A 57,671-nucleotide genomic window follows, 5' to 3' on the forward strand; every position below is an offset into this window, starting at 1 on the left:
CGTCAATGCCGGCGCCAGGCCGCTGGCGAGCACGTTGCCGCCCTCGGTCAGGGCCCGGATCCGGCCCAGGCGATGGGTGCCGTAGAGCTCGGCCCAGAGCGCGGTGCCCAGCACGCCGGAGGCCGCGGCGCCGAGGCCGAACAGCAGCATGTAGAGCGGCACCGCGACATCCGACCCCACCAGCGCGATCACGCCCATGGCCAGGCCCAGCGGCATCGCCAGCCAGGGCAGCAGGCCGGCGGCGGAGCGCCGGTCGAGCAGCGGGCCGACCAGCACGAGCGAGCCGGCGCGTGCCACCGCGTAGGCCACGAACCAGCTGGCGATCCAGCCCAGCGCCCAGCCCTTCTCCTGCGCCAGACGGGTCTGGTGGAAGAACATCGCCGTGGTGATGAAGGGCGAGCACAGCAGGATCGGCAGGCGGCGCAGGAAGGCGGGATCGCGCCACAGGGCGCTCTCGGCCGGGCCCGACGGTGGCTGGCCGGCGGCCATCGCGCGGGCCGGCCCGAAGCCCGGGCGCGCCAGCGTCAGCGCCAGGGCCAGGCCCAGCAGCACGGCGCCGGCGCACAGCAGCCAGACCGGTCGCCAGTCCAGCGCGCCGATGCCCCGGACCGCTGCGATCGGGAACAACGCCTCGCCCAGGGCCAGACCCAGCGCCGCCAGGCCGATGGCCTTGCCGCGATCGGCCGGCAGGGCGCGCGCGATGGTGGTCATGGCGGTGTGCGCCATCAGGCCCTGGCCGGCCAGGCGCAGCAGATACAGGCTGAGCACCAGCACCGGCAGGTTGGGACTCCACGCCAGCAGCAGGCAGGCGCCCGCCAGCACCAGCCCGACCGCCATCGTGAAGCGCCGCACGCTCACCGTGTCGACCAGCCGGCCGACCCAGGCCATGGTGGCGGCGCTGGCGATCGTCGCGGCGGCATAGGCGGTGCCGAAGTCGCCATCGGAGAGCTGGAAGTCCTGCCGGATGCGGGCGCCGGACAGGGCGATGAAGAAGGTCTGCCCGGCGCTCGACAGCGCCATCAGCACACCGCCGAAGCACAGGATGCGCCAGTGCCGGGCGACCAGGCTGCGGTAGCCGGTGGGGAGCGGCGCCGTCATCGCAGGATCAGCACCGGCGCCGGACTGGTGCGCAGCAGCGTGGTGGTGACGCTGCCCAGGATCAATTCGCGGATGCGCGAGTGCCCATAGGCGCCCATCACCAGCAGGTCGATCGCATGCGCCTCGACCTGCGCGCGCAGCACCTCCTCGGGCGCGCCGTCGACCATGGCGAGCGTGCACGCGAAGCCGGCGTCCTCCAGCATCCGGTGGGCCCAGTCGGCCTGCTCGAGGCTCGCCGCCGTGCGCGGGCCGACCACGGCGAGGCGGGCATCGAGGCCGCGCAGCAGCGGGCTGGCCGCCACCGCCCGCACCATGCGCCGGCCGGTGTCGCTGCCGTCGAACGCCACCAGGAAATTCCGGGGCGGCGCGAACGGCCGGCTCGCCGCCAGCACCGGCGCGCGCAATGCCCGCACCACGCTCTCGACCTCGTGGTCGAGGTGGATGCGTGGCAGCGCGCGTTCGCGCCGGTGCGGGCCCAGGACCGCCAGGCGGGTGACGGGTTCGAGCTCCTGCAGGGCCTCGACCAGCGGGCCGTGGCGCTGCCGCGTCCCGGCCCCGTCGATGCCAGCGGCGGCGGCGCGCGCGCGGGCCTGCCCCAGCAGCCGGCGGCCGAGCTCCAGTGCGACGCGGCTGCGCTGCTCGTCGAGCGAGGCGAGCTCATGCATCAAGGCCGGCTGGGCCTCCAGGCCCAGGGAGCCGCTGAGGTCGTCCGAGCGGGCGCGTTCCGGGTGGTGATCCACCACGTGCAGGAATTCGAGCGGCGCGCCCAGGCGGCCGGCCGCCCAGACGGCCCAGTCGCAGACGGCGGCGGTGGCGCTGGAGCCATCGACGCAGGCGAGGACGTGGCGCATGTCGGGTTCGTCCATGTCAGTGGCCTCCGATCACGTGTTCGTCGGCGCCGGGCTTGTCGTGCCGGCCGAAGCGGTCGACCAGCGTGGTGCTGGCCTCGTTGAGGCCGATCACCTCCACCGCCACGCCCTCGCGCCGGAACTTCAGCACCACGGCATCGAGCGCGCCGACGGCGGTGATGTCCCAGAAGTGCGCCCGGCTCACATCGATGCGCACGCGCTCGACCGCCTCCTTGAAGTCGAATGCCATCGTGAAGGACTGCGACGAGGCGAAGAAGACCTGGCCGGTGACGTCGTAGCAGCGCGTGCGGCCGTCGTCCTGCGTCGTCGAGCGCACGGCCATGAAGCGGCCGACCTTGTGGGCGAAGAAGATGCCGCTGAGCAGCACGCCGACGAACACGCCCTTGGCCAGGTCGTGCGTGGAGACCACCACCGCCACCGTCGCCAGCATCACCAGGCTGGAGCTCGGCGGATGTCGCGTCAGGTTGCGCAGCGAACCCCAGCTGAAGGTGCCGATCGACACCATGATCATCACCGCCACCAGCGCCGCCATGGGGATCTGCTTCACCCAGGGACCGAGCACCAGCACCATGAACAGCAGGAAGACGCCAGCGGCCAGGCACGACAGGCGACCGCGCCCGCCGGACTTCACGTTGATGACCGACTGGCCGATCATGGCGCAGCCGGCCATGCCGCCGATCAGCCCGGCGGCGATGTTGGCCACGCCCTGGCCGGCGCACTCGCGGCTCTTGTCGCTGGCGGTGTCGGTCAGCTCGTCGACGATCGAGGCGGTCATCATCGACTCCAGCAGGCCGACGACGGCCAGCGTGGCGGCATACGGGAAGATGATGCGCAGGGTCTCCCATGTCAGCGGCACGTCCGGCAGCATGAACACCGGCAGGCTGTCGGGCAGGCGGCCCATGTCGCCGACGGTGCGGATGTCGAGCCCGAGCGCCATGCTCAGCGCCGTCAGCACCACGATGCACACCAGCGGCGAGGGCACGGCGCGGGTCAGGTAGGGGAAGAGATAGATGATGGCCAGGCCGGCCGCCACCATCGCGTAGACGGTCCAGCCGACATCGGTGAGCTCCGGCAGTTGCGCCAGGAAGATCAGGATCGCCAGCGCGTTGACGAAGCCGGTGACCACCGAGCGCGAGACGAAGCGCATCAGCTCGCCCAGGCGCAACGCGCCGGCGACGATCTGCAGCACGCCGGTCAGCAGGGTGGCGGCCAGCAGGTACTGCAGGCCGTGGTCCTTCACCAGCGTGACCATGACCAGGGCCATGGCGCCGGTGGCGGCGGAGATCATGCCGGGCCGCCCGCCGGTGAAGGCGATGACGACGGCGATGCAGAAGGAGGCATAGAGGCCGACCTGGGGGTCGAGGCCCGCGATGATGGAGAAGGCGATGGCCTCGGGGATCAGGGCCAGGGCGACCACGATGCCGGCGAGCAGGTCGCCGCGCACGTTGGACAGCCACTCGCGGCGGAAGGAGGAAATGGACATGGAAGGAATCAAGGGAAATCGATGAATGCGGGCAGCGCCACGGCCGGGCCGCGACGATGCCGATGGCGCGCGCCGACCACGGCCGTGGGCCGCGCCGGACGCGCGTGTCCCCGGGGCCGATGGAACGGCGGCGGGCGGCGCAGGAGATGGAGCCCCGGACGCGGGGCGGCGGCACGGGCGCTACGGCGGCGCCACGGCGCGGAAGTGGCCGCGCGGCAGCTCGCGCACCCGGAAATCGACCGGGTGCGCGCGCGACAGGCGGGGGCAGTGGCGCATGGTGGCGGGCCTAGTGCGAACGCGCGTCGGCGGCGCCGGCGCTCGGTGCGTGGGAGGGGCGCGATGTCACCGGCACGCGCGCATCGGCGGCGGCGGTGTCGAGCGCGGTGCCGGCGGTGGTGGTCTTGACCCCGGCGGCCGGCGCGGGCGGCTGCGCTTCCAGGGCGCGCGCGACCATGTGCTCGGCCAGCGTCTCGTAGAGCGGCCGGCTGATCATGCGCGAGACCAGGCTGGCGAGCATGGCGCTGGCCATCAGGCTGAGCACCATCGAGTGGCCGTCGACCATCTCCATCACGATGATGAAGGCCGTCAATGGCGCCTGCGTCACCGCCGCCAGGAAGCCGGCCATGCCCATGGCGATCAGCGCCGGGCCGAGCGTGGGATTGGCCAGCTGCGCGATGCCGTCGCCGATGCCCGCGCCGATCGACAGCGAGGGCGCGAAGATGCCGCCCGGCACGCCGCACCAGGCAGTCAGCCAGGTGGCGATGAACTTCAGCAGCGTGTAGAGCGGCGTGAGTTCGTCGTGGCCGGCGAGCATCTGCTTGACCGACTCGGAACCGGCGCCGAAGGTGATGCCGCCGGTGACCACGCCGATCAGCGCCACCACCAGCCCGCCGACCGCCGCGAAGCGCACCGGCCAGCGCGCGCGCCAGTGATTGAGCCGCTGCGGCGAGCCGGTCAGCGAGGCGATCATCAGCCGCGCGAACAGGCCGCCGGCGATGCCGCTGGCCAGCGCCACGCCCAGGCCCGGGCCCAGCAGGGCCCAGCCGAGTGGCGGCACCCTGATGATGCCGAAGTAGCTCAGGTTGCCGAACACCGAGACCGCGACCAGGCCGGCCAGCACGATGGCGGTGATGATGACGCCGCTGGCGCGCGCCTCCAGCCGGCCCGAGAGTTCCTCGATGGCGAAGACGACGCCGGCCAGCGGGGCGTTGAAGGCGGCCGCGATGCCGGCGGCGCCGCCGGCGATCAGCAGCGCGCGGGCATCGATGGTGCTGCGCGGCGACAGCCAGCGCCGCGCGTGCTGCATGACGCCGGCGGCCACCTGCACCGACGGGCCCTCGCGACCGATCGACAGGCCGGCGGCGAAGCCCGCCACGCCCAGCGCGATCTTCGCCACGGTCAGCCGCAGCGATGCGAACAGGCCGCGCTGGCCGGCGCCCAGCGTCGGATCGAGCGCGGCCTTGACCTGCGGGATGCCCGAGCCGGCAGCGCCCGGGAACCAGCGGCGCGTGACCCAGACGATGGCCGCCGTGACGGCGGGGGTCCACAGCAGCGGCGCCCAGGGCGCGGCGTGGTGCAGCCGCTCGAACAGGCCGAAGGCCCACTCGGCCGCGATCGTGAAGCCGACCACGAACAGCCCGGCGGCCACCGCGTAGCCCAGCACGATCGCCCGGTCCAGCCAGCGGCGCCAGCCCGACAGTTCGGCGCGCAGGTTCTCGAGGAAATCGGGTTCGTGGTTCATGAACGATTCATTGTGGCAGTTGGCGCGGTCGCCCCGCGCGCGCCACTGCGGCACCCGCCACGCCGACACCCCGGCGGCCCCTGCGATCAGCCGATCTTGAACGTGAACTCCCGTCGGCCGTCCGCGCTGCGCAGCTTGGCCGTCGCCGGATCGAGGACCAGCGGTTCGAGCGACTCCTCCAGGAAGAAGCGGTCGCCGCCGGTCTGGACGATGGCGCCACGCGCCGTGCGCGTCACCTGGCGCTCGCTCACGACCCGCACGGCATGCAGCCGGCCCTCGGAATCGGTGACGTGGAGATGGTTGTGGGTCGGATGCTGCATCGCTGGGACTGGCTGCTGACGGACGACGGACGCCGTCCGCCCGGGGCGGGAGAGGGATCGGAGGAAGGAAGGCGGCATGGCGTTCACGGGCCGCCACCGAGCGCGTGGGCGAAGGCGGCGGGCGCCGCATTCGCCGCCGGCGCGCGCGCACCGATGAAGCGGCGCTCGACCTGGTCGTACGACAGCGCGGCCAGCAGCACCGACAGCGCGACGCCGACGCCGCCGAGCAGCGCGAAGGCCGGGACCGGCAGCGTCGTGACGTCGAACAGGAAGTGGTGGCACAGCCCGAAGAGCACGAACAGCACCGTCATGTGCAGCAGGTAGAGGCTGTAGCTCACCGTGCCCAGGGCGCTGATGGCGCGGCCGGTCAGCAGGCGGGGGCGCAGCAGGCACAGCGCGAGGAACAGCAGCGCGACGTGCAGTCCCTGCATCTCCTTGAGGCCGGCGAGCGCATCCCAGTTCAGCGCCATCGACAGGGCGACGGTGACGGCCAGCACCGCCAGTGGCGCGCGCAGCACGCGCGCCGTGGCGATGGCGGGCAGCAAGGTGGCCGCCGCGCCGACGATGAAGTAGAGCCAGATGCCCGCGCCCAGCATCGGCACCAGCAGCAGGGTGAAGACCCCGAGCGACACCGGCGCGTTCATGTGGCCGAAGCGCCGCAGCGCGAACAGCAGCGGCAGCACGGCGTAGAAGCGCCATTCGATCGCCAGGGTCCAGTTCACGCCCAGCAGGCGGCCGAGATCGAAGCCGTCCACGCTCGGCAGCACGAAGATGCCGAAGGACATCAGGTGCGGCAGGGCATGGAACATCGCGCCGAGGTCGGCGAAGTCGGCATCGATCACCACGGCCGCCACCGCCAGCGTCGCCAGCGCCGCCACGGCATAGGCCGGCACCAGCCGCCGGATGCGGCGGACGAAGAACTCGGTCCAGTCGACATTGCGCGAACCCAGGATCTTGCCGGCGAACAGATAGCCGGTGATGCAGAAGAACAGTTGCACGCCGACGACGCCCAGGTAGTTGGCCAGGCGCACGGCCTCGGGATCGACCGTGGTTCCCAGCTGGAGGTGGTTGGCGATCACCAGCGGCACGTGGTTCATGAGCACCAGCGTGGCGGCGAAGCCGCGCAGGCCGTCGATCCAGGCGGTCTGCGGCGGACTGGCGCCGGCCAGCGCGGGCTTCCAGCGCGCGACGGCGCCCGCGCTGGCCAGCGCGACGAGCAGGAAGCAGAGGGCCAGCAGGGCCACGGCGACCGGCGGGAAGAGGGCAGAAGTCATGGTCGCTCCACATGAACGGGACCAGAAAGGTGGAGCGGACTCGTCGCCAGGGTCGGATCACGGCGGGCGCGGGGCCCGCGTTCGGCGACCGGGGGGAAGTCCGGCTCGGAAGTGAGGGCCGCAGCGCACGCGGAGGTGGCTGATGGCCGGGCCACGCCGGCGGCTCGACGGCCGGTCGGACATGGCGGTGCGCGATCGACGACCGAGGGTCGACGATCCCGCTGGCGCAGGCGTGTCAAGGGAAGGCGCCGGACGAAGGCCGACGCATGCCACACGCGAGGGTCCAGCGCGGATCGGAGGATCCGGCGGACCACGGTGCGGTCTTATGGAGGTGTGACGGAGTGGAAGTAGCCGCGCGGCAGGTTCTTGCCACGGCGCGATGCCGGTGCAGAACGGAGGGTGACGCCACGCGATGCCATGACGCTATGTTACTTCCTTAACACCTTAGTAGACAACCGCTTTCAGGGCGCGATCCGCGCGCCAGAGATCGGAAATGCCTGAAATGCACGCTTGCGCCCTGTCATCCGGCACCGCGCCGCGCCAGCACCTCGTCGCGCGGTCCGGCATCGACCACGCGTCCGGCCTCCACCACCACCACCGTGTCGAAGCGCGCCAGCAGGCTCGGCCGATGCACCGAGGCGACGATGCAGGTCGAGGGAAAGGCGGCCGCCATGCGCTCGAAGACGCGGCCCTCGGCCAGTGGATCGAGCGCGCTGGTCGGCTCGTCGAGCAGCAGCAGCGAACTGCCCTGCGCGGCCAGGGCGCCGCGCGCCAGTGCCAGGCGCTGCCGCTGGCCACCGGAGAGATTGGCGCCGCGCTCGTTGAGCGGGCTGGCCAGGCCGGCGGGCAGGCGCTGCAGCACCTCGTCGAACACGCCCGCGTGCACCGCCGCGTCCAGGCGCTGCGCATCGGCCGGCACGCCGAAGGTGAGGTTCTCCTCGACGCTGGCCTCGAACACCTCGGCCTCCTGCGGGATCAGCGTGGCCAAGGTGCGCAGTTCGGCCCAGTCGACCGCCACGCCATCGCGCCACAGCGCGCCCTGCTGCGGACGGTAGAGGCCGGCCAGCGTGCGCAGCAGGGTGCTCTTGCCGCCGCCGCTCGGGCCGATCAGCGCCACGCGCGCGCCGCGTCGCAGGGTCAGGTCGACGCCCTGCAGGCCGCCGCGCGCATCGTCGGCATGGCGCCAGGAGGCCGCGCGCAGTTCCAGCGTCGTCCAGGGCGCGTCGGGCACCACGGCGGGCACCGTCGCCTCGGGGTCGCCCGGCGCGGCCCAGATCGGTTCGGCGCTGCCGTAGTCGGTGTGCATGCGCGCGAAGCTCTGGAAGTTGGAGGCCATCGCGCCGACCACCGAGGCCGCCTGCTGCGCATATTGATAGATCATGAAGACCGTGCCCAGCAGCACCGTCTGGCCCGGCTGCCGGGTCTGCAGCACATAGACCACCACCAGGATCCAGGTCAGTCCCATGCCCAGCAGGTCGACGGCGAACCACTTGCCCTCGCCGACCATCACGGCCCGGCGCAATGGCGCGATGACGGCATCCATGCGCCGGCCCAGCAGCCGGCGCGAGGCCGCCTGCAGGCGCAGCCCGATCACCGTGCCGGCATTGCCGACGAAGTCGAGCAGGGCGGCGGCATAGCGCCGCTCGGCATCGTTCTCGGCCCGGGCGAGCTGCATCAGGATGCGGTCGAAGCGCAGGATGATGAGCGCGATGATCACGTAGCCCGTCACGGCGATGGCGCCGCTGGTGCGCGAGAGCAGCGCCAGCGCGACGATCGGGCCGACGAAGTTGAAGGCGCTCTGCAGGTAGCCGAACTGGTTCTGGGCGAAGTCCGACAGCGCCCGGCTGGCCTGCGTCACCCGGTGCTGCAGCTCACCCGAGTGGCGGCCGTCGCGCCACGCCAGCGGCGCCGCCGTGATGCGCGCATAGAGCAGGTCGGCCAGCCGCTCACGCACCCGCACGCCGACATTGCGCTCCAGCACCCGACCCGGGCCGTGCAGCAGCCACGACGCCAGGTAGATGCCGATCAAGGCGCCGATCCAGCGGCCCGCCGCGGCCAGGTCGCCGCGCTGCAGCGCGTTGATGGCCTGCGCGGCCAGCCAGGGCATGAACAGGCGCATCAGCTGGGCCGCCGACAGCAGCGCGGCGGCGCCCAGCAGCTGGGCGCGCACGCCCTCGGCATGGCGCCACAGCGCGCGATAGAGCTCGCGCGCCGCGCTGCCCAGGCCGATGGCGGGGGTCTTGGAGGGAGTGTCCGGCACCGTCATTCGGTCGTCGCTTGGAGCAAATCGCCATTGTGCCCAGGCGGGCATCGGTTCCGCCGCTGCCGGACGCCGCATGCGAGTCGGCCCTCAAGACGGCAGCGCGACTGCCGAAATCAGGGCGGGGGCCGGCGGGCGCGCCTCCGGCGGCGTGGTCCGCCCCGCCCGCCGGCCTTCTCGCATCGCATCGAGAACGCCATGACACCCACCATCGAGACCGAAGCGGCCCTGAGCGTGTTGCTCGGCCGGCAGCCGATCCTGGACCGCGCCGGCGCGCTGGTCGCCTACGAACTGCTGTTCAGGGGCGGCGCCGCCGACACGGCCTGCGTCATCGACGACCACGCCGCCACCGAGCAGGTGATCCTGAATGCGATCGCGCAGTTCGGCGTCGCCGGCGCGCTGGGGCCGCATCGGGGCTTCGTCAACATCGGCCGGGCCTCGCTCGACGCCGATGTCCTGCTGCTGCTGGAGCCCGGGCGTTTCACGCTGGAATTGCTGGAGCACGTGGTGATCGATGCTGAGGTCGAGGCGGCGTTGTTCCGGATGCAGGCCGCCGGCTTCCAGATCGCGCTCGACGACGTCACCGCGCTCGATCGCATCCCGGCGCGGGTGCTGGCCCTGGTCGATGTCGTCAAGATCGACCTGCGCGAGACGCCCGCGGCCGACTGGGCCGGGCTGATCCACGCCATCCACGCCGCCGGCTGCCGGGTGCTGGCGGAGAAGGTCGAGACGCGCCGGGAATTCCGCCAGCTGCTCGACCTGGGCGCCGACCTGTTCCAGGGCTACTTCTTCGCCCGGCCCGAGATCCTGCGCCAGAGCCCGATCAGCGCCTCGCAGGCCGCGTTGTTGAAGTTCAGCCAGATGCTGGCGAGCGATCCGACCCTGGTCGACCTGCAGTCGGAGGTCAAGCGCAGTCCGGTGCTGCTGGCGCAGCTGATGAAGTTCGCCGGTTCGGCCTCGGCCGCCGGGCGGCAGGACCTGACGGTGGGCGAGGCCATCGCGCGCGTCGGCACCCGCCAGCTCAACCGGCTGGTGCAATTGCTGCTGTTCGCCAGCGAGGGGCGCGACGACCTGGCCGACGATCCCCTGCTGCAGCTGGTCCATGCGCGGGCCTGCTTCATGGAGTCGATGGCGCGCGAGCTCGCGGGCGACGACGACGATTTCGCCGACATGGCCTTCCAGACCGGCATCTTCTCGCTGATGCATGTCGTCACGCGCCAGACCCGCGCGCAGCTGCTGCAGCAGCTGGGCACCAGCCCGCGCATCGCGGCGGCCATCCTGCGCTCCGAAGGCCGGCTGGGCGACCTGCTGCTGATCGCCGAGCACATGGAGGGCTTCGAGGCCGCCAGCGCGGCACCGGCCCTGGCGCGCTGCCGCATCGACTTCGGCCGGCTCAGCGCGTTGTTCACCCGCGCGACGCAGGAGACGCTGTCGAGTCCGTGATTGCAAGGATTGAATCCCTGCAACCCAATTCATGAATCATCGAGGACGAGTCCGGCCACATCATCAGACTCGGGTATTGCATCGATATGCGAGTGCAATTGATGTCGATTTGCATCGAAGGGTCGATGGGGGCATCCGGGTCAGCCGCCATGCCACCCGGGATGTCGGAGAACTCCGCGAAAGCGATCTCCCGCCCGGGCCCAAAGACGATCGCCCCGAGATCGCCCTGCAGAATACCCGCCAGACCGCATGGATGGTGGGTCACGGCGAGTCATCGCATCCGCCCCCGCTTCAAACATCGACGCAATGAGCACCAATTGATTTCCGTCCAATACGATCACGGCATCGTCGCGATGTCCCTGCTGATCGCCACGTTCGCATCCTATGTGGCGCTGGATCTGGCGCAGCGGGTCCGGACCCGCGATGTCGCGCTCGCGCGGGCCTGGTGGGCCGGCGGCTCGGTGGCCATGGGAACCGGCATCTGGTCGATGCATTTCGTCGGCATGCAGGCGGCGGACTTCTCGTTCAGGGTCGTGTTCGACTATGCATTGACCTTCTGGTCCTGGGTCGCGGCGGTGGCCGCGTCCGGTGTCGCGCTCTACATCGCCAGCCGCTCGCGGCTCTCGATCCGGCGGCTGCTGAGCGGCGCGCTCGCCATGGGCGGCGGCATCTGCACGATGCACTACATGGGCATGGCGGCGATGCAGGTGGTGCCGGACATCGAGTGGTCGCCGGGCTGGGTGGTGGTCTCGGCGGGCGTCGCGATCGGTGCCTCCGCCATGGCGCTGATCGTGGTCTTCGGCCTGCGGCGGCTGACCGAGGGAACCGCGCGGGGCGCGCAGGCGATGGCGTCGCTGATGCTGGGTGCCGGCATCGGGGGCATGCACTACAGCGGCATGGCGGCGGCGAACTTCCCGCTGGGTTCGACCTGCTTCGATCCCGCCGGTGGCCTGCAGGGCGACCAGATGGGCGTGATCGTCGCGGTGGCGACGATCGGCCTGCTGGTGATCATCACCTTCACGTCGTCCATCGACGCCCGCATGCAGGCCAAGGCGGCGACATTGGCCTCCTCGCTGCAGCAGGCCAATGGCGAGCTGCAGCGGCTGGCCTTCAGCGACGGACTGACGGGGCTGCCCAACCGGCACGACTTCGAGACTCGCCTTTCGGCCACGGCCGAGCGTTGCGCGCGCGACCACGACACCTTCTTCGTGCTGCTGCTCGATCTCGACGAGTTCAAGCAGGTCAACGATGCCTTCGGCACCGGCTTCGGCGACGAGGTGCTGTGCCGGATCTCCGCGCGCATCAGCCGCGCGGTGCGTGCCGTGGACACCGTGGCGCGACTGGGCAGCGACGAGTTCGTCGTGCTGGTCGAGGGCCGCGCCGAGGCTGAACTGGCCGGGCGCGTCGCGCAGCGCATCGTCGACGCGGTCTCCGAGCGGATCGTGGGCGCGGATTTCGAGACCCGGGTGTCGTGCTCGATCGGCATCGCCCGGTTCCCCGCCGATGGCCCGGCCGACCGGCTCATGACCCATGCCGGCAGCGCGATGCGCGCGGCCAAGCAGGCCGGACGCGGCTGCCATGTGTTCTTCACGTCGCAACTCGACGACAGCGTGCGCGAGCAGACGGCCTTGCGCAACGACCTGCGCGAATCGATCGAGAAGCGCGAACTGGAGCTGCACTACCAGCCCAAGGTGCTGGCCGATGGCCGCACCGTGACCGGCGTCGAGGCGCTGGCGCGCTGGCGCCATGCGTCGCGCGGGATGGTGAGTCCGGCTGTCTTCATTCCCATGGCGGAGCGCTTCGGCCTCATCAGCGCCCTGGGCCACTGGGTCGTCGAGGAGGCCTGCCTGCAGATCGCCCGCTGGGAGGCCCAGGGACTGTCGATGCGCGTGGCGGTCAACGTGTCGCTGCACCAGCTCAAGCAGGAGGGCCTGGTCGAGCACATCGCGCTGATGCTCGAACGCCATGGCGTCGCGCCATCGCGCCTGATCCTGGAGATCACCGAATCGGCGGCGATGGAGGACGTGGAGCGCACGCAGCGGCTGTTCGAGCGTCTCGCCGCGCTCGGCGTCGGTTCGTCGATCGACGATTTCGGCACCGGCTATTCGAGCCTCTCGCACCTGCGCAAGCTGAGGGTGCGCCAGCTGAAGATCGACCGCTCCTTCGTCTGCGACCTGGAGGGCAGCATGGATGCCCGCGTGATCGTCAAGGCCGTCATCGACCTGGCGCACGCGCTGCATGTCGATGTCGTCGCCGAGGGCGTGGAGACGGCGGCCCAGTGCGACGTGCTGACCGCCATGGAATGCGACGAGCTGCAGGGCTATTTCTATTCGCGGCCACTGGCGGCCGACGCGGTGCGCGCGTGGATGCTCGAGTTCACGCAGTCCGGCGGGACGTCGGCCAGGGACCGGGCGCCCACGGGCATGTCCTCGCTGCCGGTTTGAGGAGCCGGGGGACAATGCCACGCCGCCGCCCGCTCCGTTTCGAATGACATCCTCCACGTCTCCCGCTCCGACCTCCTTCCTGGCCCAGATCCGGCACATGCGCGATGCCCTGCCGCCGAGCGAGCAGCGGCTGGGCGACTTCATCCTGAACTTCCCCGGCGACCTCGCGAGCTACACCGCCTCCGAACTGGCGGCGCTGGTCGAAGTCTCCAACGCCACCGTGACGCGCTTCGTGCGGCGGCTCGGCTACGACGGCTACGAGGCGGCGCGCCGCCATGCGCGCGAGGAGCGCGCGGAAGGCTCGCCGCTGTTCCTGGAGCCGTTGCGCGAGGGCGCGCCGGAGGGCTCGATCGAGGCCCATGTCCAGCGCGCGCAGCAGAACATCGCGGCCACCTTCGGCGCGCTCGACGAGGCCATGGTCGACGCCATCGCGCAGGCGATCGTCCGGGCGCGCGGCGTCTGGTTCCTCGGCCATCGCAACAATCGCAACTTCGCCTCCTACCTGCGCTGGCAGCTGGCGCAACTGCTGCCGCGCACCCAGGTGATCCCCGGCGCGGGAGAGACGCTGGGCGAGTACGTCGCCGACCTCGATGCCGACGACGTGCTGGTGGTGTTCGCGCTGCGGCGCAGTCCGGGTCTGAGCGCGCGTTTCGCCGAGCAGGCCATCGCCGGCGGGACCCGCGTGCTCTATGTCACCGATCCGCTGTCGCGCGCGCCGGCTGGCGCGCGGTGGGTGGTCCGATGCCATTCGAGCGCCCCCGGTCCGCTGGACAACCATGTCGCGCTGATGCTGCTGTGCGACCTGCTGGCCACGCGCGTCATGGCACAGGCCGGCGCCGCCGGCCGGCAGCGGCTGTCGCGGGTCGAGGCGGCGCACGACGCCCTGGCCGAACTGCGCCCGGAACGCTGAGCCCGCGCGGCCGGGCGCATTCCCGGGCCTCGGTTGCATCGCCCATTCATGAAAAATGGTTTTCATGAATGGGATGGCATGCAAAATGCTTTTCTCGGACGGATGCCTCGCCGAGGCACCGGAACGGGGCGCGTCACGCGACCCGCCTTCCCCACCACGTTCGAGAAACCGAGGATCTGCCATGGCAGGAGAACCCATCGCGGCATCGTCCGCACCCCAGAGCGCCCAGATGCGCCAGCTCGAGGCCGCGCTGGACGGCATCGGCGTCACGCGCTCGCACAAGACCATCATCTTCCTGGTGGTCTGCGGCGTGCTGTTCGACGTCTTCGAGCAGAACGCGGTCGGCCTGGTCGGTCCGCTGCTGCGCGCGCAGTGGGGACTGAGCGCGACCGACATCGGTTTTCTCAACACCATCACGTTCATCGCCGCCGCCACCGGCCGCCTGGGCTCGGGCTATTTCGCCGACCGCAAGGGCCGCCGCTTCATGCTCAACGTCAACCTGGCGCTGTTCACCTTCGGCGCCATCCTCTGCGCGCTGGCGCCCAACTACACGGTGCTGTGCATCGGCCGCTTCATCGTCGGGCTGGGCCTGGGCGGCGAGATCACCACGGCGGTGACCATGCTGGCGGAGTTCTGCTCGGCACGCTTCCGCGGCACCGCCGTGGGCCTCATCAACGTCGGCGGCGGCGGGCTGGGCAACATGCTGGCGCCGGCCTTCGCGCTGGGCGTGTTCGCGATCTTCCCGGGGGCCGACGCCTGGCGCTGGCTGTTCGCCTGCCTGGTGCTGCCGGCGATCTTCATCGTCTTCTATCGCCGCTTCGTGCCGGAGACGCCGCGCTACCTGCTGTCGCAGGGGCGCGTGAGGGAAGCCAACGAGGTGCTGTCGATGCTGGCGTCGGGCCGGCTGGCCAATGGCACCTATCCGGTCCACGACTACATCACGGCGGCCGCCGAGGCCGAGGCACCGGCGCGGCGCCGGACCTCGCTCGGCGACATCTTCAGCGGCCCCTACGCGCGGCGCACCATCGCGGTGGGCATCGCCTCCTGGATGACCTTCGGTGCCCAGCTGTCGGTGCTGACGTTGATGCCGACCATCCTGGTGGCGCAGGGCTACTCGATCACCAGGAGCTTCGCCTTCACCATCGTGATGCAGAGCGGCAGCCTGCTGGGCGCGATCGCGGCCTCGGTCCTGGGCTACAACTTCCCGCGCAAGCGGGTGCTGACCTTCGGTGCGATCGCGGCCTGCCTGGCGGGCCTGGCGTTCGGCAACCTCACCAGCAGCGTCGCCATGATCCTGCTGTTCGGCGCGCTGTTCCAGTTCTGCGTGCTCACGCTCAACACCTCCATCTGGATCTACGCGCCGGAGCTCTATCCGACGCGCATGCGCGGCCTGGGCGTGTCGTTCCTGCTGGCGCTGGGCACCGTGGGCGGCGCGCTGTCGCAGCTGGCGGCTGGCCGGATGTTCGACCTCCATGGCGTCGCCGGCATGTTCGGGATGATCGCGGTGATGTACGCCATCTTCGCGGTGGCGGTGCAGTTCGCGCCGGAGACCTTCGGGCGGTCGATCGAGGGCGAGGCCGGCGAGGGCGCGCCGCCCGCGCCGCTGCCCACGGCACAGACCGTCCGCCCATGAAGCCCATCGTCCTGCTGATCAATCCCAACACCTCGAGCGAGACGACGGCCATGATGCACGGCATCGCGCGCGCCGCCCTGCCGCCCGAGTTCGCGCTGGAGAGCGAGACGGCCGCGCGCGGCGCCCGCATGATCACCAGCGCCGAGGCACTGGCGACGTCGGTCGACGAGGTGGTGGCGATCGGTCGACGGAACGCTTCGCGCGTGGCGGCGATCGTGATCAGCGCGTTCGGCGATCCCGGATTGGCGATCCTGCGCGAGCGGGTCGGCGCGCCGGTCGTGGGCATCGGCGAGGCGTCGCTGCGCGAGGCTGCCGAGGGCGGGCGGCGCTTCGGCGTCGCCACCACGACGCCGGAGCTGGAGGTGCCGATCGTCGCGGCCGTGGAACGGCTGGGGCTGTCGGGGCAGTTCACGGGTTGCCGCATCCCGCCGGGCGATCCGCTGGCGCTGGCGGCCAATCCTGGACTCCAGGACGAAGCACTGGCCGAGGCGGTGCAGGGGGCCATCGAGCAGGACGGGGCGCAGGCGGTGGTGATCGGCGGCGGTCCGCTGGCGCGCAGCGCCGAGCGCATCGCGGGGCGCTTCGCGGTGCCGGTGATCGAACCGGTGGCGGCGGCGATGCGGGCCGTCGCCGGGCGCCTTGCGAGTTTCCAGAGGGGTTGAAAACCACCCACGTTTTCGCCGCCGGATGAGTGACGGGCCCGATTGCCTCTGACATGACGGCGGGGTAGCCTCCAGGCTCCAAAAACAACCAGGAGCCTGCCGATGACCCGTCGATCCTTGCTTTCCGCTGGCGCCGCTGCCGCGACCGTTGCCCTGATCGTCGGCTGCACCGCCATGGGGCCGTCCAGCGGCAACCCCATGAGCTTCTTCGTCACCAGCGCCAATCCCGGCAAAGGCGGCGACCTCGGCGGCTTGGCCGGAGCCGATCGCTTCTGTCAGTCGCTGGCCACCAGCGCCGGGGCTGGCGACAGGACCTGGCGTGCGTACCTGAGCACCGAAGCGATGGACGGGCAGCCGGCGGTCAACGCCCGCGACCGGATCGGCGCCGGTCCCTGGACCAACGCCAAGGGCGTCGTCGTCGCCACCAGCGTGGCCGACCTGCACGGCGCCAACGCCAAGGTCGGCAAGGACACCTCGCTGACCGAGAAGGGCGACGTGGTCTCCGGCTTCGGCGACCCGGTCAACCGCCACGACATCCTCACCGGCTCGCGTCCCGACGGGACATTGGCCATGCCCGCACCCGGCAAGGACACCACGTGCGGCAACTGGACCCGGAGCGAGGGCGGTTCCGCCATGGTCGGTCACCACGACCACAAGGGCACCAACCCCGATCCGGTCGCCAATGCCTCGTGGAACTCCTCGCACGGCACGCGAGGCTGCAGCATCGATCAGCTCAAGGCCAGCGGCAGCGCGGGACTGATGTATTGCTTCGCGACCCGCTGAGTCGAATCGGTAATCGCCTCGGGTCCGGCGCTGCGGCCGAGCGCCCGGTCACCGTCGGGTCACGCCTTGACGCGCGTCGTTGCCAAGCGGCTCGAGCCTGTGACTTTTTTGGCGCTTGCTGTCCTTGACGCCAGCACCCCGAAGTTGTTGACACTTCTGTCGGTGATCGCGCACTGACAATCCCGGCCGCCGGCGAGGCGCCAGGGATTCACCTGCTGCCCGCACCGTGCGATGCGGCTCCAGGGAGGGGCGATTTCAATGTCTTCGAACCACAAAGAGGTCTCGTTCGCGGGCCTGCTCGTGCCATGGTCCTCGTCGGGAGGCGCCGGTGCGGTGTTCCTCGCGAGTTCCATGTCCCACCTGCTGCTGCTGATCCCGACGCTGGTCACACTGCAGATCTACGATCGCGTGCTCGGCAGCCGGCGCGCCGAGACCTTGCTGATGCTGCTGGCTGCCGCGGCACTCTCGCTGGCGGCGTGGTGGATGGTCGAGACGGCACGGGTCCGCTGGTACGCGGCGTGGGCCACCGAGCGTGAGCAGCAGGTCGGCCGTGAGCTCACACCGCTCGTGCTCGACCTGCCTGCGGCCACCGCAGCGACCCTGTCCCCACAGATCTGGCGCGACCTCGCCGTCTGGCGTGGCCACCTCGGCGGACCCACGTCCATCGCGATCACGGACCTGCCCTGGACCCCGGTCTACCTGCTGGTGATCACGGCCTTCCATCCCCTGCTCGGGTGCATCGCGCTGGCGGGCATCGTGGCTCTGGTCGCGCTGGCCTGGCTCACGGAATGGCGGCTGAGCGCGCCCAGCGCGGCGGCCGAGCAGGCCCAGGGCCGGGTTCAGCGCCAGGCGGGCGAGATCGCGGTGTTCCGGGACGTGCTGCACGCCCACGGCCAGCAGGCGCAGGTGGGCACCGCATTGGACGCGCTGATGACGCGCGCCGCCCACGCCCGGCTGGATACCGAACTGCCCGGCCACAGCCTCAGGACCTGGGGCAAGCTCGTACGTCAGGTGCTGCAGTTCGCCATGCTGGCCGCGGGCGCCTGGCTGGTGATCCAGGGCCAGGCGACGGGCGGGGTCATGATCGCGGGCAGCATGCTGCTGGGCAAGGCGTTGATGCCACTGGAGATCCTCATCGGCAGCTGGAAGCAGCTGCTGCAGGCGCGCCAGGCGGCGGCCCGGCTCTCGCGCATGCTCGCCGCCCGGCGCCATGGGGAGCGCTCGCGTCCGGAGACACGCCTGCCCGCCTGCCAGGGCCACATCCTGGTGACGAACCTCGGCGTGCGGCCTTCGCCCCACGAGGCCGCCCTGCTGCACGACCTGAGCTTCGATCTGCCGGCGGGCGCGATGCTCGCCGTGCTCGGTGAGAGTGGCAGCGGCAAGAGCACGCTCGCGCGCGTGCTCGCGGGCATCCAGGCGCCCACCCACGGCGAGGTCGCCCTCGACGGCGCGGCCCTGCAGCAGTACGGCGTCCAGGCACGGGGACGGGCCACGGGCTACCTGCCACAGGAGGTGCTGCTGCACGGCGGCAGCATCGCGCACAACATCGCACGCCTGTGGCAGGCGTCCGAGCCGTTGAGCGAGGCGCAGAGCCAGGCGGTGGTGCAGGCGGCACGCCGTGCTGGCGCCCACGAGCTGATCACCGCGCTGCCTCGGGGCTACGACACCCGCCTGGGCCAGGAGCCCGGTGCCGTGCCGCTGTCGGGCGGCCAGCGCCAACGCATCGCGCTGGCCCGTGCGCTCTACGCCACGCCGGGCGCCGACCAGGCCGTGCCGCGCCTGATCGTGCTGGACGAGCCCAGCAGCCAGCTCGACGCCGAGGGCGACGCGGCGCTGGAGCGCTGCCTGCACGGCCTACGGCGCCTGGGCTCGACGGTCGTCGCGGTGACGCATCGGCCGCATCTGATCGCGCTGGCCAGCCACGTGCTGCTGCTGCGCGGCGGCGCGGTGGAGCGCTTCGGGCCGCGCGACGAGGTCCGGCGCTGGCTCGCGCAGCGCCATCAGTCGGCGTGCAAGGCCCGGGGTGAATCGCCGCCTTCGCCTGGGCCCGTGCCCCGGCAGGAGGCACGGGCATGAGGGCGGATGTCATGCAGGTCGCGGACGTCGCGAGCCCGCCGCTGCCATCTCCATCCTCGGCGCCGTGGCGGCTGGAGCAGCGCCGCGCCCTGCGCCTGGGCATCGTCGGCGCGGTGATGGGCGCACTGACGTTGAGCGCCTGGGCCGCGCTCGCGCCGTTGGCCTCGGCGGTCGTGGCCGAGGGCACGGTGAAGTCCCTGGGTGAGCGCAAGAGCGTCGTGCACGCCGAGGGCGGCATCGTCGCGGCCATCCACGTCAAGGACGGCGACCGCGTGACGGTGGGCCAGACCCTGGTCACGTTGGCCGACGAACGCGTGGCCGCCAGCGCGCAGGCCTTGCGCGAGCAGGGCGCGGCCCAGGCGCTCAAGGCCCAGCGACTGCAGGCCGAGACCACCGGAGCGCCCTTCGTGCCCGATGTGCAGGCATTGCAGGGATTCGCGATGGACGGCGACACCGCCCACCTGCAGCGGCTGGCCGGACGCGAGAGGGAGCTCTTCACCGCGCGTGCTCGCCAGCAGGCCGAGCAGACCCATTGGCTGGCCGAACAGCTCGCACAGACCCGGCGCGAGATCGCCACCCAGCAGGAACTCATCGCGACGACCGATTCGGCCCTGAAGCTCGCCCAGCGCGACCTCGCGGCCAACGAGAAACTCCGCGCCGAAGGCTTCGTCAGCGACGCCCGGCTGAGCGAACTGCAGCGCGTGGTCGCGGACTATCGCGCCCGGGCGCAGGGCACCCAGACCCAGCTCGCGCAGGCGCGCCAGCGCGAGGCCGACATCCAGCTGAAGCTCTCGACCCAGAAGACCGAGTTCGCGCGCGCGGCGGCCGACGAGATGAAGGACGTGACGGCCCGCCTCGCGCAAACCACCCAGGAATTGCGCCCGGCGCGCGACGCCCAGACCCGCCAGCACATCGTGGCCCCCGTGGCCGGCGAGGTGGTGGACCTGAAGGTGCACACCGTGGGCGCGGCCATCGGCCCGCGCGAGCCGGTGCTGGAGATCGTTCCGGCCGATTCCGACTTGGTGATCGAGGCGCGCATCGCGCCCGGCGACATCCGCGATGCCCAGGAGGCCCGGGCCCGGGGCGCGCCGGCCCACGTGATGCTCACCGCCTACCGGGCACGCGCGACGCCGCAGGTGGAAGGAGTGCTGAGCTACGTGGGCGCGGACCGGCTGACCGATCCGCGGGGTCAGAACCCGGCCGCGCCCTATTACGTGGCGCGCATCACCGTGAGCCCACGCGCGCTCGAGGTGGCCGGTGAACTGGCTGGGCAGACCCTGACGCTCACGCCCGGCATGCAGGCCGAGGTGTTCATCACCACCGGCGAGCGCAGCGCCTGGCGCTATCTGTTCGATCCGCTGATCGATGGCATCCGGCGGAGTCTGAGAGAGCGGTGATGACGTCGGAATCATGGCGTCCGAGCCGATCTCGACGCCAGGAATTGCGGGCGCTTGTCTTATTGGATGCTGTATCGAATGGGAGGTGATGAAAAATACAACGTAGTTGGAAATCGGATCAAAAAAACAAAGGGAGAGTCATGAAATGAAAAGACGACTGAAATTAAAAATTGCGCTGCTGACAATGGCGGCCATCGCGGGGTGCGGTTCTCCGCCAAATGTGCAGGAAATGGCAACTGTTTCTCCCGAGGTGAATGCCTTGCCGAGCGCTGTTCCCCTGTCCTGCGTTGAACGAAGCGCTGCAACCCGACCTCCGAAGCATCCCATCGTCGAACTAGTCTGGTGCATTGCGGAAACCGATGAGCTGTATGACCCCGATCATTTGTTTCATGAGACCTTGGGTATTAAAAAGTACACAACATCCGAGGGCGTGCCTTGGGGTATAAAAACAGGCGCCGGTGCCAATGAAAATACTCAACTTCCAGCAGGCATTTTTAGCTTTATTTTTGAGCGAAAAACACCTAAAGGAATTGATGAGCTAGGCAGTCGATATCTTTCCATCAGTATGGGTTATCCAGGCGTCTGCGTGAAAACAGCAGATGTGGAAGCTACTTTCGGAAAAGATTCATGGTTGACTGCAGTTCCTATTGTAGTTCCAAGCTCTGCTTCCGCCGGAGTGTTGCCGCTTTCATCGAAAAGCAAAGTAAATCCCTATGGAATTTTTTTCAAATCTCCGCGCCTTTTTATGAGAGATGCAAGTGGGTCAGTCAGTTTCATTTTTAAAAACGAGGAATGTTTTTCGCATATAACCATGCAGCGCAATCTTGATCTTTTTACATATCGAAAAATGCAGGGAATTAAAAAATGAATTCAACTCCGCCCATTACCATCGAATGGCTAAACAATAGGGATAACAGATTTAGCGCATACAATATATCTGCAGACGCACTAGCTCTTATCAATAGATCAGAATCAATAAAATCTGACATGAGGGCCTATGCAATTAGCATTAATGTTGAAGAAGCGCAAATCAATTCCACATCAGGACTCGGTCAATATCGTGCGCCTATTGCAGGTGATGAATCGAATTCTGGAAAACGCGGCTATCTGGACATTGCAGCCGACCGCTTCAGCACCCCAGAAGGCACCGTCCAGATCCTCGCCCACGAACTCGGCCACTTCCGCGTCGAGGAGCCCGGCGCCGCCATCGCCAATGCGCGGGCCAATGCCTGGACCGCGCGAGACCAGAGCGCCTACGAAAGCGCCTGCAATCTCACCGAGGGCTATGCCCGCCTGAACGAAGTCCGCGTGGGCAACGAACTGGTCGCTGCCACGCGCGCGCAGGCCGCAGCGGAAGGCCGCGATCTGTCCGCTCACGAGCGGGTGTTCGTCGATCGTTGGTCGGGAAGCGGAGCCTTCGCGAATTCTCCGGAAGGCAGCGCGCACAACATCGTCCAGCGGATCGAGCAGGAAGCCGCGGCGGATGGCAAGTTCCATTCGCTGCAGGAGATCGCCAATGCGGCGGCCATCGCTTCGGACAACGACAACGGAGCAAAACAAAATGTGCATGAATTTCTTGAAAGAGCTTTTGTCAAGAAGTGAAAAGCTCTTTCGAGAAATTCCATGTAAATGTTGGTGAATTTTCGATTTATCAAAAATAGGGATTTGCTTAATGAGATTTTCCGGCAACTTGTTTTTTAATTCAATACCAAAGAAAGGCGATGTAAAAAGTATAAAACAATCAATGAATCAGATGAATCAGATGAATCAGATGAATCAGATGAATCAGATGAATCAGATGAATCAAAATCAAAGGGAGAATCATGAAATGATAAAAATACTGAAATTCAAAATTGCGCTGCTGACAATAGCGGCCATCGAGGGGTGCGGTTCTCCGCCAAGTCTGCAGCAAACGGAAACCGTTCCTTCGGACGCGACTGCAACGCCGGGCGCTGTCCCCCTGTCTTGCGTCGAACGAAGCGCTGCAACCCGACCACCGAAGCATCCTATCGTTGAATTGGCCTGGTGCATTGCGGAAACCGATGAGTTGTACGATCCAGATCATCTGTTTCACGAAAATCTAGGCATTGCAAAGTATGGAGTATCTGAGGGCGTTACATGGGGAATACAGGTAGGCGCAAATGCCAAAGAAAACAGCAGGCTTCCAGAAGGGATACGCGCATTCATTTTTATGCGAAAAAATCCCAAGGGAATTGATCAACCAGGCGATCGATATCTTTCATTTGAATTAAATCCGAAAGACTTCTGCGTCCGGATGACGGATGTCGAGGCGACTTTTGGTACAGATTCATGGCTATCAGCAGTCCCTCTCGCCATTCCTGCTCCCAAATCGGATAACATATCCCTAGCGCCTTTGAAAAATAAGAAAAATCCTTATGGTGTTTTTTACAAGTCACCACGTCTATTTATGAGGGATGTAAGCGGGCAGGTCAGTTTCTACTTTGCATATGAGGAATGCGTTAGAAACATTGCCATACAAAGTAGTCTCGATGCATTTTCTTATCGAAAACTACAAGAAGGTGGAAAATGAGTAAAACTCCGGCAATTACAATTGAATGGCTAAGAACTGAGGCCAATAGGTTTGGTGCATACAATATTTCGGCGGAGGCGTTGGCTCTTATCAATAGTTCTGAAATAATCAAAGCCGACATGAGGGCCTATGCGATTAGCGACTATGCTGGTCCTGGGCAGATAAGTGCCACGGCGGGTCTCGGTCAATATAATGCCTATGTTGCGGCTAGCGATTTGTCCGTCGTGAAACCCGGCTATCTGGACATCGCAGCCGACCGCTTCAGCACCCCAGAAGGCACCGTCCAGATCCTCGCCCACGAACTCGGCCATTTCCGCGTCGAGGAGCCCGGCGCCGCCATCGCCAATGCGCGGGCCAATGCCTGGACCGCGCGAGACCAGAGCGCCTACGAAAGCGCCTGCAATCTCACCGAGGGCTATGCCCGCTTGAACGAAGTCCGCGTGGGCAACGAACTGGTCGCTGCCACGCGCGCGCAGGCCGCAGCGGAAGGCCGCGATCTGTCCGCTCACGAGCGGGTGTTCGTCGATCGTTGGTCGGGAAGCGGAGCCTTCGCGAATTCTCCGGAAGGCAGCGCGCACAACATCGTCCAGCGGATCGAGCAGGAAGCCGCGGCGGATGGCAAGTTCCATTCGCTGCAGGAGATCGCCAATGCGGCGGCCATGGCGCTGGGCGACGACTACAAGGGATACCAGACGTCGTCGACGGGCGAGACGTATTTCGACTTTTGCCGAAGAGGTGCGCAAGCGGTGATCTCCGGCGGTGCCACGCCCGCGCCACCCTCGGCCTACGGTCAGGAACGGTTCGAGACGACCTACAACGCCGATGGCTCAGTCGCGAACAGTTCGGTCGCGGTGACGCTCGGCGATGGCGACGAGCACGTCACGGTGTTCGATGCTTCGGGTCGCACGCTCTGGACCACCGAGATCGACGGCGCTTTCGACGACGCCGACTACGCCTGGCGCACCACGGCCTACGACGCACAGGGCCGCGTCGACTTCACCCAGACCCATCGCGATGACGGCTCGCGCAACGACTGGGACAACGACCAGGACGGCACCCAGGGTTGGAAGAGCAGCGACGTGCACTTCGACGCCCAAGGCCGCAGGGACTGGCAGCGGGTGATCGAAGACGATGACAGCGTCGTCTGGATCGACGCCGACCAGGCCGACGAACGCGGCAACAGCGTGTGGTCGAGCCACACCGATGCCCAGGGTCGCCAGGACTGGCAGCGCGTGATCCAGGACGATGGCAGCGTCGACTGGATCGACTTCGATCAGGCCGACGAGCGCGGCAGCAGCATCTGGTCGAATCACACCGATGCCCAGGGTCGTCAGGACTGGCAGCGCGTGATCCAGGACGATGGCAGCGTCGACTGGATCGACTTCGATCAGGCCGACGAGCGAGGCAACAGCGTGTGGTCGAGCCACACCGATGCCCAGGGCCGTCAGGACTGGCAGCGCGTGATCCAGGACGATGGCAGCGTCGACTGGATCGACTTCGATCAGGCCGACGAGCGCGGCAACAGCGTGTGGTCGAGCCACACCGATGCCCAGGGCCGCGAGGACTGGCAGCGGGCGGTCAAGGACGATGGCAGCGTCGACTGGACGGACTTCGACCAGGCGGGCGAGTTCGACCATCGCGTCTGGTCCAACCACAGTGATACGCAGGGCCGAGAGGACTGGCGCGACGTCGTCCTGGACGACGGCGGCCGCGACTTCACCGATTTCGATCAGACGAACGTGCGCGGCGATCGAGTCGTCACGACGCGTTACGACATCAGGGGGCTCGAGGATTGGCGCGATGCGACACTGGACGACGGGAGTCGAGACTGGAGTGATTTCGATCAGACGAACGTCCGTGCCGACAGCGTGGTGGCGAGTCACTTCGACGCGCAAGGCCGGGAAGACTGGCGCAATGCCGTCATGGATGACGGCCGCCGCGACTGGACGGACTTCGACCAGGATGGCAGCCAAGGATGGAACCGGGCCGAGTCGCACTATGACGCTCAGGGCCGAGAAGACTACTCGGACTTCTTCATGGACGACGGCCGGCGCAATTCGTTCGACCACGACCAGGATGGCAGCCATGCATGGAGTCGTTTCGACGCAGGTTTCGATGCTTCGGGCCATCTGGACGCATCCACCCGGTACTTCGACGATGGTTCGCGCTTGTCCATCGATTACGACCATTTCGGAGCAGGTGTGAACGAGATGCTCGGCTACAACGCCCAGGGTCAGCTCAACCTGATTGCCCGGGAATACCATGGAATCGTGCTCACGAGCGGTGGCAGATGGAATCCTGCCTATGGCGACGGCCTGCACGTAGTCACCGTGATCAATGCCAATACCGGTGCCTTGTCGACGCCCATTCAGAGTCCCGCGCCCATATCAGTGCCGGACCCCGATCCGTGGCCCAACGCCCACGCCGAGGTCGGACCCATGACACCCGCCTGACGACGCGATGATCGTCTTCTCCTGGAAGGCTCCCACGGCCGCATCCTGACACGGCGGCAGGCACGGTCCGTTCCAGGTCAGGCTTGGGGCTGTGCCTCCAAATCGTGCACCGGGGCAATGGGCGCGTCTTCCCAACCTGTGTACAGGTTGGCACGCAACCTGCATACAGCTCCGGCATGAAGCCCAGCCCCGTGCCGAACATTCATGCCAATGCCGTCGCTCCGGCCAACGCCAGCGCCATCGAGCTCATCGCCCTCAGCAAGCGCTATGGCGATGGCGCGCCGGCCGTGGACGCCATCGACCTGCAGGTCGCGCCGGGCAGCTACTGCTGCCTGCTGGGCCCCTCGGGCTGTGGCAAGAGCACCACCTTGCGCATGATCGCCGGCCACGAGAGCGTGACCAGCGGCGACATCCTGCTGCACAACCGCAACATCACCGACCTGCCGGCCTCCGGGCGCGGCACGGCCATGATGTTCCAGAGCTTCGCGCTGTTCCCGCATCTCTCGGCGCTGGACAACGTCGCCTTCAGTCTGAAGATGAAGGGCGTCGCCAAGACCGAGCGCCACAGGCGTGCCGCCGACCTGCTCGAGCGCGTCTCGATGGGGCCCTTGGCGCAGCGCAAGCCGCACGAACTCTCCGGCGGGCAGCAGCAGCGCGTGGCGCTGGCGCGGGCGCTGATCACCGAGCCCAAGGTGCTGCTGCTCGACGAGCCGCTCTCGGCGCTCGACCCGTTCCTGCGCGTGCAGATGCGCGCCGAGCTGCGCCGCTGGCAGAAGGACCTGGGCCTGACCTTCATCCATGTCACCCACTCGCAGGAGGAGGCCATGGCGCTGGCCGACACCATGGTGGTGATGAACCGAGGCAGCATCGCGCAGGTCGGCTCGCCGCACCAGATCTACAACCGGCCGGCGAGCGAGTTCGTGGCGCGTTTCATGGGCGGCCACAACGTGCTGACGCTGCCCACGGGCAAGGCCGCCGTGCGCAGCGACCACATGCGCCTGGCACCGCAGACGACCGGCTCGGTCGGCCTGCCCGCGACCATCACCGATGTCGAGTACCAGGGCACCTACGTGCTGCTCACCCTGCAGGCGCTCGATGCCGCCGGGGCCACCGCGGTGTCGGTGATGGTGCCGGAGTCGGCCTTCGGCGCGCAGCCCTGCCGCGAGATCGGCGAGCGGGTCTCGCTGTCCTGGGATCCGGCCGACGTGCATCCGCTGGCCGTCTGAGGCCGCCATCCCCCCTCATCCCGCAACCCCCCGTTTCCCCATCCATCCATCGCGAGGTCCCGCCATGAACGACGAACAGAACTCCCCGAACGCCACGCTGCAGCGCCGCGCCCTGCTCAAGGGCACCGCCGGCCTGGCCGGCATCCTCGCCACCGGCATGGCGCCGGTCGTGCACGCGCAGGAAGCCATCGTGCTGCGCTATCTGGGCACGGCGGTCAACCAGGACAAGGCCATCGCCGACAAGTTCAAGGCCGACACCGGCATCACGGTGCAATACGTCGCCGTGCCGACCGACGACGTGATCAAGCGCGCCGTCACGGCGCCCAACAGCTTCGACCTGATCGATGCCGAGTTCTTCTCGCTCAAGAAGATCGTGCCGACCGGCAACCTCAAGGGCATCGACACCCAGCGCATCAAGAACGCCGACAAGATCACCACGCTGTTCACCAAGGGCACCGTCAATGGCAAGGCCGTCGGCGACCAGGGCACCGCGCCCAAGAAGGTGATCTACCTCGAGGGCGAGAAGAGCAAGGTCTTCGCCACGACGCCGACGCGCTTCATGTCGCTGATCCCGACGGTCTACAACGCCGACACGCTGGGCATCCGGCCCGACCTGATCAAGCGTCCGATCACCAGCTGGGCCGAACTGCTCAACCCCGAGTTCAAGGGCAAGACGGCGCTGCTGAACATCCCCTCCATCGGCATCATGGACGCGGCGATGGTGGTCGAGGCGCTGGGCAGGTACAAGTATCCCGACAAGGGCAACATGACCAAGGCCGAGATCGACCTGACGATCAAGACCCTGATCGAGGCGAAGAGGGCCGGCCAGTTCCGCGCCCTGTGGAAGGACTTCAACGAGTCGGTCAACCTGATGGCCTCGGGCGAGGTGGTGATCCAGTCGATGTGGAGCCCGGCCGTGACGGCGGTGCGCACCAAGGGCATCGACTGCGTGTTCCAGCCGCTCAAGGAGGGCTATCGCGCCTGGGCCGCCGGCTTCGGCCTGCCGGCCACGCTGTCCGGGCGCAAGCTCGACGGCGCCTACGAGTTCATCAACTGGTTCCTCGATGGCTGGGCCGGCGCCTACCTCAACCGCCAGGGCTACTACAGCGCCGTGCTCGACACCGCCAAGGCCAAGATGGAAGCCTACGAGTGGGCCTACTGGATGGAGGGCAAGCCCGCCACGCAGGACATCAAGAGCCCCAAGGGCGACCTGCTGGCCAAGGCCGGCTCGGTGCGCGACGGTGGCAGCTACGACCAGCGCATGGGCGCCATCGCCTGCTGGAACGCGCTGATGGACGAGAACACCTACATGGTGCAGAAGTGGAACGAGTTCGTGGCGGCCTGACGGCCTGAAGCGCCCGCCATGAAAAGTCCTCGCGCCGGAGCGCTTCCGGCGTGGCTGCAGGCCACGCCGATGGGATGGGTGTTCCTGGTCTTCTTCGTGTTGCCGGTGCTGCTGGTGGGCGTGGTCAGCGTCTGGCCGCAGAACGAGTACACGCTGCAGCCGGGCTTCACGCTGGAGAACTACGCGACGATCCTGCGCGGCTGCCCGTTCGACGCTGAGTCGGGCGACCTGTGCGTGACCTTCAAGACCTACCTGTCGACATTGAAGTTCGGCGTGCTGGTGTGGGCCATCACGCTGGTGCTGGGCTTCACGATCGCCTACTTCGTCGCCTTCCACGTGCCCGGCCTGGCGGCGCAGACGGTGATCTTCACGCTCATGACGATCCCGTTCTGGACCTCCAACGTGATCCGCATGATCTCCTGGATGCCCCTGCTCGGGCGCAACGGCTGGGTCAACGACACGCTGCAGTCGCTCGGCGTGACGCGGGCACCGCTCGACTGGCTGCTGTACTCCGACTTCTCCGTGGTGCTGGCCTTCGTGCACCTCAACACCACCTTCATGCTGGTGCCGATCTTCAACTCGATGATGAAGATCGACCGCTCGCTGATCGAGGCGGCCGACGACTGCGGGGCCTCGGCCTGGCAGACCGTGTGGCAGGTGATCGTGCCGCTGTGCCGCACCGGCATCCTGATCGGCTCGATCTTCGTCGTCACGCTGGTGATGGGCGATTTCGTGACGGTGGGCGTGATGGGTGGCCAGCAGATCGCCTCGGTCGGCAAGATCATCCAGGTCCAGACCTCCTACCTGCAGTTCCCCCTGGCCGCCGCCAACGCGGTGGTGCTGCTGGGCGTGGTGATGCTGTTCATCGTCGCGCTCAACCGCCTGGTCGACCTCAGAAAGGAGCTGTGAGATGGCGTCCTCCTCTCGCTCCTCCCGCTCCCGCACGCGTGGCTTCTGGCCGCTGGCGCTGGTCTGCGCGCTCTACCTGCTGTTCCTCTACGGGCCGGTACTGACCATCTTCGCGCTGAGCTTCCAGGGCCCCGAGGGCGGGCTGACCTTTCCGATGCGCGGCGTCTCGCTGCACTGGTATCGCGAGCTCTGGAACGGCCTGGGCACGGTCGACATCGGCGCGGCGGTGCGTCGCTCGCTGGGTCTGGGGGTGGTGGTGATGGTGCTGACGGTGCTGCTGTCGCTGCTCGCCGGCCTGGCCTTCCGCAAGGGCCTGCGGGGCGGCCAGGCGCTGTTCTACACCTCGGTGGCCAGCCTGATCATGCCGTCGATCGTCGTGTCGCTGGGCATCGCATTGCAGTTCCGGCTGCTCGACGGCGCGGTCGGCGCGGCGCTCGATGCCTTCGGCTGGACCGCGGCGCGCGAGTCCTTCACGACGCTCACCGGGCTCTACAGCTCGGCCCTGGGCGCGCACCTGAGCTGGACGCTGCCCTTCGGCATGCTGATCATGTTCGCCGTCTTCAACCGCTTCAATCCGGCCTACGAGGAAGCCGCCCGCGACCTCGGCGCCACGCCCTGGCAGACGCTGCGCCATGTGGTGCTGCCATTGATCGGACCGTCGCTGGTGGGCGTGGGCATGTTCGGCTTCACGCTCAGCTGGGACGAGATCGCGCGCACCTCGCAGGCCATCGGCGACGTCAACACGCTGCCGCTGGAACTGCAGGGCCTGACCTCGACCGTGACGACGCCGTCCATCTACGCGCTCGGCACGGTGACCACGCTGCTGTCGCTGTGCGCCATCGGCCTGGCGCTGGGCGCGGCCCTGGTGCTGCGCCGCCGCGCGCGGGCCGCCGCGATCTGAGGCGCGGCGCGCGCACCGATGATGGCGCCGCGGGGCCCCGCGTCCAGACCCGACGGCGCGGACCCGGCCGCGGTCGCCGGCCCGGTGCCGGGAGCGCCGTTCGCACCGGTGCCGCCGGGCGACGAGGCGATCTACGAACGCATCCTGTCGGCGGTGCTCGATCGGCGCCTGCCGCCGGGCACGCCGCTGGTCGAGGAGCAGCTCGCGGGCGCCTTCGGCGTCTCGCGCACGCGCATCCGCCCGGTGCTGGCGCGGCTGGCCGGCGAGCACCTGGTGACGCTGACCCCGCACCGGCGCGCGACCATCACGCGGCCGACCGCGCAGGAGGCGCGCGAGGTCTTCGAGGCGCGTCGCCTGATCGAGCCCACCCTGGCGGCCTTGTTCGTCGAGCGCGCCAGCGCCGCCGACCTGGACGAGCTGCGCCATGGCGTCGTGGCCGAGGAGCAGGCGCGCCGGCGGGGTGACGCGCGGCGCGCCATCCGGCTGGCCGGCGACTTCCACATCCGGCTGTCGCAGGGCGCGTGCCACCTGACGCTCGGTCGCATCCTGCGCCAGCTGGTCTCGCGCACGACCCTGGTGCTCATGACCTACGGGCCCGATCCGCTGGCCGGGCCCGATGCCGCCTCGGCCTGCGGCTGCCACGACCACCGCGCATTGATCGACGCCCTGCGACTGCGCGATGCCGCCGAGGCCGCGCGCCGCATGGACGAGCACCTGGCCCGGCTGGAATCGCAGCTGTGCTTCACATCCGCCACGGCGCCCGCGCCCGACCTGGGCCGGCTGTTCGGCGCCGGCTCCTGACATCGCCCCGTTCCACCCGCCCGCCATGCCCCGCCTGCTCGTCGTCAATCCCAACACTTCCGGCACCGTCAGTGCCCTGCTGGCGACCCATGTGCAGGCCGCCTGTGGCGCGCGCGCCCGCGTCGACGTGGTCACGGCCCGGCTGGGCGCGCCCTACATCGCCTGCGAGGCGAGCTATGCCGTCGCCGGCCATGGCGCGCTGGATGCCTGGGCCGCTGCCGTGCGGCCACCGGCCGAGCCGCCCGGGGCCGTGCTGCTGGGCTGCTTCGGCGACCCGGGCCTGCTGGCATTGCGCCAGTGCGCCACGGTGCCGGTGGTCGGGCTGGCCGAGGCGGCGTTCCTGGAGGCCGCGCGCCACGGCCGCTTCGCCATCGTCACCGGCGGCATCGCGTGGGACCCGATGCTGCGGCGGCTGGCCCATGCGCTGGGCCACGGCGACGCGCTGGCGGCGATCGAGATCGTGGCTCCGACCGGCGCCGAACTGGCGGCCGATCCGCCGATGGCCGAGCGCGTGCTGGCCCAGGCCTGCGCCCGCGCCGCGACCGTCGATGGGGTGCGCGCGGTCATCGTCGGCGGCGCCGGCCTGGCCGGCCTGGCGGCACGGCTGCAGGGCGGATCGGCCCTGCCATTGATCGACAGCGTCGCGGCGGGCGCGCGCCGGGCGCTGGCGCTGCTGGATCCGGCGCCGCCCCGCGCGGTGTCGCGCTGCGGCGTGGCCTGGGGCGGCGTCTCGCCCGAGTTGCGGCGGCTCGGCGACGCCTGAGCGCCGCTGGCCGGCCGGCGCTCAGTGCCGGCGTCGGCCACGCGGTCCGTGCTGGCACCAGACACCCGCGACTCCGGGACGCCCGTCGTGCGCTTTTGGCGTCCTGTATTCATTGGTATTCAAATTTCGTGGTGTGACGCACCGCCTAGAAATGGAATGCCAATGAATACGCTAGTTTGAACTCTGTGAATATAAAATTCCGATTTTGATAAAAAAGTATTCAATGATTTGTTTTGTCAAATTAATGTTTTAAAGGAGTTTTCATTTCTTCAAAGGCGAATTTTTCAATTAAAGTCTGATGCTCTAAATGATTTTGATTGAAATAATAAGTTGTCGATTCTAAATATCCGATCAACTCATAGCCCAGGGGAAATAGCAATGCAATATCAGCCGGTCATGAATGCCGTGCGCTGGATCTGGAGGCTTTCGGGAGCCAAGACCGTGTGGACCGCCCATCGGTTCGGAACGCTTCAACGCGAATGGCTCCGCGTGGCCGGTCGCTGCCGGCCGTTGTCGTCGCGGCTGACGCGGATGCGCGTGGTGCTGATTCCCTGCGATCCGTTGCTGCTGACGGCCTCGCGCGGCGACGAGGCGATGCTGACCACGCTGATCGCGGCCTGCCGCGACATGTTCATCGATCCGGAATTCGTCATCGTCACGGCCGGTGCCGGGGCCGACGCGCTGGCGCGCCGGCTCGGGGCGCAACCCTGCCGGGCGCTGGAGCAGGGCCTGTCGCTCGATCACGCGCTCAAGCGGATCCTGGCGCTCAAGATCACGCACTGCATCACGCTCGGCGCGGACGTGATCGACGGCAGCTACGACCCGGTGTTCTCGGCGCGGCTGCTGGCCCTGACGGATCTGCTGGCGCGCAGCGGCGTGCAGAGCCTGGTCAATGGCTTCAGCTGGAGCCAGCACCCCTCTGCGCTGCTGGCGGCGATGTTCCCGAAGATGAGTCCGAAATTGACCTTCAATTCGCGCGATCCCATTTCGCAGAACCGCTTCATCGATTTCACGGGCGTCCCGGCGGAATTGACGGCCGACATCGCATTCCTCCTCAAGCCCGAATCGCTGCTGCACGAGAAGGTGCGGCCGCTCGCGACCTGGATCGCCGCCCAGCGCAAGCACCGCCACCAGGTCATCGGATTCAACATCCATCCGATGCTGGTGGACCTGGAGCAACGGCAGGCGCGGCTGCCGGCACTGATCGCCGAATTCAGCGCCGCCGTGCAGGAGATCATCGAATCCGAGGGCGTCAGCGTGCTGCTGCTGGAACACGATTTCCGCGGTGTCTCGGCCGATTTCAATTGCCTCGACCGGATCGAGGCGCATCTGCGGGCGCGGGGCTGCGGCGCCTATGTCCATCGCGCGTCGGAGCCGATGAATGCGGCCGAACTCAAGGCGGTGGCCGGCTGCCTCGACGGCGTGGCGACGGGACGGATGCATCTGGCCATCGCCGCGCTCGGGATGGGGGTGCCGGTGCTGTTGTTCGGCTACAAGGGAAAGATGGAGGGGCTGCTGAAGCACTTCTCGCTGGACGACCGCCTGCTGCTCACGGGCGCCGACCTGCTCGACCGTGGCAGACTGATCGCGCAGATGCGCCTGTTAATCGGCGAGGTGGCCGGCATCGAGCGACAGATCGAGCGCCGCCTGCCCGTCATCACCGAACTGGCCAGGAAGAACCTGTCCTCGTTCGAGTACCAGCGCGAGGTGCCCAAGGCGACGCGCTCGCACCTCGCGAGCGTGCCGAGCCCGAGCCCGGGCCTGCGACGCCTGGTCCCGGGCCGCTCCTCGCTCGACCTCTCCTAGGGATGGCCCGGGGGCGTGGGCCCGCGCGGAGTATCGGCGCCCCGCGTTTCGGTATCGGCATCGGCGCCGGACTCCGCTATCTTGCGAGCCGGGAGCCGACCCGGCGTCGGGGGCTCCGCCGGGCGCGCGCGTCGCGCGCCCCCTCAGAGATGGAGACAGGAACACATGGCCCAGGAATTCAACGACAAGGTCGCCGTCGTCACCGGCGCGGCGTCGGGCATCGGACTGGCGAGCGCCGAGATGCTGCTGGCCGGCGGCGCCCGGGTGGTGCTGGTCGATCGCAACGAGGCCGCGCTGCAGGCCCTGCGCGAGCGCCTCGGCGCGGCCGCCATGCCGCTGGTGGTCGACCTGCTCGATCCGCGCGAGTGCGCGACGCTGGTGCCGCGCGTGCTGGCGCAGACCGGTCGCATCGACATCCTGCATGCCAACGCCGGCACCTACGTGGGTGGCGATCTGGTGGATGCCGACACGCACGAGATCGACCGGATGCTGAACCTCAATGTCAATGTCGTCATGAAGAACGTGCACGACGTGCTGCCGCACATGATCGAGCGCGGGAGCGGCGACGTGATCGTCACCAGCTCGCTGGCGGCGCACTACCCGACGCCGTGGGAGCCGGTCTATGCGTCGTCGAAGTGGGCGATCCACTGCTTCGTGCAGACCGTGCGGCGCCAGGTGTTCAAGCACGGCCTGCGCGTCGGCTCGATCTCGCCCGGCCCGGTGAGCAGCGCGCTGCTGGCCGACTGGCCGGCGGACAAGCTGGCCGAGGCCAAGGCGGCGGGCAGCCTGCTGGAACCCGCCGAGGTGGCCGAGGTGGTGCGCTTCATGCTGACCCGGCCGCGCGGCATGACGATCCGCGACGTCGTCATGATGCCGACGAACTTCGATCTCTGAGGGGCCACGGCCACAGCGACGGGCAGGGCGGGCTCGACGGCCTCGCTCACAGCCGGCTTCAGGATCGACTGACAGACATGCGGACGCGGCGGCGCGGAGAATGCTGCCTCCCGCGACCCGGCATCCCGCCGTCGCACAACCACCGCGAGCATCGATGAGCCCCGCCCCCTTCAAACCCTTCTCGCGCCTGATCGATGGCGTCGAGAATTTCCGCAGCAAGCAGTTCGAGGAGAACCGCGAGCTGTTCCAGCAGCTGGCCAACCAGCAGCAGCCCAAGACGCTCTTCATCTGCTGCGCCGACAGCCGCGTGGTGCCCGAGCTCATGACCCAGACCGATCCCGGCGAGCTGTTCCTGTGCCGCAACATCGGCAACGTGGTGCCGGCCTATGGCGAGATGATGGGGGGCGTCTCGGCGGTGGTCGAGTACGCGTGCACCGCCTTGGAGGTGACCGACGTCGTGGTCTGCGGCCATTCGGACTGCGGCGCCATGAAGGCCCTGCTCAACCCGAGCGATCCGGTGCTGCAGAAGATGCCGACCGTGAAGTCCTGGCTGCGCAACGCCGAGGCCGCGCGCAGCGTCGTCGAGGCGACCCTGCCCGACCTGCAGGGCCCGGACCGCCTGGCCGCGCTGGTGGTGCAGAACGTGCGCACCCAGCTGGGCCACCTGCGCACCCATCCGGCCGTGGCAGCGCGGCTGGCGACCCAGCAGCTGACCCTGCATGGCTGGGTCTACGACATCGAATCGGGCGACGTGCGCGCGGTCGACGAGGTGACCGGGCAGCTGCGGCCGCTGCGCGGCGACGAGGACGTGCCGGGCATCGACATCGAATGATCGTCCAGCGCAGCCTGAACCTGCGGCGCGTGCTGGCCGCCGTCGGCCCGCCCTTGTTCGTCCTGCTGATCTACGACATCGGCGTCACCTATCTCTACGCGGTCGAGGGCTGGACGCGGCTCGGCCTGGACAACCTGCCACTGCCGCTGGTGGGCACGGCCGTGGCGCTGGTCGTCACCCTGCGCAACAACGCGGCCTATGCGCGCTGGTGGGAGGGACGCATGCTGTGGGGCCAGATCGTCAACGATTCGCGCAGCTTCGTGCGGGGCCTGATCGCGATGACCGGCGACACCACGCTGCAGATCCACCTGACCAAGCACCAGGTCGCCTACACCCAGGCGCTGCGCCTGCACCTGCTGCGGGCCTCGCCGTGGGACGACCTGCGCCGCCTGCTGCCGCCCGAGACCATCGAGCGCGTGCGCGATGCCGCCAACGTGCCGCTGGCATTGCAGGCCGACATCGCCGACCGGCTGGGCCAGGCGCGCCGGGCCGGCCATGTCGACCCGATCAGCCTGGCGGCGCTGAATGCCAGCCTGTCGGCGCTGGCCAGCGCGCAGGGCGGACTCGAACGCATCAAGAACACGCCATTGGCGCGCCAGTACAGCCAGTTCCCGCGCATCTTCGTGCGGGTCTTCTGCCTGCTGCTGCCGTTGGGCATGGTGTACGACCTGGGCTGGTTCACGCCGCTCGGCTCGGCGCTGGTGGGCTTCATGTTCCTGGCGCTGGACCAGGTCGGCATCGACCTGGAGGATCCGTTCGAGGGCCGGCTGCACGACGTGCCGATGCAGGCCATCACGCGCGCCATCGAGGTCGACCTGCACCAGATGGTCGGCCACCTGGCCGATCCACCGGCGGTCGAGGTCAGGGGCGGCGTCTTGAACTGACAATCGCTCCACGATGTACATCCCGCCCCACTTCCTCGAGGAACGGCCCGAAGCGCTGCACCGCGTGATCCGCGAGCATCCGCTGGGCATGCTGGTCACGCAGGCGGGGGGGCTGGATGCCGACCACCTGCCGTTCGAGTTCGATCCCGATGCCGGCCCGCACGGCGTGCTGTGGGCCCACGTGGCGCGCGCCAATCCGCTCTGGCGACGCTGCCCGACGGGCACGCCGGTGCTGGTCGTGTTCCGGGGCGTGGAAGGCTACATCTCGCCCAACTGGTATCCGAGCAAGGCCGAGACGCACCGACAGGTGCCGACCTGGAACTACGAGGTGGTGCACGCGCACGGCGTGCTGACGGTGCGCGACGACGAGCGCTTCGTGCGCGGCGTGGTGGCCCGGCTGACGCGGCGCCACGAGGCGGGCGAACCGGTGCCCTGGAAGATGGGTGACTCGGCGCCCGAGTTCATCGACGACATGCTGCGCCACATCGTCGGCATCGAGGTCGCCGTCACCTCGCTGGTCGGCAAGGCCAAGCTGAGCCAGAACCGGGAGCCGCGCGACCGCGCCGGCGCGACCGAGGTCCTGCGCGCGCGTGGCCGGGACGACCTGGCGGCCTCGATGGCGCGGGACGACACCTGAGGACGGCCGCGCGTCGCGCCGCGCCCGGTCCTCGCCGGGCCGACAGGACACATCGGCGTGTCGACCGGGCCCGGACTGACGCAGTGGGTGCGGATGCCGCTGCCGATCGCCTCCAGCGCGGTGGTGAGCGGCAGGACCGCCACGGCCGCCCTCCAGGCCGCATGGGCGCCGGTGTCGGGACGGCTCAGGTGCAGGCCGGTGTTGGAGGCGATGTTGAAGATGGTGGCGACTCTGCCCTGGCGCTCCATGGCGCCGATCTCGTGCTCCAGGCACAGCCAGGTGCCCAGCGTGTGGACCTCCAGCATCTCCTTGAAGGTGTCGACGTCGAACTCGTAGAGGACGCCGGTGCGGATCACGCCGGAGCCCGGCGCGCGCCGTGGCGCCGCCAGCTTAGTCGGCTCGCGGGCGGAGCCAGGGCCCCCGGCCGGGCGGGAACAGCCAGCGGTCGATCACCAGCATCACCAGCAGCGAGACCCCCACCAGCGGAAAGACCAGCCCGCCCACGGCCAGCAGCGCCGTGACCACCCACAGGGTGCGCCGCTCCACCGGCGGCGGCGGCACGCCCAGGGCGCCGGTCGGGCGGCGCTTCCACCACATCACCGCGCCGCTCACGCACAGCAGCACCAGCCCCAGGCAGGCCGCCACCAGCACGATCTGGTTGGGCACGCCGAATTCCTGGCCCAGGTGCACGTTGATGCCCCATTCCAGCCAGCGTCCCAGCGGGCCGTAGTCGGCATGACGCATGTCGAGCAGCGGCCGGCCGCTGTACCGGTCGAGGTGGATCACGCGCTGACGCGCCAGGTCGTCCGGGTAGACCGAGGCGGTGTAGACCCCGGTCGGTCCCCGGGGTGGCGTCAGGGTGTAGCCCGCCGCGATGCCCAGGCGCTCGACGATGGCCATGGCGGTGGCCAGATCGATCGAGGCCACGGCGGGTGCCCCGGCGGCCTCGGTCATCGCGGGAAGTCCGGTGTGCCCGGCGTGCCCGGCATGCTCGTCATGGCCGGCGTGTTCGGCGGGTGGCGCCGAGCGCGGCACGCGTGCCTGCGCCAGCGACCAGGTGGTCGGCGCGTCGTCGGCCAGGCGCGCCGTCGACATCGGCAGCTCCACCCGCACGCCGGCGGGGTAGCCGAAGTTCGATCCGTTGGCCCAGCGATTGACCTGCGCGCCCCACAGCACCGACCACGGCAGGCCCGTGAGCGCCAGGAACACCAGCGCCGCGCCGACCAGCACCCCGGTGACGGCATGCAGATCGCGCCAGAACACGCGCTGGCGCGGCCGGCCCCGCACGCTCAGCACGCCGCCCCGACGCCCGCGCGGCCACCACAGGTAGACGCCGGTGGCCACCAGCAGCACCGCCCAGCCGGCGGCCAGCTCGATGAAGCCGCGCGCCACCGGACCGAGGATCTTCAGGCTGTGCAGCCGGCGGATCGTCCAGGCCACCGAACCCTGGTCCGAGAGGTGGCCCAGCACGCGGGCGTCGCGCGGATCGACATACACCGACAGCCGTTCGCCGGCCGCCGTGGCGACGCCGACCTCGACCGAGGCATCGGCCCGCGCCGCCGGCACGTACTTGAACCAGGTCCCCGGATGCGCGGCCAGCGCGGCGGCGACGATGGCATCCGGCGCCTGCCTGGCCGCCGAGGCCGCCGGTGTCGATGGCACGGTCAGCAGGTCGCGGTGGAAGTAGCCGTCGATCCGGGTCTTGAAGACGAACAGTCCGCCGGTCAGCGCCAGCCAGATCAGCAGCGGCAGCACCAGCAGGCCGGCGTAGAAATGCCAGCGCCACACCGCGCGGTGGAAGCGGTCGGCCGGACGTGCGAGCGGGGTCATCGGAATTTCCAGCCGATGCTGGCGTAGAGAGCGCGCCCGTCGCCGGGAGAGAAGCCCGAGGAGCCGCTGTCATACCACGCATAGACCGTCCTGCGGTTGGCGAGGTTCTTGAGCTGGACCTGCAGGTCGAGGGTCGGCGACCAGCGATAGGTGGCGCCGATGTTGAGCAGCGTGGCCTGGCCGAAGCGGCCGAGCGTGTTGGTGCGCTCGACGTAGTAGGCGCCTTGCCCGTTGGCCCAGGCGGAGAGCTTCCAGGTGTCGTCCGGCCGCCAGTCCACACCCGCCGACCACAGGTAGTGCGGCACGTTCTCGATCTCCTTGCCCAGGGTCGCGGGGGCGCCGGGATCCGGCGCGGTGATGCGGGCGACCTGATGCGAGTACGCGGCCCAGGCCGTCGTCCGCGCGCTGGCTCGGGCCTGCAATTGCAGGTCGTGGCCCTTGCGCAGGGTCCGTCCGACATTGCCCAGGCCGCCCGGATCGGGCAGGCCGTCGACGCCCAGCACGCGCGCGACCTCGCCCGAGGCGCGCTGCTCCCAGTACGCCACCCGGGCATCGAGCCAGGGCAGCGGCTGGAACTTCACGCCGGCCTCCCAGCCGTCGTTGATCGACGGTCCGAGGTCGCGTGCCTGCGTGCGATAGGCATCGATGCCGGTGCCGATCTGGAAGGTGCGGCCCCAGTTGCCGTAGATGCTCGCCTGTGGCGCCAGCGCATAGGCGATGCTGATCTTCGGCTGCCGGATCGTCCCGTAGTCGTTGACCGGCGACGCGGTCCTGGCGAGGCGATCGGTGAAGTCGCCGCCGATGCGGTCGACGCGCAGCGCCGGCACGATCCTCAGCGCCTCCACCGGCCGGATCACCGCCTGCAGGTAGGCGCCCCGGGTGTCGAGGTCGAAGTCCCAGTCGCGGATGGCCGTGCCGCGCACGCGCTCCACGGTCCGATAGCGCTGGGCGATGTTGTGCTGCCGCTGGATGTCGAGGCCGCCCTCGAGCGTGAACTCGTGCGCCCAGTCGACGCGCGGGCGCCAGGTCAGCGCCGTGATCGCGCCCTGCTGGCGCTCGTCGTTGAAGCGCTCCTGCTGCGATCCGGCGGCGGTGAAGCGCACGAAGCGCCGGTTCTCGTAGCGGTTGACATAGACCTTCGACGACCACGACAGCCCGGGCGCGAGTTCGCCGTCGAGGAAGGCGGCGACCTGGTTGGTCTCGCGCTCGCCCCGGTCGGCCGCCGCGTAGGCCGGCGAGCTGCGTGGCGCGGCGATCGCCTGGGCGTAGCCGAGGTAGCCCGACTCCAGCGCTTCGTTGCGATAGTGGCGCGCGCTCAGGCCGACGCGCCAGCGGCCGTCGCCGGTGGTGTAGGCCCACTTGCCCGACAGCGCGCGCTTGGTGGCATCGGCGTGGTCGCGCCAGCCATCGGAGTCGCGCCAGGCGAGCGCGTAGTTCTGGCTCCAATTGCCGCTCTCGAAGCCCTTGACGAGCTGCGCCTCCCGGGTGCCGAAGCTGCCCAGCGTCAGGCTGGCGCGGCCCTCGTTGCCGCCGCTGCGGGTGATGACGTTGGCATTGCCGGCGATGTTGTTCAGCCCGTACCGGGGGTCGTTGGTGCCCCGCACGATCTCGATCGACTCGATCTCCAATGGGAACACGGCATCCAGGAAGGGCATGCCGCCGGCGTTGTCGTTGCCGGGGATGCCGTCGATGAGCAGCTTGACGGCGTTCACGCGGCCTTCGCCGTTGAAGCCCCGGAACGAGAAGCGGCCGGCATCGGTGCCTTGCCCGAACTGCGTGACCTGCACGCCCGGCGCGCGCGACAGCAGCTGCCAGCTGTAGTCGACATGCTGGTCCTGCAGCACGGCGGCGCCCAGGATGTCGACCGAGCTGAAGACATTGCGCGCGGCGAGCGGTCCGGTCGCCGTGGCCTCGATGCTGACCGTGCCCAGTGTCATCGTGGGGTCCTGGGTCGGCGCGGTGGCGGGCGCCTGCGCCCAGGCGCCCGGCGCCAGGATCGTGGCGAGCGCGGCGCCCAGGGCGCGTGCGACGGACGCGCGTCCCGCATGGCTCGGATGCCGGGTCTCCATGGAGGTCGATGGCGCCGGGCGGCGGCGTCGTGGAAGTGGAACTGACCGTGTACGCATGATCGATGTCTCCCCTCAGAACCGGTAGGTCGCCGACAGCGCGACATTGCGCCCCTGGCCGGGCGTGATCCAGCGACTCACGTGCAGGTGGCTGGAGACGACGTAGTGGCGGTCGAACAGGTTGCGCAGCGCCAGCTGCACGTCCACCGACTGGCCGCCTTGCAGCGCCAGGCGCCAGCTCTGGACGATGTCGAAGCGCGCGTAGCCCGGCAGGACCGTGGTGTTGGCCTCGTCGGCGAAGCGCCGGCCCTGCACGTAGAGCCCGGCGCCGGTGCGCCAGCGCTCGTTCCAGGCGTACTGGCCCCACAGGGTCAGCATCCGGCGCGCGACGTTGGGCACGCGCCGCCCGCCATAGACCGGGTTGTCGAGGTAGCGGGCATCGGTGTAGGCATAGCTCAGCGCCACGTTCAGCCGCTCGGTGACGTCGCCGCGCAGCGAGGCCTCCAGGCCGTCGGAGCGGGCGCTGCCGCTGGTGGTGAAGTCGAAGTTGTTGAGTGGCGTGCTCAGGTCGGACGCGATCATGTTCTTCTGGTCGAGCCGGTAGAGCGCGACGTCGCTGACCAGCCGGCCCTCGCGCCAGAGCGACTTCCAGCCGAGCTCGGCCTGGGCCGCGCGGCGCGAGGGCAGCGACCGGTTGGTGGACGACGACACCTGGTTGGGCGAGAGCCCGGTCGAGACATTGGCATAGACGGTGTCGTTCTCGCCGAGGCGCCGCAGCACGGCGAGCTTGGGCGACCAGCGCGATTCCTCCACCGGCAGCGTGCCGGCCGCGCCATAGAGGAAGCGCTGCCGGGTGAAACGCAGGCCGCCCACCAGCGACCAGTCGCCGAGGTCCAGCCGGTCCTGCGCCGAGGCGGCCGTGCTCTGCAGGTCCTGCGTCGTCAGCGACACCGGCAGCGCGGCGCCGGCGGCCGGCGCGGTCACGCGGCCGTACAGGGGCGCGTAGACATTGATGGGCGGGCTGGTGGACGCCGGCACGCCCAGCGCCGGCTGGTTCAGTTCCTCGCGGTAGTGATCGACGCCCAGGTGGAACTGGTGCCGCAGTCCGCCCCAGAGGCGCGCGCCGGTGAGCGCGGCGGCGACCGAGTCGATGCGCCGCGTGGTGTCGGGCTCCCAGGCCGAGACCCGGGCCCAGGTGCCCGCCGGCTGGCCGGCCAGCGGATTGCCGTTGAGCAGGTTCTTGATCGAGGTCGAGCGGGCCTCCAGGTGCGTCGCATCGAGCGCCAGCCGGGTCTCGCCGTCGAGGGCGACATCGCCATGCAGGTCGACGATGCGGTTGTCGGTGGTCGAGTCGCCGAAGGGCTCGCCGAACTGGCGCTCGCGCGGCACGTCCACCGGCCGGCCGCCCAGCGCCGGGATGCCGTAGTCGGGTCGGTAGGTCTGGTTCGTGGCCTCGATGGTGGCGCGCAGGTGGTAGCGGTCGCCGTCGCTCTTGGCGAGGCCGAAGCGCAAGCCGTCGAGCCGGTCGGGCACCTGGCGCCATTCGCTGGCCTCCGAGCGCGTGGCGGTGAGGCGGGCGGCGAGCTCGTTCTCGGCCGACAGCACGCGATTGAGGTCGATCGTGGTCTCGCGCGCCCCCTGGCTGCCGGCGCCCAGCGTGATGCTGCCGAAATCCGCCAGCCGGGGCTGGCGCGTGACGAGGTTGACGGTGCCGCCCGGCTCGCTGCGCACGCCCAGCGCGGCGCCCGGTCCGCGCAGCACCTCGACCCGCTCCAGGAAGGCCGGCACGAAGGGATAGTTCGACAGTCGCACGCCATCGCGCAGCACCCGGTTGGAGCCGGTGCCGCTGTCCGCGACGGCGCCGCGCAGGATGAAGAACTGGGTGTGCGAGCCGTTGAAGCCGGAATCGGCCTGGGCGCCGGGCACGTTGCGCAATGCGTCCTGCAGCGTGGTGCCGGCCTGGTCGCGCACCAGGGCGGCCGGCACGTCGGTGACGGAGAAGGGCGTGTCGAGCGTGGCGCCGGCGATGCCGGTGGCCAGGCTGCCGGCGCGCTGCGGCGCCGGCAGTGCCGGGGCGACCACCGTCACCGGCGCGAGCGAGCGCGGCTCCTGGGCGAGGGCCGGCCCGGCGGGCGCGAGCAGGGCGCCGAGTCCGGCGGCGAGCGCGGGCAGGGCGGTGGAGGGCGCACGAGCGCTGGGATGGAAGACTGACATGGGACTCTCCGGCGGATGCCGTCGCGGCGACCGCTGTCGACATGCGTCATGCGGGTCGGAGGACCGTGGCGTGCGATGTCGTGAAACCGGGTGCCCGCCACGCCGTTGCGCGGATCGGCCGGGCAGCGGGGGCGGGGAGGAGGGATCGGTTCAGGCGGAGAGGGTGGGCGGCCCGCGCGCCGGCAATGGCGCGCGGGTCGCGGCGGCGATGCGCGCCGAGGGGATCGGCTGCACCGCGCGGGCCAGAGGCAACGGCCGGGGCGGGTGGAACACGGCGACGGGTGGTGGTGGCGCGACGGCGGCGCACAGCGCGCAGTCCATCGCCATGCGGCCCGGTTCCGTGGTGCCATCGTCGTCGTGCACCACCACCTTGACCATGCCGGCGCTCGAGCACACCAGCTCCAGCGACTGCGGCTGCGCCAGCGGCGCCGCCACCGCGACGCCCAGCGAGAGCATGAACCACGCCAGCACCCAGCGGTGCAGGAGGGCGAGGCGGCGGAAGGTCGTCGGCATGGCGGAGCGATTATCGGCCGACTCGAGGGCCCGGCGCGGCGGTGGTGGTCTTTCAGGCCCCGGGCGTGGCGGCCGGCGCCACCGAGGCGCCCTCGATGCCATGGCGGCGCAGCGCCTCGGCGACGAAGCCGCTGGCCTTCATCTCCTCGACGAAATCGCCCAGCACCCGCGCGGCCGCTTCGCCGCGCGACTTCGGCACGCCCATCGCCTGGCGGATCACCATGAAGTGCCCGGGCAGCAGGCGCAGCCCGGGGGTGCGCGCGCTGTCGGCCTCGAGCTGCTGCTTGACGCCGGCGGCGACGTCCATCCGCTGCTCCAGGAAGGTCGCGACCACCGTCGGCGAGGTCGGCGCGCGCACGATCTCCGCCCGCTTCAGCTCGCGCGTCAGGTACAGGTCGTAGGCGCTGCCCTTGCCGACGACCACGCGCGTGCCGGCGCGGTCGACCTCGTCGTTGGCGCGCAGCGGCGAGGCCTCGCGCACGAGGTAGGCACCCTCGATGTGGACATAGGCTGCGGTGAAGGCGATCTGCGCGCCGCGCACCGGATCGATGGCGAAGAAGCCGATGTCGGCGCGCTCGTCGGCCACCGCCTCGACCGACCTGCCGGCGGCATCGAACACCACCAGTTCGAGCTCGACGCCCAGGCGCCCGGCGAAGGCGCGCGCCAGGTCGACCGACACGCCGCCGGGGGCAGCGGTGGCCGCGTCCTGGTGGGCGAGGATCGGATTGCCCAGGTTGATGGAGGCGCGCAGCACGCCCGTGGGCGTGAAGGCCTGGATGACGGAGGGGTCGAGGGCGTGGGGCATGGCGTGGACGGTGGCGTGGGTCGGGGCGGGAGGGCCGGCACGGCGGCGGCGGGCTGTCGATTGTCCGACCTGATCCGAAATCCGGTTGTCGTGATTTCCACCGATGCCGCGATGGCCATCGGCGCCGTCGACCGGCCTTAGCATGGCGACCACCCCGCACGTCGAGACCACCATGGCCACTCCCGTCCTCCCGTCCTTCGTCCCCGCTCCGGCCGGTGGCCGGCGCGCCCGGGCCTAGATGCCATGCATCCCGGGCGTGTCGCGCTGCTGCAGGGCATGCCGATCTTCGGCGCCATCGACGAGTCGACGCTCGACTTCCTGGTGGCCCGGGCGCGCGCCCACGAGGTGGCGGCCGGACGGACCTTCTTCCACGAGGGCGATGTCGCCAGCGGCATGTTCGTGCTCGAGGCCGGGCGCGTCGCGGTGGCGCGCCAGGCCGCGGGCGTCGATCTCGTGCTGTGCGAACTGGGGCCGGGCGACTGCTTCGGCGAGATGGCGCTGATGGACCTGCGGCCGCGCAGCGCGACGGTGCGCGCGCTCGCCGATTGCCGGGCCTTCGAGATCGGGCCGGACGATCTGCTCGAACTGTTCCAGCGCGACATCGCGCAGTTCACGTTGATCCAGATGAACATGGGGCGCGAGGTCTGCCGCCGCCTGCGCGCCGCCGACGACCGGCTGTTCGCGCTCGGAGCCGGGCGCCAGCCGAGCACGGCGCCGCACGCCGGCGTCTCCTGAACCTGGCGGCCGCCGGCGGGCCGGCGGCGCCGGGACCTCAGGCGATCGGTCGCGGGTCCGGCCGGATGCCGTCGTCGGGCGCGCCGGGCACTCCGGCCGCGCGCGTGGTCAGTTCGGGATAGCCCGTGGCGTCATCGCGCGCGCGCGACAGGCGCCAGCCCGGCAGTCCGACCAGCAGCAGCTCGGCCGTGGTGCGCACGATGTTGCCCGCGACCAGGTGGCCGCCGCGCACCTCGCCGGTGGCCGAGGCGACGCTCATGTGCAGGTGGGCGCCCTGGGGCGTGATGCTGCCCGAGAGGGTGAGGATCTCGTGGTCGCCGGCATAGCGCGTGGCCCTGTCGGCGCCGGCCAGGCGCAGCCGCACGTCGCCCAGGCTGCCGATGCCGCAGACCAGGAAGGCACCGGCGGGGAAATCCCGCCGGGCCAGGGTTTCGAGCGTGGCGCGCAGGTCGTCGCCGGGGAGAAGGCGCAGGGGCAGTGCGTTCATGGGAGGGAAGTGTGAGCGGGACCGCGATGGCCGGATTCTGGCCCGTGGGCACGACGCTTGCCGGCCCGGAGGGACATGCGACGCGCACCCGCGCCCGCCAACCGACCGCCAGTGGATCGACCATGAACACATCACCAGACGCCTCGTCGGCCCGGGCCGGGCTGTTCCTCGTCGAGGACAACGAAGACACGCGCAGCCTGCTGGCGCAGCTGCTGCGCGACGATGGCTACGACGTCCGTACCGCCGGCTCCATGGCGACGGCCCTGCGCGAGTTCCCGGCCGCTCCGAGCCCGGTGCTGCTGTCCGACCTCGGACTGCCCGATGGCAATGGCTGGGATCTGCTGCGGCACCTGCGCGGCGCCGGCTTCGCGCCGTACGCCATCGCCATGAGCGGCTACGGGACGCCGGCCGACGTGGCCGCCAGCTCGGCCGCCGGCTTCCGGCATCACCTGATCAAGCCGATCGACCTGGCGGTGCTGGAGCGGCTGCTGGACCAGGCCTTCCGGGAGCTGCCCCCACGCCGCTGAGCCCGGCGTCCGCCGGCATGCCACGATCGAGCGGGAGATGGACCCGGCGACGCAACGAGAGAGGGAACGAGCAGATGACGACGAGCGATTTTTCCGACGAGCCGCGTGAGCGGGCCCCGGCCGAGGGCCTGCCCCTGGTCGGGCCGGATGACGCCGAGCAGGCCGCGGCCGCCACTGGCGAGGCGGTCCTGCCCGAGCGCAAGCCACGCGCGCTGCCGGTGGTGGGACTCGGGGGCTCGGCCGGCGGCATTCCGGCGCTGCGCCGGTTCTTCGATGGCGCCGCGCCGGGTTCGGGCATGGCGTTCGTGGTGGTCCTGCACCTGGCGCCCGACCACCACAGCGTGCTGCCCGAACTGCTGCAGCACGCCACGTCCCTGAAGGTCCAGGCCGCGCGCGACGGCATCCGGCTGGAGGCCGATCACGTCTACGTGATCCCGCCGGGCAAGCACCTGACGATGATCGACGGGCATCTGCGACTGACCGACCTGCGCCCCGAGCCGGGCCGGCGCATCGCGGTCGACCTGTTCTTCCGCTCGCTGGCCGACACGCACGGCCCGCGCGCCGTCGCCATCGTGCTCAGCGGAGCCGATGGCGACGGGGCCAGTGGCCTCAAGCGGATCAAGGAACGCGGCGGCCTCGCCATCGCCCAGGACCCGGGCGAGGCCGAGAACCCGTCCATGCCGCGCGCGGCCATCGAGACCGGCCTGGTCGACTGGGTCCTGCGGGTCGGCGAGATGGATGCCCGCATCCGCGGCTACCTCGATCTCTCGACGCGGTTGCGGCTGCCCGCCGAGGAGGACGCGCGCGGGGCCGTCCCGGCGCCGGACGACGAGCGCGACCAGCGGCTGCGCGACATCCTGGACTTCATGCGCTCGCGCACCGGCCACGATTTCAACTCCTACAAGCGCGCGACGGTGGTGCGCCGCATCTCGCGGCGCATGCAGGTGTGCGGCGTGGAGGACCTGGAGGGCTACCTGGAGGCGCTGCGCACCCGGCCGGGCGAGGCGGCGGCGCTGGTGGCGGAACTGCTGATCTCCGTGACCAACTTCTTTCGCGACCGCGAGGCCTTCGATGCCCTGGAGCCGCGCCTCGCGCGGCTGCTGGCGGACAAGCGGCAGGACCAGGTGTTCCGCCTGTGGGTGGCGGCCTGCGCCACCGGCGAGGAGGCCTACTCGATGGCGATGCTGCTGCTCGAGCACGCGCGCCGCCTCGAGGCGCCGCCCCGGCTGCAGGTCTTCGCCTGCGACCTCGACGACGAAGCCATCCGCGTCGCCCGCGCCGGCACCTATCCCGAATTTATCGTCGCCGATGTCAGCGAGGAGCGGCTGCGCAACTTCTTCACCAAGGTGCCGGGCGGCTACGTGGTGCGCCGCGAGGTGCGCGAGATGGTCCTGTTCGCCACGCACGATCTGCTGCGGGACGCGCCGTTCTCGCGCATCGACCTGCTGTCGTGCCGCAACCTGCTCATCTATCTCAAGCGCGAGGCGCAGGGACGCTGCTTCGAGATCTTCAACTTCGCGCTCAACCCGACCGGCGTGCTGTTCCTGGGCGCCTCCGAGACGGTGCCCGAGGACAACACGCTGTTCGAGGCGCTCGACAAGCGCCATCGCGTCTACCGGCAGCGGCCGGTCGAGCGGCTGGGCCTGCCGGTGGCCATCGCGCGCGACGAGAACGCCATGCGGCGGGTGCTGCAGCAGCACGACCACATGAAGCATGCCGTGACCTCCTTGCCCGGCCAGGCGCTGATGGCGCGACCGCTGTCCCTCGCGATGGCGGCGCCAGCGCGCGACGCCGGCGCGCCGGGCCAGTGCTCGACGGCCGAGCTGCATGCCCGGCTGCTCGGCCGCTGGGGACCGGCATCGGCGCTGATCGACGCCGACCACGACCTGGTCCATCTGTCGGAGAACGCGAGCCGCTTCCTGCGCTTCCCCGAAGGCGGCATCACCAGCAACCTGCTGCGGCTGGTGCAGCCGGCGCTGCGCGTGGACCTGCGCGCCGCGCTGCTGGCGGCCGAGGAGCGCGGCCAGCCGATCGAGGTCCATGGCCGCGCGCTCGAGCTGGCCGGCGCGCCGGTGCTGTTGGACCTGCGGGTGGTGCCGGCCGGCGATCTGGCCCCGGGCCACTTCCTGGTCCTGTTCCACGCGCGGGAGGCGAAGCCGGCCGACGGCGCCGCGGTCGTCGCGGCGGCGCCCGACGGCGACACCCGCATCATCGTGGCGCAACTCGAGCAGGAGCTCACCCGCGCCAGCGTGCGCCTGCGCGCGACGGTCGAGCAGTACGAGGTCTCGACGGAGGAGCTCAAGGCCAGCAACGAGGAACTGCAGGCCATGAACGAGGAACTCCACAGCGCGGGCGAGGAGCTGGAGACCGGACGCGAGGAGCTGCAGAGCGTCAACGAGGAACTCACCACGCTCAACGCCGACTTCAAGAACCGGGTCGAGGAACTGGGGCAGGCCAACTCCGACCTGCACAACCTGATGAGCGCGACGCAGATCGCCACCCTGTTCCTCGACCGCGAGCTGCGCGTCATGCGCTACACGCCCACGGCCGCGCCGCTGTTCAACCTGATCGGCAGCGACGTCGGCCGGCCCATCTCGGACCTGCAGCAGCGGCTGGACTACCCCGAACTCGCCGCCGATGCCCGCGAGGTGCTCGCCAGCCTGGTGCCGGTGGACCGCGAGATGCGCGCGGAGGACCGCTGGCTGCTGGCCCGGGTGCTGCCCTACCGGACGGTCGACGACCACATCGCCGGGGTGGTGCTGAGCTTCGTCGACATCACCGACCGTCGCGCCTTCGAGGCCGCCCTGCGCGCCAGCGAGGAACAGTTCCGCCGCGCCATCGAGGACGCGCCGGTGCCGGTGATCATGCAGGCCGAGGACGGCCGGGTGCTGCAGGTCAGCCAGTCCTGGAGCGCCTCGACCGGCTTCGCGGCCACGGAGCTGCCGACCTTCGACGCCTGGCTCGACCATGCCGACGCGCCGGGGGCGGCGCGGCTGCGCGAGCGGCTGCGGGCGCTGTTCGACGGCCGCTCGGAGGTGGTGGAGGCCGAGCTCGAGATGACGACGCGCGCCGGCGCGGTGCGCCACTGGATCTTCGCGGCCTCCGCGCCCGGGCGGCTGCACGACGGCCGCCGGTTCATCGTCGGCGTGGTCTCGGACATCACCGAGCGCCGGCGGGCCCAGGAGCAGCTGGGCGAGAGCGAGGACCGGCTGCGGCTGATCGTCGAGAACGCGCGCGACTACGCCATCTTCTCGCTCGACCTGGAGCGCCGCATCACGAGCTGGAACAGCGGCGCGCAGGCGCTCCTGGGCTACACGCACGACGAGGCGATCGGCCTGGCCGTCGATGCGCTCTTCACGCCCGAGGACCGGGCCGCCGGCGTGCCGAGCGCCGAGGCCGTGACGGCGCTGGCCGAGGGCCGGGCGACCAACGAGCGCTGGCACCTGCGCAAGGACGGCAGCCGCTTCTGGGCCTCCGGCGCCCTGATGGCGATGCGCGACGGGCCGGGCACCGCCCTGGGCCTGGTCAAGATCTTCCGCGACCAGACCGACGAGCTGCACGCCCGGCGCGCCATGGAACAGGCGCGCGAGCAGCTGCGCGCGGCGCTGCGGGAGACCGAGGTCGCCCGCGACCAGGCCGAAGCCGCCGGCAAGGCCAAGGACCGCTTCCTGGCGGTGCTCTCGCACGAACTGCGCACGCCCCTGAATCCGGTGCTGCTGGGCGCCCAGCTGCTCGCGCGGACGCGGGGGCTGCCACCGTCGGCGCTGGAGACCATCGGGGTCATCGAGCGCAACGTGCGCCTGCAGGCGCACCTGATCGACGATCTGCTCGATGTCACGCGGATCATGCACGGCAAGCTGGAACTGAGCATCGAGCCGGTCGACCTGCGGCTGGCGATCGCGCGTGCGATCGAGGTCTCGCAGTCGGACATCGAAGCCCGCGAGCAACGGCTGGAGGTGGCGCTGGAGGCCACGCGCCACGACGTCGAGGGCGATGCCCGGCGGCTGCAGCAGGTGTTCTGGAACCTGCTGAAGAACGCCTCGAAGTTCACGCCCCGGCAGGGCCGCATCCACCTGCGCACGCGCGACGAGGGCGACCGCGTGGTGGTGGAGGTCAGCGATTCGGGCGTCGGCTTCGAGCCCGGCGACGCCGAGCGCATCTTCAGCGTCTTCGAACAGGGCAGCCGCGATGTCACGGCCCGCTATGGCGGCCTGGGCCTGGGGCTGGCGATCGCCCAGGCCAGCGTCAGGGCGCACGGCGGGCGCATCGGCGCGCGCAGCGCAGGCCCCGGGGCCGGCGCCACCTTCACGGTCGAGCTGCCGCTCGCGCCGCCGGCCTGAAGCCGCCGCGCTAGGCGCGTGGCGGGGTCTGCTCCGGCGCCGGCGGCCAGGCGCCGCTGCCCTGCGCCTCGCGGGCCCGGATGCGTTCCTCGGTCAGGCGCAGCTTGGTGATGTCGATGAAGGTGAGCACGATGCCCTCGATGCGGTCGCCCGCCGTGCGGTAGGGCAGGATGCGGGCCAGCAGGTGGCGCTGGTCGTCGGTCGTCACGCGGCGCTCGATCGGGCGCAGGCTCTCGAAGACGGCCTGGGCGTCGCGTTCCAGGGCGTCGTAGTGCAGGCGGTGGGTGATGTCCAGCAAGGGCCGCCCGGCATCCGAGGCGATCAGGTTGAACAGGGTGCGCGCCTGCGGTGTGAAGCGCTTGATGCGCAGGTTGCCATCGACGAACACGGTCGCGATCTCCGATGCCGTGATGAAGTTCTGCAGGTCGTCGTTGATCTGGCCGCGCTCCTCGACCTTCATGCGCAACTCCTGGTTGACCGTGGTCAGCTCCTCGTTGATCGACTGCAGCTCCTCCTTGCTGGTCTCCAGTTCCTCGGTGGCCGAGCGCAGTTCCTCGTTGATGGCCTGCAGCTCCTCGTTGGCGCCCCGGAGCTCCTCGGTCGACAGCGCCGAGCGCTCCAGCGTGTCCTGGAGGTTGATCTTGAGCTGCCGGATCTCCTGCGCCGCCCGCTGCAGCAGGTGCTGGTGCAGCGACTCGCGCGGCTCCGCGTGCGGCGCGGCGCCGGTCGCCGACGCGGCCGCGTCGCCTTCCTCGAAGCACACCAGCATCAGGGCCGGCGTCGTGCCGCTCGCCGGCAGGGGATGGATCACCAGGCGCAGCGGGGCCGCGGCGCCGTCGGCCGCCGCGCGCGGCAGCCGCGCCTCGACGCGCTGGCGCGACTGTTCGGCCTGGAACAGCGCCGTGCCCAGTTCCAGGCGGAGTTCGGGATCGACGTTGTGCAGCAAATTGTTCGATGGCACCCCACCGGCGTGCTTCATGTAGCGCCCGGCGGTGGGCGAGAGATGCAGGATCTCGTGGCCGCCGTCGATGAGCACGCTCGCCGGCGCCACGGTCTGCAGCGCCCGCAGATGCATCTGCGCGGCGGGACCCTGCCAGGCCTCGCGCCGTGCCGGCTGGTCGCCGGCGCGTTCGGGATCGTCGGCCACCAGCGCCGCCGGCGGCAGCACCAGGGGCTGCGGGGCGATCAGCGCGGGCCGCGCCCGGAAGGTGGCGCGACCCCGCGCGCGGTAGATGCGGTTCTTCTTGTCCACCGTGTCGAACAGCGCGCCCGCGACATCGACCGATTCCGAGACACCCAGGAACAGGTAGCCGCCCGGCTTCATCGCGTAGTGGAACATCTCCAGCACGGCGACCTGCGCGCTCGGCTCCAGGTAGATCAGCAGGTTGCGGCAGCAGATCAGGTCGAGCCGCGAGAACGGCGGGTCGTGCAGCAGGTTGTGGTTGGCGAACAGGATCTGCTCGCGCAACGCGGCCTGGATGCGGTACTGGTCCTGCTCCTGCGTGAAATAGCGCCGCAGACGCAACGGCGGCACGTCGGCCGCGATGCCGCTCGGGTAGACGCCGCGGCGCGCCACGGTGAGCGCGCGGTCGTCGATGTCGGTGGCGAAGACCTGCATGTCGAGGCGCCGGCCCTGCGCCTCGGCGCCATCGCGCAGCAGCATCGCCAGCGAGTAGGTCTCCTCGCCGGTGGCGCAGCCCGCGTCCCAGACCCGGAACGGCTCGTCGGCGGGCAGCCGGCGCAGCAGTTCGGGCACGGCCTCGCGCGCCAGCAGTTCGAAGGCGTCGGCGTCGCGGAAGAAGCTGGTCACGCTGATCAGCATGTCCTGCAGCAGCGGCGCCGCCTCCTGCGGATGCTCGCGCAGGAATTCGCGGTAGCTCTCCAGGTCGGGCAGCTGGTTGACCTGCAGCCGGCGCTCGATGCGGCGCAGCACCGTGCCGCGCTTGTAGCGCCGGAAGTCGTGCCGCGTGTAGACGCGCAGCAGGGCCACGATGTCCTGCAGGGTGCTTTCCTGGTAGGGCGCCGGCGTCGCGTGGTCGCGCGGCGGCAGCGGTGGCACCGGCGCATCGTCGGCCGCCGGCAGCCGGATGCGCTGGGCGTTCTCCCGCAGCTCGACCAGGCGCCGGCCCATCTCGGCGACCGGCAGCACGATGTCGACCATGCCGGTGGCGATGGCCGCGCGCGGCATGTCGCCATGCTCGGCCTCGGCCGGTGGCTGCGCCAGCGTGACGCCGCCCTGGGCCTTGATCCGCGCGATGCCGACGGCGCCGTCGCTGCCGGTGCCCGACAGCACGACGCAGACGGCCTTCTCCTGGTGCACCTGGGCCAGGGTGCGGAAGAAGACGTCGATGGCGACGGCGCGGCCGATGCTGCGCTCGCAGGGCATCACCTGCAGGTGGCCATCGTTCATCAGCAGGTCCGAGCCGGGCGCGATCACATAGACGTGGTCGATCTCGATCGGCACCGAACTGGTCACCTGCGTCACCGGCATCGGCGTGACCTGCTGCAGCAGGTGCGCGGCGTTGCTCTCGTGATGGGGCGACAGGTGCAGGATGACGACGAACGCCATGCGCGGCGCCGGCGGCATGTGCTCGAAGAACTTCAGCAGCGCCGGCAGGCCACCGGCGGAGCCCCCGAGGCCCACCACCGGGAACCGCAGCGGGCTGGGCTGCAGCTCGGCGAGTCGGTCCTCGTCGATGGGGGGAGGCGAGACGGTCATGGAAACGGCGGTACCCCCTGGACGGGAGGGTTCGAAAGCGGACATGGCGCCATCTTGCACGCTTTGACCGAACGGAAGCTGGGCCGACCGCTTCGACGGGTCATTCCGCTCGACATTCCGAAATCGACCCGGACCGCGCGCCGGGCGCGGGACGTCGCGATCCGGCAGCGCTTCAAGCGCCGGCGGCGCCGGAGGCCGCCGTCGTGGTGCCGGCGGCGTCGAAGTCGCAGGGCTCCAGTAGCACCGGGATCGCCGGGTCGCGCCAGTAGCGCGTCAGCGCCTTGATCTGGATCTTGGCGAAGTGGACCCGGTAGGTATAGATCAGGCTGTCGCCGTCGCCACGGGCGCCGAAGACGTCGCGCAGCGTGCCCACGGAGATCTCCGCCAGCACGCGCGGCCCTTCGAAACCCTGCGGGTAGATGGCGAAGCGCACGGTGGCGCGGGTGGAGAAGTAGACGGCTTCGGACGGCATGTAGGGGGGGCGCGGCGCGAGTGGGTTCAGAAGGAACGGCGGCGTTCGACCGCTTCGATGTTGAGGCGCTGGCGGTACTTGGTGACCGTGCGGCGGGCGATCAGGAAGCCCTGGCGGGCCAGTTCGCGTGCCAGCTCGGCATCGCTGAAGCGCGCGTCCGGACGCTCGGCCTCGATGAGTTCGCCGATCAGCGCCTGCAGCGCCGCCGGCGCGCTGGTGCCGCCGCTGCGGTGGGCCATGCCGCGCGAGAAGAAGTGGTGCAGCTCGAAGACGCCGTGCGGCGTGGAGAGGTACTTGTGGCGCACCGCGCGCGAGACGGTCGAGGGATGGACGCCGACGACATCGGCGATCTCGCGCAGGCCCAGCGGCTTCATGGCCAGGTGCCCATGGTCGAGGAACAGCTTCTGGCGCGCGACGATCGCCGTCGCGATGGCGAGGATCGTCGAGACGCGCTGGTCCACGTTCTGCACCGTCCAGCGGGCCTGCTCCAGGCAGTCCTTCATGGCGCCGTCGCCCTGGGCGCGACAGCGCTCGAACAGCGCGGCATAGGACTGGTGGAGACGCACGCGGGGCAGGGCCCGGTCGTTCAGCACGGTCTTCCAGACGCCGCCGATCTTGCGCACGATGACATCGGGGACGATCGCCTGCGTGGGCGTCTCGTGGTAGCGCGCGCCGGGCCGGGGGTCGAGCCGCAGGATGCAGTCGACGGCCGCATGCGCGGCATCGGTCGAGACCTCGAGCTGGGCGGCCAGGCGCGACAGCCGGCGCGTCGCCAGCAGGTCGAGCTGTTCCCGCACGATGCGCAGCGCCAGGGCGCGCAGGTCCGGATCGGCGACGTCGCGCAACTGCAGCGCCAGGCATTCGGCGACATCGCGCGCGGCCACGCCGACCGGGTCGAGCCCCTGCACGCGGCGCAACGCCAGATCGAGCTCGGCTGGCGATCCGGCATCGCCATCGGCCAGGCCGTCGGCCAGCTCGTCCAGCGAGACGCGCAGGTAGCCATCGTCGTCCAGCGCCTCGATCACCAGCTCGGCCAGCACGCGCTCGCGCCGGCCCAGCCGCAGCGTGCACAGCTGGCCGCGCAGGTGGGCCGCCAGGCTCATGCGCACCGGCGCCTGCTGCAGCAGGTCCTGGCTGGCGTCGTGCGACAGGTGGCGGCTCGCCACCGGGTCGAGGCCGGGCAGGCGGTCGAAGCGATGCGCGGCCTCGAAGTCGACATCGATCCCACTGTCGGCCGACGCCGGCGCCGGTGCCGCCGCCTCGTCCGCGCCGGCCGGGCCATCGCTCATCTCGACGTCGAGGAACGGGTTGTCCAGCGCGGCATCGCGCAATGCCTGCGCATAGTCCAGCGTGGACATCTGCAGCAGGCGGACGGCATGCTGGAGGCGAGGCGAGAAACTGACGGTGGCCGCGAGACGGGGTTGCAATCTGGCAGTGTTCATGGAGGGCTCCCGCGCGATGCGCGTGGTCCCCTATCGCAACGACCATGCCTCAATAAAAATAAGTAAAAAGTACTATTACGGAGTTATTTAGTATTTTGTAGTTCTTTAGGTTGCAATATTTGCGGCAAAACTTGCCGCCGACTTGCCCGAGACAGAAGTCGAGGCTTGTCGCAAACTCGCCCCATGTCGATCCTTCCTCCCCCGCCGGATGTCGCCAGCGCGATCGCGCCACCCACGCCGAGCCCCGGCGATGCGTCCTCCCTCGCCTTCCTCAAGCAGTTCGAGCACGACCTGCGCACCCCGCTGGGCACCATGGCCGCGGCGGTCGAACTGCTGCGCGACGAGCCGCCGCATTCCGAGACGCATGCCGAATCCATCGCCGTGCTGGAGCGGCAGATCGCCCGCATCCATGTCCTGACGCAGGCGCTGCGCGAGTTCTCGCAGGGCCTGGAGCGGTCGCGCGTCGACCGCCGGGACGCCTAGGATGGGCCACATCCTGGTCGTCGAGGACGACGAGGACTCCGCGCGGGTCCTCAGCGCGCTGATCAGCCGCGAGAACCACAGCGTCGCCAGCGCCCCCTCGCTGCACGCGGCGCGCCGCCTGCTGGCCTTGCAGTCGCCCGACCTGCTGCTGCTGGACCTGCACCTGCCCGACGGCAACGGCTTCGAACTGCTGGGCGACGACAGCGGCCTGCTCAACGACACCGAGATCATCCTGATGACCGGCCAGGCCAGCATCGAGACCTCGGTGCAGGCGCTGCGCATGGGCGCGGCCGACTACCTGGTCAAGCCGGTCAATCCGGCGCACCTGCGCGGGCTGCTCTCGCGCCTGATCCGGCCATCGCGGCTGCGCGCCGAGCTGGCGCAGATCACGGAGCAATGGCGCGAGACCGGGCGCTTCGGCGAGCTGATCGGCGCCTCGGAGGTGATGCAGCGCGTCTACCGCCAGATCTCCCGCGTGGCCGGCACCGCCGTCACGGTCTTCATCCATGGCGAGAGCGGCACCGGCAAGGAGCTGGTGGCGCGCGCCGTGCACGACATGAGCCGGCGGCGCGACATGCCGTTCCTGGCGGTCAACTGCGGCGCGCTCTCGCCACACCTCATCGAGAGCGAGATCTTCGGCCACGAGAAGGGCAGCTTCACCGGCGCCGAGCGCCAGCACCAGGGCTTCTTCGAGCGCACGCATGGCGGCACGCTGTTCCTCGACGAGGTCACGGAGATGCCGCTGGAGCTGCAGGTCAAGTTGCTGCGGGTGCTGGAGACCGGCACCTTCATGCGCGTCGGCTCGACCCAGCTGCAGCAGACCGATGTCCGCATCATCGCGGCCACCAACCGCGATGCGGTCGAGGCGGTCGCGCGCGGCCGCCTGCGGGAGGACCTGCTCTATCGCCTGAACGTGTTCCCGATCGCGTTGCCGCCACTGCGCGAGCGCGGCGACGACGTGCAGCTCATCGCGCGCAGCCTGCTGGCGGACATGAGCGCGCAGGAGCGCGTGCGCAAGCACTTCACCGAGGGCGCGCTGGCGCGCATGCGCGCCTATGGCTGGCCGGGCAACGTGCGGGAGCTGCGCAACGTGGTGCAGCGGGTCTGGGTGATGACCAGCGGCGACGCCATCGACGAGGAATGGCTGCCGCAGCCGCTGGTCGCGCCGCCACCGGTCGCGTCGCCCGCGCCGCCGCAGGACGCGGCCGCGCCGGTGGCCGAGGGCATGCTGCACATCGCGCTGGGAACGCGGCTGTCGGAGATCGAGCGCCAGGTGATCCTGGCGACCTATGCCCATTGCGACCACCACAAGGAGCGCACCGCCGCCACCCTGGGCATCAGCATGAAGACGCTCTACAACCGCCTCAAGGAATACGGCGACTGAGGCGGCGCCTCAGGTCTCGCTGCGCGGCCGATCCAGGCCCATGCCCAGCTCGGCGCCGGTCAGCGGGCGGGCGTCGGGGTCGGAGGCGGTGCGGGCCATCATCGCGCGCACGGTCGCGGCCTCCTCGTCCGGCATCTCCACCGTCGCCACGCCGGAGCCGCCATCGACCGGTCCGGAGTCCTGCGTCACCACCACGTGGTTCCACTGCGCGCCCTCGTTCCACGGCCCGCGGTTCTCCGGTCCCCCGCTCGACGTCCGCAGGTAGGTGTCGGCATAGCGCGGATCGCCCGGCAGCTTGCCCGGCGGGAAGTTCGGCTGGATCGAGTAGAGCGCCTTCTCGAAAGACTGCTGGTGCGCCACCTCGCGCGTCATGAGGAAGGTCAGCGCGTCCTTCAGGCCGGGGTCGTCGGTGAGGTTGATGAGGCGCTCGTAGACGATCTTGGCGCGCGCCTCGGCGGCGATGTTGGAGCGCAGGTCGGCCGTCGGCTCGCCGATGGTGTCGATGTAGGCGGCGGTCCAGGGCACGCCGGCCGAGTTGACCAGCGCCGGGCCGCCGCCATAGAGCACCTGCGTCAGGTGGCTGTCGTTGCCCGCGCCGGTGATGGTGCGGTAGAGCTCGCCCTCGCGCTCCACGCCCTCGGCCAGCCGGCCCTTGGCGCCCTTGTTGAGCATGCCGATGATGGTGCCGATGATCTCCAGGTGGCTGAGCTCCTCGGTCGCGATGTCGAACAGCATGTCCTTGCGGCCCGGGTCGTCGTCGCCCAGGGCCTGCGTGAAATAGCGGCAGGCCGCCGCCAGCTCGCCCTGCGGGCCGCCGAACTGCTCCAGCATCAGGTTGGCCAGGCCGGGATTGGTCTGGCTGATCCGCACCGTGTATTGCAGTCGCTTGTTGTGTGAAAACATGGAAGGGTTCCTTGCATCGTGAGAGTGGACAAAAGACGTCTGCGACGCCGATGGCGTCACTCTCCCGTCGGCAAGCGGCGTGCCGTCGTCGCCCGTTCGATGGCGCCCAGCAGCGCCTGCAGGTCGGCCGGCTTGCTCAGCAGGGCGTCGAAGCCGGCCTCCAGCGCGCGGGCGCGGTCGCTCGCGCTGCTCCAGCCGGTCAGCGCCACGAGCACGATGTCGCGCGTGGCGGGCGCGGCGCGCAGGCGGCGCGCCACCTCGACGCCATCGATGTCGGGCATGCCGATGTCGAGCACGGCGACATCGGGCGTCTGCTCGAAGGCGCGCTCGAGCGCCTCGGCGCCGCCGGCGGCGCG

Annotated in this window: 47 protein-coding genes and 1 pseudogene (2 of these 48 only partly in view); 28 read left to right on the forward strand and 20 right to left on the reverse strand. The window is 69.8% G+C overall.

Annotation, left to right across the window (positions count from 1 at the left end; genetic code table 11):
* The 7 genes from AC1MLT_RS17525 to AC1MLT_RS17555 all read right to left on the reverse strand — a co-directional run.
* Positions 1-1,098, reverse strand: partial view of an MFS transporter gene (locus AC1MLT_RS17525; protein ID WP_481035348.1) — the 5' portion only. It extends 138 nt beyond the left edge of the window; the window shows 1,098 of its 1,236 coding nt (coding positions 1-1,098); the start codon lies at positions 1,096-1,098; its stop codon lies beyond the left edge, outside the window.
* Complete coding sequence (locus tag AC1MLT_RS17530) at positions 1,095-1,964, reverse strand: universal stress protein (protein WP_481035349.1); 870 nt, start codon at positions 1,962-1,964, stop codon at positions 1,095-1,097. Before AC1MLT_RS17530 ends, AC1MLT_RS17525 begins: the two co-directional genes overlap by 4 nt.
* A gap of 1 nt (position 1,965) precedes the next feature.
* Positions 1,966-3,450, reverse strand: a complete 1,485-nt coding sequence (locus AC1MLT_RS17535; protein ID WP_481035350.1) for a SulP family inorganic anion transporter — start codon at positions 3,448-3,450, stop codon at positions 1,966-1,968.
* A gap of 286 nt (positions 3,451-3,736) precedes the next feature.
* Positions 3,737-5,191 (reverse strand): chloride channel protein, encoded by a 1,455-nt coding sequence (locus AC1MLT_RS17540; RefSeq protein ID WP_481035351.1) that lies wholly within the window; start codon positions 5,189-5,191, stop codon positions 3,737-3,739.
* An 86-nt stretch (positions 5,192-5,277) separates the two neighbouring features.
* The gene (locus AC1MLT_RS17545; protein ID WP_481035352.1) at positions 5,278-5,511 is read right to left on the reverse strand and encodes a hypothetical protein; all 234 of its coding nucleotides are present in this window, start codon (positions 5,509-5,511) and stop codon (positions 5,278-5,280) included.
* Positions 5,512-5,594: 83 nt separating this feature from the next.
* On the reverse strand, positions 5,595-6,785 hold the full coding sequence (locus AC1MLT_RS17550; RefSeq protein ID WP_481035353.1) for an acyltransferase family protein: 1,191 nt from the start codon (positions 6,783-6,785) through the stop codon (positions 5,595-5,597).
* 520 nt (positions 6,786-7,305) lie between these two features.
* The gene (locus tag AC1MLT_RS17555) at positions 7,306-9,051 is read right to left on the reverse strand and encodes an ATP-binding cassette domain-containing protein (protein WP_481035354.1); all 1,746 of its coding nucleotides are present in this window, start codon (positions 9,049-9,051) and stop codon (positions 7,306-7,308) included.
* 192 nt (positions 9,052-9,243) lie between these two features.
* On the opposite strand from AC1MLT_RS17555, the gene AC1MLT_RS17560 reads away from it, so the two are divergent.
* The 6 genes from AC1MLT_RS17560 to AC1MLT_RS17585 all read left to right on the forward strand — a co-directional run bounded on the left by AC1MLT_RS17560 (position 9,244) and on the right by AC1MLT_RS17585 (position 16,920).
* Positions 9,244-10,488: an EAL and HDOD domain-containing protein gene (locus AC1MLT_RS17560; protein ID WP_481035356.1), complete on the forward strand. Its 1,245-nt coding sequence runs from the start codon at positions 9,244-9,246 to the stop codon at positions 10,486-10,488.
* Between the two features lie 317 nt (positions 10,489-10,805).
* Positions 10,806-12,932, forward strand: a complete 2,127-nt coding sequence (locus tag AC1MLT_RS17565; protein WP_481035358.1) for a putative bifunctional diguanylate cyclase/phosphodiesterase — start codon at positions 10,806-10,808, stop codon at positions 12,930-12,932.
* 43 nt (positions 12,933-12,975) lie between these two features.
* Positions 12,976-13,842, forward strand: coding sequence for a MurR/RpiR family transcriptional regulator (locus AC1MLT_RS17570; protein WP_481035360.1), 867 nt, complete (start codon positions 12,976-12,978; stop codon positions 13,840-13,842).
* Between the two features lie 181 nt (positions 13,843-14,023).
* Entirely contained in the window at positions 14,024-15,475 is a 1,452-nt protein-coding gene (locus AC1MLT_RS17575) for an MFS transporter (RefSeq protein WP_481035361.1), read from the forward strand.
* Positions 15,472-16,137 (forward strand): aspartate/glutamate racemase family protein, encoded by a 666-nt coding sequence (locus AC1MLT_RS17580; protein ID WP_481035362.1) that lies wholly within the window; start codon positions 15,472-15,474, stop codon positions 16,135-16,137. Before AC1MLT_RS17575 ends, AC1MLT_RS17580 begins: the two co-directional genes overlap by 4 nt.
* Positions 16,138-16,239: 102 nt before the next feature.
* On the forward strand, positions 16,240-16,920 hold the full coding sequence (locus AC1MLT_RS17585; protein ID WP_481035363.1) for a hypothetical protein: 681 nt from the start codon (positions 16,240-16,242) through the stop codon (positions 16,918-16,920).
* A 59-nt stretch (positions 16,921-16,979) separates the two neighbouring features.
* On the opposite strand, the gene AC1MLT_RS17590 is transcribed toward AC1MLT_RS17585, so the two are convergent.
* On the reverse strand, positions 16,980-17,273 hold the full coding sequence (locus AC1MLT_RS17590) for a hypothetical protein (protein WP_481035364.1): 294 nt from the start codon (positions 17,271-17,273) through the stop codon (positions 16,980-16,982).
* Between AC1MLT_RS17590 and AC1MLT_RS17595 the strand changes: the two genes are divergently transcribed.
* The 17 genes from AC1MLT_RS17595 (at position 17,272) to AC1MLT_RS17675 (ending at position 36,395) form a co-directional block, all read left to right on the forward strand.
* Positions 17,272-18,996 carry a type I secretion system permease/ATPase gene (locus AC1MLT_RS17595; protein WP_481035365.1) on the forward strand — a complete coding sequence of 575 codons (1,725 nt, stop codon included), beginning with the start codon at positions 17,272-17,274 and terminating at the stop codon, positions 18,994-18,996. The two genes, AC1MLT_RS17590 and AC1MLT_RS17595, sit on opposite strands and share 2 nt — an antisense overlap.
* Positions 18,993-20,393, forward strand: coding sequence for an HlyD family type I secretion periplasmic adaptor subunit (locus AC1MLT_RS17600; RefSeq protein ID WP_481035366.1), 1,401 nt, complete (start codon positions 18,993-18,995; stop codon positions 20,391-20,393). Before AC1MLT_RS17595 ends, AC1MLT_RS17600 begins: the two co-directional genes overlap by 4 nt.
* A gap of 145 nt (positions 20,394-20,538) precedes the next feature.
* A complete protein-coding gene (locus tag AC1MLT_RS17605) occupies positions 20,539-21,261 on the forward strand; it encodes a hypothetical protein (protein WP_481035368.1) in 723 nt (240 codons plus the stop codon).
* Positions 21,262-21,380: 119 nt separating this feature from the next.
* Positions 21,381-21,995: a hypothetical protein gene (locus AC1MLT_RS17610; protein WP_481035369.1), complete on the forward strand. Its 615-nt coding sequence runs from the start codon at positions 21,381-21,383 to the stop codon at positions 21,993-21,995.
* A gap of 70 nt (positions 21,996-22,065) precedes the next feature.
* Positions 22,066-22,944 carry a hypothetical protein gene (locus tag AC1MLT_RS17615; protein ID WP_481035371.1) on the forward strand — a complete coding sequence of 293 codons (879 nt, stop codon included), beginning with the start codon at positions 22,066-22,068 and terminating at the stop codon, positions 22,942-22,944.
* 224 nt (positions 22,945-23,168) lie between these two features.
* Positions 23,169-25,397 (forward strand): hypothetical protein, encoded by a 2,229-nt coding sequence (locus AC1MLT_RS17620; protein WP_481035372.1) that lies wholly within the window; start codon positions 23,169-23,171, stop codon positions 25,395-25,397.
* Between the two features lie 176 nt (positions 25,398-25,573).
* Positions 25,574-26,623 carry an ABC transporter ATP-binding protein gene (locus tag AC1MLT_RS17625; protein WP_481035373.1) on the forward strand — a complete coding sequence of 350 codons (1,050 nt, stop codon included), beginning with the start codon at positions 25,574-25,576 and terminating at the stop codon, positions 26,621-26,623.
* Positions 26,624-26,687: 64 nt separating this feature from the next.
* A complete protein-coding gene (locus tag AC1MLT_RS17630) occupies positions 26,688-27,968 on the forward strand; it encodes an ABC transporter substrate-binding protein (RefSeq protein ID WP_481035374.1) in 1,281 nt (426 codons plus the stop codon).
* A gap of 18 nt (positions 27,969-27,986) precedes the next feature.
* Entirely contained in the window at positions 27,987-28,877 is an 891-nt protein-coding gene (locus AC1MLT_RS17635) for an ABC transporter permease (RefSeq protein ID WP_481035375.1), read from the forward strand.
* A gap of 1 nt (position 28,878) precedes the next feature.
* Positions 28,879-29,778 (forward strand): ABC transporter permease, encoded by a 900-nt coding sequence (locus AC1MLT_RS17640; RefSeq protein ID WP_481035376.1) that lies wholly within the window; start codon positions 28,879-28,881, stop codon positions 29,776-29,778.
* Positions 29,779-29,796: 18 nt separating this feature from the next.
* Positions 29,797-30,579, forward strand: coding sequence for a GntR family transcriptional regulator (locus tag AC1MLT_RS17645; protein ID WP_481035377.1), 783 nt, complete (start codon positions 29,797-29,799; stop codon positions 30,577-30,579).
* Positions 30,580-30,604: 25 nt separating this feature from the next.
* Entirely contained in the window at positions 30,605-31,342 is a 738-nt protein-coding gene (locus AC1MLT_RS17650) for an aspartate/glutamate racemase family protein (RefSeq protein WP_481035379.1), read from the forward strand.
* A 489-nt stretch (positions 31,343-31,831) separates the two neighbouring features.
* Entirely contained in the window at positions 31,832-33,148 is a 1,317-nt protein-coding gene (locus AC1MLT_RS17655) for a polysaccharide pyruvyl transferase family protein (RefSeq protein ID WP_481035381.1), read from the forward strand.
* Between the two features lie 165 nt (positions 33,149-33,313).
* Positions 33,314-34,042: an SDR family oxidoreductase gene (locus AC1MLT_RS17660; protein ID WP_481035382.1), complete on the forward strand. Its 729-nt coding sequence runs from the start codon at positions 33,314-33,316 to the stop codon at positions 34,040-34,042.
* 103 nt (positions 34,043-34,145) lie between these two features.
* Positions 34,146-34,874 carry a carbonic anhydrase gene (locus tag AC1MLT_RS17665; RefSeq protein WP_481035842.1) on the forward strand — a complete coding sequence of 243 codons (729 nt, stop codon included), beginning with the start codon at positions 34,146-34,148 and terminating at the stop codon, positions 34,872-34,874.
* Positions 34,871-35,758 carry a bestrophin family protein gene (locus AC1MLT_RS17670; RefSeq protein WP_481035383.1) on the forward strand — a complete coding sequence of 296 codons (888 nt, stop codon included), beginning with the start codon at positions 34,871-34,873 and terminating at the stop codon, positions 35,756-35,758. The genes AC1MLT_RS17665 and AC1MLT_RS17670 overlap by 4 nt, the downstream gene beginning before the upstream one ends.
* A 13-nt stretch (positions 35,759-35,771) precedes the next feature.
* Positions 35,772-36,395 (forward strand): FMN-binding negative transcriptional regulator, encoded by a 624-nt coding sequence (locus AC1MLT_RS17675; protein ID WP_481035384.1) that lies wholly within the window; start codon positions 35,772-35,774, stop codon positions 36,393-36,395.
* 107 nt (positions 36,396-36,502) lie between these two features.
* Here AC1MLT_RS17675 and AC1MLT_RS17680 read toward each other — a convergent pair.
* From AC1MLT_RS17680 to AC1MLT_RS17705, 6 genes and pseudogenes are all read right to left on the reverse strand, one after another.
* A pseudogene (locus AC1MLT_RS17680) lies at positions 36,503-36,700 on the reverse strand (hypothetical protein); the annotation flags it as partial.
* An 85-nt stretch (positions 36,701-36,785) separates the two neighbouring features.
* On the reverse strand, positions 36,786-38,225 hold the full coding sequence (locus AC1MLT_RS17685) for a PepSY-associated TM helix domain-containing protein (protein WP_481035385.1): 1,440 nt from the start codon (positions 38,223-38,225) through the stop codon (positions 36,786-36,788).
* Positions 38,222-40,162, reverse strand: coding sequence for a TonB-dependent receptor (locus AC1MLT_RS17690; RefSeq protein WP_481035843.1), 1,941 nt, complete (start codon positions 40,160-40,162; stop codon positions 38,222-38,224). Before AC1MLT_RS17690 ends, AC1MLT_RS17685 begins: the two co-directional genes overlap by 4 nt.
* A 204-nt stretch (positions 40,163-40,366) precedes the next feature.
* Positions 40,367-42,505, reverse strand: a complete 2,139-nt coding sequence (locus tag AC1MLT_RS17695; protein ID WP_481035387.1) for a TonB-dependent receptor — start codon at positions 42,503-42,505, stop codon at positions 40,367-40,369.
* A 150-nt stretch (positions 42,506-42,655) separates the two neighbouring features.
* Entirely contained in the window at positions 42,656-43,018 is a 363-nt protein-coding gene (locus AC1MLT_RS17700) for a DUF2946 family protein (RefSeq protein WP_481035389.1), read from the reverse strand.
* Between the two features lie 52 nt (positions 43,019-43,070).
* On the reverse strand, positions 43,071-43,823 hold the full coding sequence (locus tag AC1MLT_RS17705) for an ABC transporter substrate-binding protein (protein WP_481035390.1): 753 nt from the start codon (positions 43,821-43,823) through the stop codon (positions 43,071-43,073).
* A 243-nt stretch (positions 43,824-44,066) separates the two neighbouring features.
* Here AC1MLT_RS17705 and AC1MLT_RS17710 point away from each other — a divergent pair, with 243 nt between their 5' ends.
* Positions 44,067-44,558, forward strand: a complete 492-nt coding sequence (locus AC1MLT_RS17710) for a Crp/Fnr family transcriptional regulator (RefSeq protein ID WP_481035391.1) — start codon at positions 44,067-44,069, stop codon at positions 44,556-44,558.
* Positions 44,559-44,595: 37 nt separating this feature from the next.
* On the opposite strand, the gene AC1MLT_RS17715 is transcribed toward AC1MLT_RS17710, so the two are convergent.
* Positions 44,596-45,045, reverse strand: coding sequence for a PPC domain-containing DNA-binding protein (locus tag AC1MLT_RS17715; protein WP_481035393.1), 450 nt, complete (start codon positions 45,043-45,045; stop codon positions 44,596-44,598).
* Between the two features lie 122 nt (positions 45,046-45,167).
* On the opposite strand from AC1MLT_RS17715, the gene AC1MLT_RS17720 reads away from it, so the two are divergent.
* Both AC1MLT_RS17720 and AC1MLT_RS17725 read left to right on the forward strand, forming a co-directional pair.
* Entirely contained in the window at positions 45,168-45,572 is a 405-nt protein-coding gene (locus AC1MLT_RS17720; RefSeq protein ID WP_481035394.1) for a response regulator, read from the forward strand.
* 74 nt (positions 45,573-45,646) lie between these two features.
* On the forward strand, positions 45,647-49,912 hold the full coding sequence (locus AC1MLT_RS17725) for a chemotaxis protein CheB (protein ID WP_481035395.1): 4,266 nt from the start codon (positions 45,647-45,649) through the stop codon (positions 49,910-49,912).
* Between the two features lie 10 nt (positions 49,913-49,922).
* On the opposite strand, the gene AC1MLT_RS17730 is transcribed toward AC1MLT_RS17725, so the two are convergent.
* The 3 genes from AC1MLT_RS17730 to rpoN form a co-directional block, all read right to left on the reverse strand.
* A complete protein-coding gene (locus AC1MLT_RS17730) occupies positions 49,923-52,631 on the reverse strand; it encodes a CheR family methyltransferase (RefSeq protein ID WP_481035396.1) in 2,709 nt (902 codons plus the stop codon).
* A gap of 172 nt (positions 52,632-52,803) precedes the next feature.
* On the reverse strand, positions 52,804-53,103 hold the full coding sequence (locus AC1MLT_RS17735) for a hypothetical protein (RefSeq protein WP_481035398.1): 300 nt from the start codon (positions 53,101-53,103) through the stop codon (positions 52,804-52,806).
* A 26-nt stretch (positions 53,104-53,129) separates the two neighbouring features.
* Complete coding sequence (gene rpoN / locus AC1MLT_RS17740; protein WP_481035399.1) at positions 53,130-54,545, reverse strand: RNA polymerase factor sigma-54; 1,416 nt, start codon at positions 54,543-54,545, stop codon at positions 53,130-53,132.
* A 183-nt stretch (positions 54,546-54,728) separates the two neighbouring features.
* Here rpoN and AC1MLT_RS17745 point away from each other — a divergent pair, with 183 nt between their 5' ends.
* Positions 54,729-55,028, forward strand: a complete 300-nt coding sequence (locus tag AC1MLT_RS17745) for a histidine kinase dimerization/phospho-acceptor domain-containing protein (protein WP_481035401.1) — start codon at positions 54,729-54,731, stop codon at positions 55,026-55,028.
* 1 nt (position 55,029) lies between these two features.
* Positions 55,030-56,412: a sigma-54-dependent transcriptional regulator gene (locus AC1MLT_RS17750; protein WP_481035402.1), complete on the forward strand. Its 1,383-nt coding sequence runs from the start codon at positions 55,030-55,032 to the stop codon at positions 56,410-56,412.
* Positions 56,413-56,421: 9 nt separating this feature from the next.
* Here AC1MLT_RS17750 and AC1MLT_RS17755 read toward each other — a convergent pair whose 3' ends face one another.
* Together AC1MLT_RS17755 and AC1MLT_RS17760 are read right to left on the reverse strand one after the other, a co-directional pair.
* Positions 56,422-57,315: a manganese catalase family protein gene (locus AC1MLT_RS17755; RefSeq protein ID WP_481035404.1), complete on the reverse strand. Its 894-nt coding sequence runs from the start codon at positions 57,313-57,315 to the stop codon at positions 56,422-56,424.
* A 56-nt stretch (positions 57,316-57,371) separates the two neighbouring features.
* Positions 57,372-57,671, reverse strand: the 3' end of a protein-coding gene (locus tag AC1MLT_RS17760) for a PAS domain S-box protein (RefSeq protein ID WP_481035406.1). The gene runs 4,374 nt beyond the window's last position; 300 of the gene's 4,674 nt are visible here — the last part of the coding sequence; the start codon falls outside the window, past its right edge — the gene reads right to left on this strand; its stop codon occupies positions 57,372-57,374.

This window comes from Variovorax sp. PEI5 (assembly GCF_056679935.1).

Coding starts and splice junctions, on each gene's coding strand:
- AC1MLT_RS17585 (WP_481035363.1), top strand. CDS start 16,240: ATGACCCGTCGATCCTTGCTTTCCGCTGGCGCCGCTGCCGCGACCGTT.
- AC1MLT_RS17660 (WP_481035382.1), top strand. CDS start 33,314: ATGGCCCAGGAATTCAACGACAAGGTCGCCGTCGTCACCGGCGCGGCG.
- AC1MLT_RS17630 (WP_481035374.1), top strand. CDS start 26,688: ATGAACGACGAACAGAACTCCCCGAACGCCACGCTGCAGCGCCGCGCC.
- AC1MLT_RS17530 (WP_481035349.1), bottom strand. CDS start 1,964: ATGGACGAACCCGACATGCGCCACGTCCTCGCCTGCGTCGATGGCTCC.
- AC1MLT_RS17580 (WP_481035362.1), top strand. CDS start 15,472: ATGAAGCCCATCGTCCTGCTGATCAATCCCAACACCTCGAGCGAGACG.
- AC1MLT_RS17640 (WP_481035376.1), top strand. CDS start 28,879: ATGGCGTCCTCCTCTCGCTCCTCCCGCTCCCGCACGCGTGGCTTCTGG.
- AC1MLT_RS17715 (WP_481035393.1), bottom strand. CDS start 45,045: ATGAACGCACTGCCCCTGCGCCTTCTCCCCGGCGACGACCTGCGCGCC.
- AC1MLT_RS17540 (WP_481035351.1), bottom strand. CDS start 5,191: ATGAACCACGAACCCGATTTCCTCGAGAACCTGCGCGCCGAACTGTCG.
- AC1MLT_RS17635 (WP_481035375.1), top strand. CDS start 27,987: ATGAAAAGTCCTCGCGCCGGAGCGCTTCCGGCGTGGCTGCAGGCCACG.
- AC1MLT_RS17550 (WP_481035353.1), bottom strand. CDS start 6,785: ATGACTTCTGCCCTCTTCCCGCCGGTCGCCGTGGCCCTGCTGGCCCTC.
- AC1MLT_RS17605 (WP_481035368.1), top strand. CDS start 20,539: ATGAAAAGACGACTGAAATTAAAAATTGCGCTGCTGACAATGGCGGCC.
- AC1MLT_RS17610 (WP_481035369.1), top strand. CDS start 21,381: ATGAGGGCCTATGCAATTAGCATTAATGTTGAAGAAGCGCAAATCAAT.
- AC1MLT_RS17600 (WP_481035366.1), top strand. CDS start 18,993: ATGAGGGCGGATGTCATGCAGGTCGCGGACGTCGCGAGCCCGCCGCTG.
- AC1MLT_RS17750 (WP_481035402.1), top strand. CDS start 55,030: ATGGGCCACATCCTGGTCGTCGAGGACGACGAGGACTCCGCGCGGGTC.
- AC1MLT_RS17700 (WP_481035389.1), bottom strand. CDS start 43,018: ATGCCGACGACCTTCCGCCGCCTCGCCCTCCTGCACCGCTGGGTGCTG.
- AC1MLT_RS17560 (WP_481035356.1), top strand. CDS start 9,244: ATGACACCCACCATCGAGACCGAAGCGGCCCTGAGCGTGTTGCTCGGC.
- AC1MLT_RS17690 (WP_481035843.1), bottom strand. CDS start 40,162: ATGACACTGGGCACGGTCAGCATCGAGGCCACGGCGACCGGACCGCTC.
- rpoN (WP_481035399.1), bottom strand. CDS start 54,545: ATGAACACTGCCAGATTGCAACCCCGTCTCGCGGCCACCGTCAGTTTC.
- AC1MLT_RS17725 (WP_481035395.1), top strand. CDS start 45,647: ATGACGACGAGCGATTTTTCCGACGAGCCGCGTGAGCGGGCCCCGGCC.
- AC1MLT_RS17575 (WP_481035361.1), top strand. CDS start 14,024: ATGGCAGGAGAACCCATCGCGGCATCGTCCGCACCCCAGAGCGCCCAG.
- AC1MLT_RS17595 (WP_481035365.1), top strand. CDS start 17,272: ATGTCCCACCTGCTGCTGCTGATCCCGACGCTGGTCACACTGCAGATC.
- AC1MLT_RS17705 (WP_481035390.1), bottom strand. CDS start 43,823: ATGCCCCACGCCCTCGACCCCTCCGTCATCCAGGCCTTCACGCCCACG.
- AC1MLT_RS17615 (WP_481035371.1), top strand. CDS start 22,066: ATGAGATTTTCCGGCAACTTGTTTTTTAATTCAATACCAAAGAAAGGC.
- AC1MLT_RS17555 (WP_481035354.1), bottom strand. CDS start 9,051: ATGACGGTGCCGGACACTCCCTCCAAGACCCCCGCCATCGGCCTGGGC.
- AC1MLT_RS17670 (WP_481035383.1), top strand. CDS start 34,871: ATGATCGTCCAGCGCAGCCTGAACCTGCGGCGCGTGCTGGCCGCCGTC.
- AC1MLT_RS17695 (WP_481035387.1), bottom strand. CDS start 42,505: ATGTCAGTCTTCCATCCCAGCGCTCGTGCGCCCTCCACCGCCCTGCCC.
- AC1MLT_RS17720 (WP_481035394.1), top strand. CDS start 45,168: ATGAACACATCACCAGACGCCTCGTCGGCCCGGGCCGGGCTGTTCCTC.
- AC1MLT_RS17710 (WP_481035391.1), top strand. CDS start 44,067: ATGCATCCCGGGCGTGTCGCGCTGCTGCAGGGCATGCCGATCTTCGGC.
- AC1MLT_RS17685 (WP_481035385.1), bottom strand. CDS start 38,225: ATGACCCCGCTCGCACGTCCGGCCGACCGCTTCCACCGCGCGGTGTGG.
- AC1MLT_RS17755 (WP_481035404.1), bottom strand. CDS start 57,315: ATGTTTTCACACAACAAGCGACTGCAATACACGGTGCGGATCAGCCAG.
- AC1MLT_RS17545 (WP_481035352.1), bottom strand. CDS start 5,511: ATGCAGCATCCGACCCACAACCATCTCCACGTCACCGATTCCGAGGGC.
- AC1MLT_RS17735 (WP_481035398.1), bottom strand. CDS start 53,103: ATGCCGTCCGAAGCCGTCTACTTCTCCACCCGCGCCACCGTGCGCTTC.
- AC1MLT_RS17650 (WP_481035379.1), top strand. CDS start 30,605: ATGCCCCGCCTGCTCGTCGTCAATCCCAACACTTCCGGCACCGTCAGT.
- AC1MLT_RS17645 (WP_481035377.1), top strand. CDS start 29,797: ATGATGGCGCCGCGGGGCCCCGCGTCCAGACCCGACGGCGCGGACCCG.
- AC1MLT_RS17745 (WP_481035401.1), top strand. CDS start 54,729: ATGTCGATCCTTCCTCCCCCGCCGGATGTCGCCAGCGCGATCGCGCCA.
- AC1MLT_RS17535 (WP_481035350.1), bottom strand. CDS start 3,450: ATGTCCATTTCCTCCTTCCGCCGCGAGTGGCTGTCCAACGTGCGCGGC.
- AC1MLT_RS17570 (WP_481035360.1), top strand. CDS start 12,976: ATGACATCCTCCACGTCTCCCGCTCCGACCTCCTTCCTGGCCCAGATC.
- AC1MLT_RS17590 (WP_481035364.1), bottom strand. CDS start 17,273: ATGGAACTCGCGAGGAACACCGCACCGGCGCCTCCCGACGAGGACCAT.
- AC1MLT_RS17730 (WP_481035396.1), bottom strand. CDS start 52,631: ATGACCGTCTCGCCTCCCCCCATCGACGAGGACCGACTCGCCGAGCTG.
- AC1MLT_RS17675 (WP_481035384.1), top strand. CDS start 35,772: ATGTACATCCCGCCCCACTTCCTCGAGGAACGGCCCGAAGCGCTGCAC.
- AC1MLT_RS17625 (WP_481035373.1), top strand. CDS start 25,574: ATGAAGCCCAGCCCCGTGCCGAACATTCATGCCAATGCCGTCGCTCCG.